At 61.8% G+C, this 56,321-nt stretch carries 51 protein-coding genes (2 of these 51 only partly in view); 29 read left to right on the top strand and 22 right to left on the bottom strand.

Features of this window, described 5'->3' with window-relative positions; all coding sequences use genetic code 11:
* Positions 1-137, top strand: partial view of a LysR family transcriptional regulator gene (locus tag HUS66_RS07745; protein ID WP_175070336.1) — the 3' end only. It extends 787 nt beyond the left edge of the window; only the last 137 of its 924 coding nucleotides appear in the window; its start codon lies off the left edge, out of view; its stop codon occupies positions 135-137.
* A gap of 221 nt (positions 138-358) precedes the next feature.
* Here HUS66_RS07745 and gcvP read toward each other — a convergent pair whose 3' ends face one another.
* Positions 359-3,253 carry an aminomethyl-transferring glycine dehydrogenase gene (gene gcvP / locus HUS66_RS07740; RefSeq protein ID WP_175070335.1) on the bottom strand — a complete coding sequence of 965 codons (2,895 nt, stop codon included), beginning with the start codon at positions 3,251-3,253 and terminating at the stop codon, positions 359-361.
* Positions 3,254-3,360: 107 nt separating this feature from the next.
* Complete coding sequence (gene gcvH, locus HUS66_RS07735) at positions 3,361-3,756, bottom strand: glycine cleavage system protein GcvH (protein WP_175070334.1); 396 nt, start codon at positions 3,754-3,756, stop codon at positions 3,361-3,363.
* Positions 3,757-4,391: 635 nt separating this feature from the next.
* Between gcvH and HUS66_RS07730 the strand changes: the two genes are divergently transcribed.
* From HUS66_RS07730 to HUS66_RS07710, 5 genes are all read left to right on the top strand, one after another.
* Entirely contained in the window at positions 4,392-5,771 is a 1,380-nt protein-coding gene (locus tag HUS66_RS07730) for an alanine/glycine:cation symporter family protein (protein ID WP_175070333.1), read from the top strand.
* 67 nt (positions 5,772-5,838) lie between these two features.
* Positions 5,839-6,951, top strand: coding sequence for a glycine cleavage system aminomethyltransferase GcvT (gene gcvT, locus HUS66_RS07725; protein ID WP_175070332.1), 1,113 nt, complete (start codon positions 5,839-5,841; stop codon positions 6,949-6,951).
* Positions 6,952-7,211: 260 nt separating this feature from the next.
* A complete protein-coding gene (locus HUS66_RS07720) occupies positions 7,212-8,192 on the top strand; it encodes an HlyD family secretion protein (RefSeq protein ID WP_175070331.1) in 981 nt (326 codons plus the stop codon).
* Positions 8,192-10,924, top strand: a complete 2,733-nt coding sequence (gene rbbA, locus HUS66_RS07715) for a ribosome-associated ATPase/putative transporter RbbA (RefSeq protein WP_175070330.1) — start codon at positions 8,192-8,194, stop codon at positions 10,922-10,924. The genes HUS66_RS07720 and rbbA overlap by 1 nt, the downstream gene beginning before the upstream one ends.
* A gap of 1 nt (position 10,925) precedes the next feature.
* On the top strand, positions 10,926-12,050 hold the full coding sequence (locus tag HUS66_RS07710) for an ABC transporter permease (protein ID WP_175070329.1): 1,125 nt from the start codon (positions 10,926-10,928) through the stop codon (positions 12,048-12,050).
* Between the two features lie 17 nt (positions 12,051-12,067).
* Here HUS66_RS07710 and HUS66_RS07705 read toward each other — a convergent pair whose 3' ends face one another.
* The 6 genes from HUS66_RS07705 to HUS66_RS07680 all read right to left on the bottom strand — a co-directional run bounded on the left by HUS66_RS07705 (position 12,068) and on the right by HUS66_RS07680 (position 17,348).
* On the bottom strand, positions 12,068-12,691 hold the full coding sequence (locus tag HUS66_RS07705; protein ID WP_175070328.1) for an alpha-ketoglutarate-dependent dioxygenase AlkB family protein: 624 nt from the start codon (positions 12,689-12,691) through the stop codon (positions 12,068-12,070).
* A gap of 39 nt (positions 12,692-12,730) precedes the next feature.
* Positions 12,731-13,282 (bottom strand): phosphatase PAP2 family protein, encoded by a 552-nt coding sequence (locus HUS66_RS07700; protein ID WP_175070327.1) that lies wholly within the window; start codon positions 13,280-13,282, stop codon positions 12,731-12,733.
* Entirely contained in the window at positions 13,254-14,408 is a 1,155-nt protein-coding gene (locus tag HUS66_RS07695; RefSeq protein ID WP_175070326.1) for a glycosyltransferase family 4 protein, read from the bottom strand. The genes HUS66_RS07700 and HUS66_RS07695 overlap by 29 nt, the downstream gene beginning before the upstream one ends.
* A 164-nt stretch (positions 14,409-14,572) precedes the next feature.
* Complete coding sequence (locus HUS66_RS07690) at positions 14,573-15,490, bottom strand: M23 family metallopeptidase (RefSeq protein ID WP_175070325.1); 918 nt, start codon at positions 15,488-15,490, stop codon at positions 14,573-14,575.
* Positions 15,436-16,308 (bottom strand): acyltransferase, encoded by an 873-nt coding sequence (locus HUS66_RS07685; protein ID WP_175070324.1) that lies wholly within the window; start codon positions 16,306-16,308, stop codon positions 15,436-15,438. The genes HUS66_RS07690 and HUS66_RS07685 overlap by 55 nt, the downstream gene beginning before the upstream one ends.
* 140 nt (positions 16,309-16,448) lie before the next feature.
* Positions 16,449-17,348, bottom strand: coding sequence for a LysR family transcriptional regulator (locus HUS66_RS07680; RefSeq protein ID WP_175070323.1), 900 nt, complete (start codon positions 17,346-17,348; stop codon positions 16,449-16,451).
* 143 nt (positions 17,349-17,491) lie between these two features.
* Between HUS66_RS07680 and HUS66_RS07675 the strand changes: the two genes are divergently transcribed.
* From HUS66_RS07675 to HUS66_RS07665, 3 genes are all read left to right on the top strand, one after another.
* Positions 17,492-18,193 carry a CoA transferase subunit A gene (locus tag HUS66_RS07675; protein ID WP_175070371.1) on the top strand — a complete coding sequence of 234 codons (702 nt, stop codon included), beginning with the start codon at positions 17,492-17,494 and terminating at the stop codon, positions 18,191-18,193.
* 74 nt (positions 18,194-18,267) lie between these two features.
* Complete coding sequence (locus HUS66_RS07670; protein WP_175070322.1) at positions 18,268-18,930, top strand: CoA transferase subunit B; 663 nt, start codon at positions 18,268-18,270, stop codon at positions 18,928-18,930.
* Between the two features lie 436 nt (positions 18,931-19,366).
* On the top strand, positions 19,367-20,776 hold the full coding sequence (locus HUS66_RS07665; RefSeq protein ID WP_254628734.1) for an MFS transporter: 1,410 nt from the start codon (positions 19,367-19,369) through the stop codon (positions 20,774-20,776).
* 70 nt (positions 20,777-20,846) lie between these two features.
* Here HUS66_RS07665 and trxA read toward each other — a convergent pair whose 3' ends face one another.
* Positions 20,847-21,170 (bottom strand): thioredoxin, encoded by a 324-nt coding sequence (gene trxA, locus HUS66_RS07660; protein ID WP_175070321.1) that lies wholly within the window; start codon positions 21,168-21,170, stop codon positions 20,847-20,849.
* A gap of 902 nt (positions 21,171-22,072) precedes the next feature.
* Between trxA and HUS66_RS07655 the strand changes: the two genes are divergently transcribed.
* The 8 genes from HUS66_RS07655 (at position 22,073) to HUS66_RS07620 (ending at position 31,174) form a co-directional block, all read left to right on the top strand.
* Positions 22,073-22,783 (top strand): UTRA domain-containing protein, encoded by a 711-nt coding sequence (locus HUS66_RS07655; protein WP_175070320.1) that lies wholly within the window; start codon positions 22,073-22,075, stop codon positions 22,781-22,783.
* A gap of 129 nt (positions 22,784-22,912) precedes the next feature.
* Positions 22,913-23,944 carry a putative 2-aminoethylphosphonate ABC transporter substrate-binding protein gene (locus HUS66_RS07650; RefSeq protein ID WP_175070319.1) on the top strand — a complete coding sequence of 344 codons (1,032 nt, stop codon included), beginning with the start codon at positions 22,913-22,915 and terminating at the stop codon, positions 23,942-23,944.
* A gap of 61 nt (positions 23,945-24,005) precedes the next feature.
* Positions 24,006-25,127, top strand: a complete 1,122-nt coding sequence (locus HUS66_RS07645) for a putative 2-aminoethylphosphonate ABC transporter ATP-binding protein (RefSeq protein WP_175070318.1) — start codon at positions 24,006-24,008, stop codon at positions 25,125-25,127.
* Complete coding sequence (locus HUS66_RS07640; RefSeq protein WP_175070317.1) at positions 25,124-26,815, top strand: putative 2-aminoethylphosphonate ABC transporter permease subunit; 1,692 nt, start codon at positions 25,124-25,126, stop codon at positions 26,813-26,815. The genes HUS66_RS07645 and HUS66_RS07640 overlap by 4 nt, the downstream gene beginning before the upstream one ends.
* Before the next feature lie 45 nt (positions 26,816-26,860).
* Positions 26,861-27,988, top strand: a complete 1,128-nt coding sequence (locus HUS66_RS07635) for a 2-aminoethylphosphonate--pyruvate transaminase (RefSeq protein WP_175070316.1) — start codon at positions 26,861-26,863, stop codon at positions 27,986-27,988.
* Between the two features lie 24 nt (positions 27,989-28,012).
* On the top strand, positions 28,013-28,831 hold the full coding sequence (gene phnX / locus HUS66_RS07630; RefSeq protein WP_175070315.1) for a phosphonoacetaldehyde hydrolase: 819 nt from the start codon (positions 28,013-28,015) through the stop codon (positions 28,829-28,831).
* Positions 28,832-28,883: 52 nt separating this feature from the next.
* Positions 28,884-30,281 carry an FAD-dependent oxidoreductase gene (locus HUS66_RS07625; RefSeq protein ID WP_175070314.1) on the top strand — a complete coding sequence of 466 codons (1,398 nt, stop codon included), beginning with the start codon at positions 28,884-28,886 and terminating at the stop codon, positions 30,279-30,281.
* Positions 30,278-31,174 (top strand): EamA family transporter, encoded by an 897-nt coding sequence (locus tag HUS66_RS07620; RefSeq protein ID WP_175070313.1) that lies wholly within the window; start codon positions 30,278-30,280, stop codon positions 31,172-31,174. Before HUS66_RS07625 ends, HUS66_RS07620 begins: the two co-directional genes overlap by 4 nt.
* A 67-nt stretch (positions 31,175-31,241) precedes the next feature.
* Here the strand turns inward: HUS66_RS07620 and HUS66_RS07615 are convergent, their stop codons facing one another.
* Positions 31,242-31,820 carry an HD domain-containing protein gene (locus HUS66_RS07615; protein ID WP_175070312.1) on the bottom strand — a complete coding sequence of 193 codons (579 nt, stop codon included), beginning with the start codon at positions 31,818-31,820 and terminating at the stop codon, positions 31,242-31,244.
* Positions 31,817-32,965: a 2-trimethylaminoethylphosphonate dioxygenase gene (gene tmpA, locus HUS66_RS07610; protein ID WP_175070311.1), complete on the bottom strand. Its 1,149-nt coding sequence runs from the start codon at positions 32,963-32,965 to the stop codon at positions 31,817-31,819. Before tmpA ends, HUS66_RS07615 begins: the two co-directional genes overlap by 4 nt.
* A gap of 104 nt (positions 32,966-33,069) precedes the next feature.
* Between tmpA and HUS66_RS07605 the strand changes: the two genes are divergently transcribed.
* On the top strand, positions 33,070-33,936 hold the full coding sequence (locus HUS66_RS07605; protein WP_175070310.1) for a LysR family transcriptional regulator: 867 nt from the start codon (positions 33,070-33,072) through the stop codon (positions 33,934-33,936).
* Between the two features lie 34 nt (positions 33,937-33,970).
* Here HUS66_RS07605 and HUS66_RS07600 read toward each other — a convergent pair whose 3' ends face one another.
* Together HUS66_RS07600 and HUS66_RS07595 are read right to left on the bottom strand one after the other, a co-directional pair.
* The gene (locus HUS66_RS07600; RefSeq protein ID WP_254628733.1) at positions 33,971-34,282 is read right to left on the bottom strand and encodes a hypothetical protein; all 312 of its coding nucleotides are present in this window, start codon (positions 34,280-34,282) and stop codon (positions 33,971-33,973) included.
* Positions 34,283-34,419: 137 nt separating this feature from the next.
* Positions 34,420-35,601 (bottom strand): MFS transporter, encoded by a 1,182-nt coding sequence (locus tag HUS66_RS07595; RefSeq protein ID WP_175070309.1) that lies wholly within the window; start codon positions 35,599-35,601, stop codon positions 34,420-34,422.
* 158 nt (positions 35,602-35,759) lie between these two features.
* Between HUS66_RS07595 and HUS66_RS07590 the strand changes: the two genes are divergently transcribed.
* On the top strand, positions 35,760-36,653 hold the full coding sequence (locus HUS66_RS07590) for a LysR family transcriptional regulator (RefSeq protein ID WP_175070308.1): 894 nt from the start codon (positions 35,760-35,762) through the stop codon (positions 36,651-36,653).
* Between the two features lie 47 nt (positions 36,654-36,700).
* On the opposite strand, the gene HUS66_RS07585 is transcribed toward HUS66_RS07590, so the two are convergent.
* The 3 genes from HUS66_RS07585 to HUS66_RS07575 form a co-directional block, all read right to left on the bottom strand.
* Positions 36,701-37,468: a DUF1338 domain-containing protein gene (locus HUS66_RS07585; protein ID WP_175070307.1), complete on the bottom strand. Its 768-nt coding sequence runs from the start codon at positions 37,466-37,468 to the stop codon at positions 36,701-36,703.
* A 318-nt stretch (positions 37,469-37,786) separates the two neighbouring features.
* Complete coding sequence (locus HUS66_RS07580; RefSeq protein ID WP_175070306.1) at positions 37,787-38,062, bottom strand: GrxA family glutaredoxin; 276 nt, start codon at positions 38,060-38,062, stop codon at positions 37,787-37,789.
* Positions 38,063-38,206: 144 nt separating this feature from the next.
* Positions 38,207-39,028: an inositol monophosphatase family protein gene (locus tag HUS66_RS07575; protein ID WP_175070305.1), complete on the bottom strand. Its 822-nt coding sequence runs from the start codon at positions 39,026-39,028 to the stop codon at positions 38,207-38,209.
* Between the two features lie 358 nt (positions 39,029-39,386).
* Between HUS66_RS07575 and HUS66_RS07570 the strand changes: the two genes are divergently transcribed.
* Complete coding sequence (locus HUS66_RS07570; RefSeq protein ID WP_175070304.1) at positions 39,387-40,163, top strand: 3-hydroxybutyrate dehydrogenase; 777 nt, start codon at positions 39,387-39,389, stop codon at positions 40,161-40,163.
* Between the two features lie 67 nt (positions 40,164-40,230).
* Here the strand turns inward: HUS66_RS07570 and HUS66_RS07565 are convergent, their stop codons facing one another.
* From HUS66_RS07565 to HUS66_RS07555, 3 genes are all read right to left on the bottom strand, one after another.
* The gene (locus HUS66_RS07565; protein WP_175070303.1) at positions 40,231-40,770 is read right to left on the bottom strand and encodes a response regulator transcription factor; all 540 of its coding nucleotides are present in this window, start codon (positions 40,768-40,770) and stop codon (positions 40,231-40,233) included.
* A 117-nt stretch (positions 40,771-40,887) separates the two neighbouring features.
* Entirely contained in the window at positions 40,888-42,171 is a 1,284-nt protein-coding gene (locus HUS66_RS07560) for an ATP-binding protein (RefSeq protein ID WP_175070302.1), read from the bottom strand.
* 165 nt (positions 42,172-42,336) lie between these two features.
* Positions 42,337-42,561 carry a putative motility protein gene (locus tag HUS66_RS07555; protein WP_175070301.1) on the bottom strand — a complete coding sequence of 75 codons (225 nt, stop codon included), beginning with the start codon at positions 42,559-42,561 and terminating at the stop codon, positions 42,337-42,339.
* A gap of 395 nt (positions 42,562-42,956) precedes the next feature.
* Between HUS66_RS07555 and HUS66_RS07550 the strand changes: the two genes are divergently transcribed.
* Together HUS66_RS07550 and HUS66_RS07545 are read left to right on the top strand one after the other, a co-directional pair.
* On the top strand, positions 42,957-44,540 hold the full coding sequence (locus HUS66_RS07550) for a peptide chain release factor 3 (protein WP_175070300.1): 1,584 nt from the start codon (positions 42,957-42,959) through the stop codon (positions 44,538-44,540).
* 198 nt (positions 44,541-44,738) lie between these two features.
* Positions 44,739-45,557, top strand: coding sequence for a TatD family hydrolase (locus HUS66_RS07545; RefSeq protein WP_175070369.1), 819 nt, complete (start codon positions 44,739-44,741; stop codon positions 45,555-45,557).
* 90 nt (positions 45,558-45,647) lie between these two features.
* Here the strand turns inward: HUS66_RS07545 and HUS66_RS07540 are convergent, their stop codons facing one another.
* Positions 45,648-46,688: a YgfZ/GcvT domain-containing protein gene (locus HUS66_RS07540; RefSeq protein WP_175070299.1), complete on the bottom strand. Its 1,041-nt coding sequence runs from the start codon at positions 46,686-46,688 to the stop codon at positions 45,648-45,650.
* A gap of 155 nt (positions 46,689-46,843) precedes the next feature.
* Between HUS66_RS07540 and HUS66_RS07535 the strand changes: the two genes are divergently transcribed.
* The 6 genes from HUS66_RS07535 (at position 46,844) to HUS66_RS07510 (ending at position 53,898) form a co-directional block, all read left to right on the top strand.
* Positions 46,844-47,035, top strand: coding sequence for a hypothetical protein (locus HUS66_RS07535; RefSeq protein WP_175070298.1), 192 nt, complete (start codon positions 46,844-46,846; stop codon positions 47,033-47,035).
* A 1-nt stretch (position 47,036) separates the two neighbouring features.
* The gene (locus HUS66_RS07530) at positions 47,037-47,453 is read left to right on the top strand and encodes an OsmC family protein (RefSeq protein ID WP_175070297.1); all 417 of its coding nucleotides are present in this window, start codon (positions 47,037-47,039) and stop codon (positions 47,451-47,453) included.
* 54 nt (positions 47,454-47,507) lie between these two features.
* Positions 47,508-49,538: an excinuclease ABC subunit UvrB gene (uvrB, locus tag HUS66_RS07525; RefSeq protein ID WP_175070296.1), complete on the top strand. Its 2,031-nt coding sequence runs from the start codon at positions 47,508-47,510 to the stop codon at positions 49,536-49,538.
* Positions 49,539-49,814: 276 nt separating this feature from the next.
* A complete protein-coding gene (locus tag HUS66_RS07520; RefSeq protein ID WP_175070295.1) occupies positions 49,815-51,320 on the top strand; it encodes a fumarate hydratase in 1,506 nt (501 codons plus the stop codon).
* 91 nt (positions 51,321-51,411) lie between these two features.
* Positions 51,412-52,830 carry a cardiolipin synthase gene (gene cls, locus HUS66_RS07515; protein WP_175070294.1) on the top strand — a complete coding sequence of 473 codons (1,419 nt, stop codon included), beginning with the start codon at positions 51,412-51,414 and terminating at the stop codon, positions 52,828-52,830.
* Positions 52,831-52,980: 150 nt separating this feature from the next.
* Positions 52,981-53,898 (top strand): LysR substrate-binding domain-containing protein, encoded by a 918-nt coding sequence (locus HUS66_RS07510; RefSeq protein WP_175070293.1) that lies wholly within the window; start codon positions 52,981-52,983, stop codon positions 53,896-53,898.
* Positions 53,899-53,938: 40 nt separating this feature from the next.
* On the opposite strand, the gene HUS66_RS07505 is transcribed toward HUS66_RS07510, so the two are convergent.
* Positions 53,939-55,033, bottom strand: coding sequence for a bifunctional nicotinamide-nucleotide adenylyltransferase/Nudix hydroxylase (locus HUS66_RS07505; protein ID WP_175070292.1), 1,095 nt, complete (start codon positions 55,031-55,033; stop codon positions 53,939-53,941).
* Positions 55,034-55,187: 154 nt separating this feature from the next.
* On the opposite strand from HUS66_RS07505, the gene HUS66_RS07500 reads away from it, so the two are divergent.
* Entirely contained in the window at positions 55,188-56,093 is a 906-nt protein-coding gene (locus tag HUS66_RS07500; RefSeq protein ID WP_175070368.1) for a YihY/virulence factor BrkB family protein, read from the top strand.
* A gap of 5 nt (positions 56,094-56,098) precedes the next feature.
* On the opposite strand, the gene HUS66_RS17660 is transcribed toward HUS66_RS07500, so the two are convergent.
* On the bottom strand, positions 56,099-56,321 hold the 3' portion of the coding sequence (locus HUS66_RS17660; protein WP_217487946.1) for a hypothetical protein. Its footprint extends 95 nt past the window's final position; only the last 223 of its 318 coding nucleotides appear in the window; the start codon falls outside the window, past its right edge; it ends in the stop codon at positions 56,099-56,101.

Genomic DNA, 56,321 nt, shown 5'->3' with positions numbered 1-56,321 from the left:
AGTCCTTTCACCTGTTGACCCCGGCGGGCGTCGAGACACCGCGTCGCTATACGCGCCTGCTCGACGAGTTTCTCGAGCAGCGGCGTCATACCCTCTATGGCTTCCCGGAAGAGCCCCATTTCGATAGCCATAGCTGATAGCGCGCTGGCCGGCTCCGCATTTCTCAGTATCTCAGTGCGCTCATGACGCTCCTCGTCATGCTTACTGCCATAACTTCGTCATTCGTCCCGCCATAAAGATTCGTTCCGCCATAAAAAGGGCCCGGCAATTACCATTGCCGGGCCCTTTTGCATCAAGTGCTATTGGTTAGCGCTGCCTTCCATCAGGCGTCCAAGGGGCAACTGATGGAGTGCTTCACTCAATCGCGATACTCGTCGATGCTCGGGCAGGTGCAGATCAGTTGACGGTCGCCGGCCACGTTGTCGACGCGATTGACCGATGGCCATACCTTCGCCGCCTTGACGGACGGGGAGGGGAAGGCGCCGGTTTCGCGGCTGTAGGGACGCTCCCATTCGGCATCCATCAGGTCGGCCATGGTGTGAGGCGCGTGGACCAGCGGATTGTCTGCTGCCGGCCATTCGCCACTTTCGACGCGCGCGACTTCCTTGCGGATGCTGATCATGGCGTCGCAGAAGCGATCGATCTCGTAGCGGGATTCCGACTCGGTCGGTTCCACCATCAGCGTGCCGGGCACCGGGAAGGACATGGTCGGCGCGTGGAAGCCGTAGTCCATCAAGCGCTTGGCGATGTCTTCCTCGCTGATGCCGGACGCCGCCTTGAGCGGACGCAGGTCGAGGATGCACTCGTGGGCCACGGTGTCATGACGCCCCTTGTAGAGGATCGGGTAGTGCTCGCCCAGGCGCGAAGCGATGTAGTTGGCGTTGAGAATGGCAAGCTCGGTAGCCTCGCGCAGCCCGCGGGCGCCCATCATCTTGATGTAGGCCCAGGAGATCGGCAGTATCGCCGCGCTACCGAAAGCTGCCGCCGAGACGGCGCCACAGTCCTTCTCCACGCCGGGAATGGGTGTGACCACATGGTTCGACACATAGGGGGCGAGGTGCGACTTGACGCCGATCGGCCCCATGCCCGGTCCGCCGCCGCCGTGGGGGATGCAGAAGGTCTTGTGCAGGTTGAGGTGGCTGACATCGCCGCCGAAATCGCCGGGACGGGTGATGCCGACCTGAGCGTTCATGTTGGCGCCGTCGATGTAGACCTGGCCGCCGTGGTCGTGAACGATCTTGCAGGCCTCCTGCACCGCTTCCTCGAACACGCCATGGGTCGAGGGGTAGGTGATCATGATCGCCGACAGGACATCGCTGTGCTTTTCGGCCTTTTCGCGAAGGTCTGCCAGGTCGATGTTGCCGTCCGCGTCACATTCCACGACCACGACCTTCATCTGCGCCATGGCGGCGGAGGCCGGATTGGTGCCATGGGCGGAGCTCGGGATCAGGCAGATGTTGCGGGAGCCTTCGCCCTGTGCCTGCTGATAGCGACGAATCGCCACCAGGCCGGCGTATTCGCCCTGGGCGCCGGAATTGGGCTGCATCGAGATGTGGTCGTAGCCGGTGACTTCCACCAGGAAGGCCGCCAGCTCGTCGATCATCTGGTGATAGCCCACCACCTGATCATGGGGCGCGAAGGGGTGGATATTGGCGAATTCCGGCCAGGTGATGGGAATCATCTCGCTGGTCGCATTCAGCTTCATGGTGCAGGAACCGAGTGGGATCATCGCATGGGTCAGCGACAGGTCCTTGTTCTCCAGTCGCTTGAGATAGCGCAGCATCTCGGTTTCGCTGCGGTAGCGGCTGAAGGTCGGGTGGGTCAGGAAGTCGCTGTCGCGCTGACAGGCGGCGGGGATGCCGGTCTTGCCCTGGTCCAGCACTTCGTCGTCGAGCGCCGGCACCGAGAGGTCGTGTTCTTCGCCGAGCAGAACGTCGAAGAGCACGCCAAGATCGGCGGCTGTGGTGGTCTCGTCGAGGCTGACGCCGATGTCGCCGTTGTCGAAGAAGCGCAGGTTGATCTCGTGGGTCAGCGCCCGTCCGTGGACCTTGCCGGCATCGACGCCGGTCAGACGCAGGGTGTCGAACCAGCTGTCATGGGCCAGCTGAACGCCCTTGCGGGTAAGGCCTTCGGCGAGAATGGTGGTCAGACGGTGGATGCGTCCGGCGATGGTGCGCAGGCCCTCGGCGCCATGATAAACGGCATAGAAGCCGGCGATATTGGCCAACAGTGCCTGGGCGGTACAGATGTTGGAGGTCGCCTTCTCGCGGCGGATGTGCTGTTCACGCGTCTGCATGGCCATGCGCAGGGCCTGATGACCACGGCTGTCCTTGGAGACACCGATGATGCGGCCGGGGATCGAGCGCTTGAGCTTGTCGGTGGTCGCGAAGAAGGCCGCGTGCGGGCCACCGAAGCCCATCGGCACGCCGAAGCGCTGGCTCGAGCCGATGACGATGTCGGCGCCGAGGCTGCCGGGTTCCTTGAGCAGCACCAGGCTCATGATGTCGGCGGCCACGCAGGTCATCACGCCGCGCTCGCTGGCGCTTTTCAGCAGCGGTGCCAGGTCGCGGACTTCCCCGCTCTGACCCGGGTACTGGAGCAGGGCGCCGAAGACGTCGTGAGAGGCGAGCTCCTCGGCCGGACCGGTGATCAGCTCGAAGCCGAAGTAATGGGCGCGGGTGCGCACCACGTCCAGCGTCTGCGGCAGCACGTCGTCGGCGACGAAGAAGGCTTGGGTCTTGGCTTTCTTGTTGGCGCGCTTGCATAGCGCCATGGCCTCGGCGGCGGCGGTAGCTTCGTCCAGCAGTGAAGCATTGGCCAGCTCCATGCCGGTCAGGTCCATCACCACCTGCTGGAAGTTGAGCAGTCCTTCCAGGCGGCCCTGGGCGATTTCCGGCTGATAGGGCGTGTAGGCGGTGTACCAGCCTGGATTTTCCAGCACGTTGCGCTGAATGACTGCCGGCAAATGGGTGTTGTGGTAGCCCTGGCCGATGTAGGTCTTGAAGACCCGGTTCTGACGCGCCAGGCGTTTCAGATAATCGAGTGCCTCGGCTTCGCTGCGCGGCGGGTCCAGGTCGAGCTCACGGCCCAGGCGAATGGCGCTCGGCACGGTCTGCTCGATCAGGGTCGCGATGCTGTCGGTGCCCAGTTGATCGAGCATGCCGGCAACGTCGGCCTGGCTGGGGCCATTGTGTCGTTGGATGAAAGCATCGTGGCTGGCAAGGTCGGCCAGGCGGCGAGTATCGAGTGGCATGAAACACCTGTGCGTTTGATCGAACGATATGGCCAAGCGGGCCGTGAAGCGAGCGGGCCGGTGTAAAAGAGGGCGCGAGCGAGGGGATGCCCGCGCCAGGGTGCGGGTCAGTCCTGGTCGGCTTCGGCGACCTTGGTGTAGGCCTCGGCATCCAGCAGCTTGCTGAGCTCGCTTTCGTCGGCAAGTTTGAGCTTGGCGATCCAGCCGCCCTCATAGGGCGCTTCGTTGACGGTCTCCGGTGCATCTTCCAGCGACTCGTTGACTTCCACCACTTCACCCGCCAGCGGCGCGTAGAGATCGGAGGCGGCCTTGACCGATTCGATGACCCCGAACTCCTCACCGGTCCCGAGTTCCTGACCGACTTCCGGGAGGTCAACGAAAACCACGTCACCCAGTGATTCCTGAGCGTGGTCGGTGATGCCGATAGTGACGGTGCCGTCGCCGTTATCCAGAATCCATTCGTGGCTTTCGGTGTAGCGAAGGTTGGCAGGGATATTGCTCATCGCGTTTTCCTATAAGAAAAAGGTTTACCTAGGAGAGAATCGTAACGCCCTCGGCCGCATTTGGCGAGTCCCGCTGACGTCGATTCTTGCCGGCAGCTGCTGCTGCTTCGGTCTCATCTTAGGCGGATTCACGATGGGGTTCACCCCTATCGGCGGCAGTGTCCGGCCGACTGGCGCTGCCAGAGGCATAATGAGAGCCTGCACGCTACGCTTATTCAGGGGTTGAATCAGAGTGCCAACTGCGCAGGGCTCGTTCGGGTTCTTCATTCGACCTGTTGCAAGGGGGTTCGGCCGTCGACTTGCCCAACGGCAATCGTCGCTATAAGGTTAATTTGTTTCTGATAGGAAAAAATTTCCCGATGCCATTTGAGGGCCGTCGCCACCCTGGCATATCTCTCAGCCGAGTATTGGAATGGCTGTTTCCATGCTTGCTAAGACCAATGGTTAAGGCTTTTTGCTGCTATTGGTGCGTATTGCAAAATTTTCGCATGGGAGGCTGGAGCAATGATGGTGGGTTCCGCTATGGTGTCGTTGGTTCGTACATTGGCTGGTAAACCATCGCTCGAATGGCCCTTCATGAGGCCTGAGGCAATGCACCCTGGTGCATAACAACAATTAACGACGGGAGAACAACCGTGGAAGCAATCACAAGCTTTTTTTCAGCTGTAGAAGGTGTGGTGTGGGGGCCGCTGATGCTGGTCCTGTTGCTTGGGGTCGGCCTTTATCTGCAAGCGGGCCTCAAGCTGGTACCGATTCGTCGATTGGGAACCGGGTTTTCGCTGCTCTGGAAGGGGCGTGAAACCGGCAAGGGCGATGAAGGCGAGGGCGAAGTCTCGCCGTTTAACGCCTTGATGACCTCGCTGTCTGCCACTATCGGTACCGGCAACATCGCGGGCGTAGCCACTGCCATCTTCCTGGGCGGGCCGGGCGCTGTTTTCTGGATGTGGATCACTGCCTTGGTCGGCATGGCCACCAAGTTTTCCGAGGCCGTGCTGGCCGTGCGTTATCGCGAAGTGGATGAAGCGGGCGATCACGTCGGTGGTCCCATGTACTACATCCGCAATGGCCTTGGTAAGAAATGGGCTTGGCTGGGCGGTGCCTTCGCTTTCTTTGGCGCCGTGGCGGCTTTCGGGATCGGCAACACCGTGCAGTCCAACTCGGTGGCAGCGGGGCTCAACGAGTCACTGGGTCTGCCCGCCTGGATCACGGGGGTCGTCATCATGGTGCTGGCGGGCGCCGTGATTCTCGGTGGTATTCGGCGCATCGCCAAGGTGGCCGGCAAGCTGGTGCCGATCATGGCGATTGCCTATGTCGTGGCGGGTATCCTGGTACTGATCATCAATGCTGATGCCATCGGCAATGCGCTGGGCATGATCTTCGGTTATGCCTTCTCGCCGGTATCGGCGGCAGGTGGCTTCGCCGGGGCGGCAGTGGCCAAGGCCATTCAGTTTGGTGTCGCCCGTGGCGTCTTCTCCAACGAAGCCGGCCTGGGTAGTGCGCCGATCGCACACGCGGCGGCACAGACCAAGAACCCGGTCCGTCAAGGGCTCATCGCCATGCTGGGTACCTTCCTGGACACCATCGTGGTGTGCTCGATCACTGCGTTGGCCATCCTGACGTCTACCCAATGGACCAGCGGTGAGACCGGGGCAGCCTTGACGTCTCTGGCCTTCGATGAATCCCTGCCGGGCATCGGTCAGTACATCGTGTCCTTCGCGTTGGCGGTCTTCGCCTTTACCACCATCCTGGGCTGGGCCTTCTACGGCGAAAAGTGCATCGAGTTCCTGTTTGGTGTGCGCGCCATCAAGCCCTACCGTGTGGTGTATATCCTGGCGATTCTGGCCGGTGCCGTGGCACCGCTGGACTTCGTGTGGCTGATGGCCAGCGTCTTCAACGCCATGATGGCCTTCCCCAACCTGATTGCCCTGGCCCTGCTGTCGCCGGTGGTCTTCAAGTTGACCAAGGATTACTTCGACGGCAAGCCGGTACTGCCTGGCGAAGAACTCAATAAATGAGGCAATGTCGCGGCCGCCTGGGTGGCCGCGGCACCTGCTTTCAGCAATGTACGGATGAACCTAGCCGATGAACGAACTACACAAGACACCGCTTCATGACCTGCACGTGGAACTCGGTGGCAAGATGGTGCCCTTCGCGGGCTATTCGATGCCGGTGCAGTTTCCGCTAGGGGTCAAGAAGGAGCATGAGCATACCCGCGCCGCCTGTGGTCTCTTTGATGTTTCTCACATGGGGCAAGTGCTGGTAACGGGCAGCGAACCGGCCAAGGCATTGGAAACCCTGGTGCCGGCGGACCTCCTCGGCCTTCCCGAAGGCATGCAGCGCTATACGCTTTTCACCAACGGCGAAGGCGGTATTCTCGATGATCTGATGGTGGTGAATGCGGGCGACCATCTGTACTTGGTCGTCAATGCTGCCTGCAAGGAGCAGGATATCGCACACCTGCGCACCGGCCTGGGTGACGATCATCAGATCGAGGTGCTGGACCGTGGGCTGCTGGCCTTGCAGGGACCCAAGGCCGCCGGCGTGATGCAGCGCCTGTGTCCTGATGCCTGCGAGATGGTCTTCATGCAGCATGGCCGTTTCGAGATCGAGGGTATTCCGGTGTGGATCAGCCGTGCCGGCTACACCGGCGAGGATGGCTTCGAGATTTCGGTGCCTGCCGAGCAGAGCGAAGCGCTTGCCCGCCTGCTGCTGGCTGAAGACGAGGTCGAAGCCATTGGCCTGGGCGCGCGCGACTCGCTGCGTCTTGAGGCTGGTCTGTGCCTCTATGGCCACGATATCGACGCCACCACCACGCCGGTGGAAGGGGGACTGATCTGGGCCGTGAGCAAGCCGCGTCGCCGCGGCGGTGAACGGGCCGGTGGCTTCCCCGGCGCCGATTTGGTGTTGCATCAGGTTGAGGCCAAGGACCATCAGCGCAAGCGAGTCGGCCTGCTGGGCGAGGGGCGAGCCCCGGTCCGTGAAGGTGCCGAGCTTTACGATGCCGAGGATCGCAAGATTGGCGTGGTGACCTCTGGCGGCTTCGGGCCCAGCGTCGGCAAGCCCGTCGCCATGGGCTACGTCAGCATCGACCAGGCGGCCATCGACACCCAGGTATTTGCCGATGTGCGTGGCAAGCGTCTGCCGATGACCGTGACCAAGATGCCGTTCGTGACCCCGGGGTACTACCGCGGCTGATCGATCCGGCCTAGACGGATGCTTATAATCAACTCTTAAATATACCGTTATCTTTGCGAACGTCATGAGCCGCTTCCCTTGGGAGGCGGCTTTTTTCGTTGTGTAGACATGATCAATATCAAGGCGACGCCAGAAATATCGGCCGTTCCGATTTAGGTTCAGCAAGGTGCGAGCGGGATAGGCTATCGTGGGCCAGGTGCGACTGAACTAATCTATTCATAGGTGAACGTGGATCGAACACCCTGGCCGAGGAACCCGCCATGAAGCGACTACAGACGGCACTCATCGTTCTAGTATGTGTCGCTGCTGTCGCCGGAGGTGGGTATTACTGGTGGCAACAGCAGCAGGCCGAGCTGGCGGAAGGCTTTGCTCTGGCCAATGGACGCCTTGAGGCGACACGTATCGATGTGGCGCTGAAATTCAGTGGCCGGATCGCGGAGGTCGCGGTCACGGAAGGTCAGCGAGTAGCAGCAGGAGAGGTGGTCGCGCGCATTGACGCCACTGAGCTTGAGGCGCAGATTCGCGCTGCGCAGGCCGGTATTCGGCAGGCGGAGCAGGAGTTGGCCCAGGCCAAGGCCCTGGTGATCCAGCGCACGAGCGAATTGGCGCTCGCCGGTTCAGAGTTGAGCCGCACCCAGACGCTCGCAGGGCGAGGCTATGCTTCACAGGAATTGCTGGACCAGCGGCGCTCGCTGAAAACCACGGCCGAGGCGGCTCTCAACACCGCGCGTGCCCAGGTGGCCGCCGCGGAGGCGTCGATCGAGGCGGCCCAGGCGCATGTCGCGGCGCTCAATGCCAACCTCGCTGATTATACCCTGGTCGCGCCGCACGCCGGTCGCGTGCAGTATCGTCTGGCCGAGCCCGGCGAGATCCTGGCAGCGGGCGGCAAGGTCGTCTCATTACTCAACCTGACCGATGTCTACATGAATGTCTATCTGCCCACCGACCAGGCGGGGCGCCTGCGCTATGGCAGTGAAGCGCGGCTGATTCTCGATGCCGCTCCGCAGTATGTAATCCCGGCGGCTGTCGATTTCGTGGACTCGGAAGCGCAGTTCACGCCCAAATACGTTGAAACCAAGAGCGAGCGCGAAAAGCTGATGTTTCGCGTCAAGCTGCAGATTCCAGCCGATATCCTAAGCCGTTATCAGGACGTCGTGAAAACCGGTGTACCGGGCGTGGCCTATGTCCGTGTGGCACCGGAAGTCCAGTGGCCCGAAGCCCTCGCAGTGAAGCTGCCCTGATGACGGACCTCAACGATGCGGTCGCAAGCCTTGACGGTGTCTGTCATCGCTACCAGTCGATCATCGCTCTGGATAACGTTTCGTTAACGATTCCCTCTGCCCGGATGGTGGGGGTGGTCGGGCCGGACGGGGTAGGTAAGTCTACCCTGCTGGGCCTGATGGCGGGAGTGCGCCGTCTACAGGTTGGCAAGGTTACGGCCCTTGGCGGGAGGATGGATGATGCGCAGCATCGCGCCGCAACCTATGCTCGCATCGCCTACATGCCCCAGGGCCTGGGGCGCAATCTCTATCACACGCTATCGGTGCGCGAGAACGTCGATTTCTTCGCTCGTCTCTATGGCCAGTCGAGTACCGAACGCGCTGCGCGCATCACTATGCTGCTGAGGAGTACCGGGCTCGAGGCCTTTGCCGACCGGCCGGCAGGCAAGCTCTCCGGTGGTATGAAGCAGAAACTCGCCCTGTGCTGTGCGCTAATACATGATCCGGACCTGCTGATCCTCGACGAGCCCACCACCGGCGTCGATCCATTGTCGCGCCAGCAGTTCTGGCAGTTGATCGAGCGCATCCGTGAACGCCGCCCCACGATGAGCGTGATCACCGCCACCGCCTATATGTCGGAGGCTGAGCGTTTCGATCAGCTAATCGCCATGAATGCCGGCCGCGTTCTGGCGGAAGGGACACCCGAGGCCTTGAAGTTACACACCGCGACCGACACTTTGGAGGCGGCCTTCATCGCGCTATTGCCGGAAAAGGATCGGCAGGGCCATCGGTCCATTTCGCTGCCGCCGCGCGGGGCTCAGGCAGGACCGCCGGCCATCGAGGCGCAAGGGCTGACCATGCGGTTCGGCGACTTCACGGCTGTCGATCATGTCAGTTTTTGCATCGAGTCCGGGGAAATCTTCGGGTTTCTCGGCTCGAACGGCTGTGGCAAGACCACCACCATGAAGATGCTCACCGGGCTTTTGACCGCGAGCGAAGGCAGTGCCCGGTTGATGGGCAAGCCCCTGGGGACCGATGCCATGGCCACGCGACGACGCGTAGGCTATATGTCGCAATCTTTTTCGCTTTATTCCGAACTCTCGGTACGGCGTAATCTGGTACTGCATGCCGACCTGTTTCATCTGCCCAAGGCGCGTCGTGGGCCTCGGGTCGCGGAGCTGATCGAGCGCTTCGATCTCGGCGCAGTAGCGGAATCGACTCCCGACAGCCTGCCGTTGGGTGTGCGCCAGCGTCTCCAACTCGCGGTGGCGGTACTGCATGCTCCCGAGCTGCTGATCCTCGATGAGCCGACCTCCGGCGTCGATCCGGTCGCGCGGGATGCCTTCTGGGCGCTGCTGATCGAGCTGTCACGCAAGGACGGGGTGACGATCTTCATCTCGACCCACTTCATGAACGAAGCCGAGCGCTGCGATCGTATCTCGTTGATGCATGCGGGGAAGGTCCTGGCCCAGGGCGAGCCCGATGCGTTGCGTCGTCAGCGGGATGCGCAAACCCTCGAAGGCGCCTTCATCAGCTATCTACAGGAGGCCGGCGCGGAAGGTGCAGCAGGGCCGGTGTCGTTAGATGTTGGAACAGGAGGTAGCCGAGCTGAGTGTCCCATGGGCTGGCTTTCTGTCTCGCGAATCTGGGCGTTCGCCAGGCGCGAGGCGATGGAGGTCCTGCGCGACCCGATCCGCCTGGTCTTCGCGCTGTTCGGCCCGATCGTGCTGATGGTGGCGATGGGCTACGGCATCACCTTCGATGTCGAGAATCTGTCCTACGCGGCACTCGATCAGGACCAGTCGCAGGAAAGCCGGATGTTTCTCGAGGCCATGACGAGTTCACGCTATTTCGACGAGCAGCCAGCGCTTGCCGATTTCGACGAGCTGGACCGGCGCATGAAGGCCGGGGATATCTCCCTTGCCGTGGTGATTCCGCCCGACTATGGCCGTGATCTGCTCTCGGGCCGAGTCCCCCAGATCGGTGCCTGGCTCGACGGCTCGAACACCACTCGCGCGGAGACCGGGCGCGGCTATGTGCAAGGCGTGCTGGCCACGCACCTTGCCGATCTCGCGGGGCGCGAGGGCGGGGAGGTCGTGGATAGCTACCCGGCGAGCGTCGAGCCCCGGCTGCGCTACAATCAGGCCTTCCTTTCCCAGCACGCGATCCCACCCGGTGTGCTGATGATGCTGCTGATCATGATTCCCGCCATGCTTACCGCCCTCAGCGTGGTCCGCGAGAAGGAGATGGGCTCGATCCTCAACCTCTATGCGGCTCCGGTGCATAAGATCGAGTTTCTGCTCGGCAAGCAGCTGCCGTATATCGGCGTCGCCATGGTCAGCTTCGTAAGCCTCGTGGTGCTGATGATGTCGCTGTTCGGGCTCGGCATGCCGGGCAGTCTGGCGGCGCTGGTCAGCGGTGCGGTTCTGTTTACCACTGCGGCCACTGCCTTCGGCCTGGTCGTCTCGACCTTCGTGCGTTCACAGATCGCGGCGATTTTCGCCACGGCGATCATCGTCATGATACCGACGATCAATTTCTCCGGGATGATGTATCCAGTCTCGACGCTCGAGGGCGGCGCGTCGCTCATTGGCAAGGCCTTCCCGGCGCTGTATTTCCAGCAGATCAGTGCCGGCGTCTTCAACAAGGGGCTCGACCTCAGGGTGTTGTATCCCAACCACCTGCTCCTTGGTGGCTTTTGCGTGCTGTTCTGGGTCGTGGCCAGCGCCTTGCTGCGCAAGCAGGAGCTCTGACATGCGCTGGATCAGCAACATCTATCGGCTGGGGGTAAAGGAAATCTACAGCCTCCTGCGCGATCCCGTGCTGATGGGGCTGATCCTCTATACCTTCACCTTTGCCATCTATACCGTCGCCAACGGGGTGAAGACCGAGCTCAATAATGCCTCAATCGCCATCGTGGACGAGGACCGCTCGGTCCTCTCCTCACAGCTCATCGCCGCCTTTTTGCCACCGTATTTCAAAGCACCGGAAGTCATAGAACTGTCCGAGCTCGATCCGGGCATGGACAAGGGGCGCTACACCTTCGTACTGGATATTCCGCCACGATTCGAGGCCGACGTGCTGGCGGGGCGATATCCCGCTATCCAGCTCAATGTCGATGCGACGGCGATGGCGATCGCCGGCAATGGCACCCACTACATCGCTAGCATCCTCAACGCAGAGCTTCTCGCGTACGTCAGTCGCTCGAGCGGAGACGCGGCGCTGCCGGTCGATCTACGAGTGCGCGCGAAATTCAATCCCAATCTCGATTCGACCTGGTTCATGGCGGTGATGCAGATCATCAATAACCTGACCATCCTGGCGATCGTGCTGGGCGGGGCAGCGGTGATTCGCGAACGTGAGCATGGCACCCTCGAGCACCTGCTGGTAATGCCGGTGACCGTCAGTGAGATCCTGCTCGCCAAGATCTGGGCCAACGGCCTGGTGATCGTGATGGCGGCGATTCTCTCGCTGCAGGTCGTGGTGCAGGGCCTGCTTGGCATTCCCATTAGCGGGTCGGTGACCCTCTTTGCGCTGGGGGCGGCCGTCTACCTGTTCGCCGTGACCTCCATGGGCATCACGCTCTCCAGCGTGGCGACGACCATGCCGCAGTTCGGTTTGCTGTCGATTCCGGTGTTCGTGGTGATGAACCTGCTGTCAGGGGGCATCACCCCGCTGGAGAGCATGCCGCCAGCGCTGCAGAAGGCGGTACAGGTGCTGCCTTCAACGCATTTCATCCAGTTCGCCCAGGCCGTGCTGTATCGCGGCGCAGGGATTGGCATCGTGTGGCCGCACCTGCTGGCGACGGCGGCGATCGGTATGGCCTTCCTGGCGTTTGCGCTGGTGCGCTTTAGGGCGACCCTGGCGGCGGTGCACTAGCCCGCACTGGCTTGCCGCTAGCGCGGATAGACGCGACGGAACGTCAGGCTGATACGCACGCCGGGCAGCTTGCGTGGCAGCAGGGCATGTTGCAGCTGGCGCTGGGTGCCCGGCCCCATCACCAGCAGGCTGTCATGCGGCAGCCAGACATTGAAGGCCGCCGCGCGGCGGTCCTGCCAGCGAAAGCGCAGCGGTCTTTCGGCACCGAGGCTCACCGCGGCGATCAGCGGGTCTTTACCCAGCTCCGGCTCGTCATCGCTATGCCAGCCCATGCGGTCCTCACCATCGGCGTAGCGATTGAGCAGCACGCTGTTGAAGCTGAGCGCCTGGCCGTTGGCTTCCAGGGCCCGTTCAACGGCATGCCTGATCTCCTCCACTGCTGGATGCCAAGGCGTGGGGGTAAACGCCTCGCCGGAATAGCGATAGGCGGCGTCCGGGTCGCCCATCCAGATCTGGCGGCGGGGAATGGGGTGTTGGCGGCCATAAAGGGTGAGGGAGGGCCGCTGCCAGTCCAGTTGCTGACCCAGCTGTGACACTAGCTCATTGGCACGCCGGAGGCCTAACAGACCAAGTCCCAGCGATAGCGGCGGCGAGTCGAGAAGGGCCTGCCAGTGAGGCGGCCCGAGGGTTTCGTCATTCATGGACCTAGCTTGCCAGCCCCGGCAGCGTCTGTCGCGGGGTCAGGACGCCAGCGGCAAGAGTTCAAGGCTTGCCAGGGCAAACATTACGCCGATCAGTCCGCCGCCGATCACATCGCTGATGTAGTGCAGCCCCAGTCCGACCCGGGACACCGCGATCACGGCGGCAAGCGGGGCCACGATCACCAGCAGCCAGGGCGTGGAGGTAGCCGTCAGCACTGTGAACATCACCGCATGCATGGTGTGGCCGCTGGGGAAGCTGTAGCGATCCCTGGGTGGTTCGGTACAGGGAATGCACTCGAAGGTGATGGAAGGCCGTTCGCGACACAGGCGCGTCTTCAGAAGGCGATACACCAGCAGAGCGGCGATGGCGGTCAGGCTGAACTGCAGCAGGCGTTGCCAGCCCAGGCTGGGGTCGAGCAAGGGTTGCGCCAATATCAGCACGACCCAGGCTGGCCAGTCGCCGATTTTGCTGGCGATTCGCAGTGTCGCCAGTGGCAGCAGTCGGGTATTGCTGGCCAGGGCGAAGCGATGGCATAGCCGCCACTCGAGCAAGTCGAGGCGTTCAAAGACGGTAGGCGTGCGAGGCGTCATCTGGAGTCTCCTGTAAAGAAAGCAGGATGCGCAGGAAGTCGTCGGCGATCCGGTCCCAGCCGTTCGATGCCACGCGCTGTCTGGCCTGGCGTCCCAGCTGGCCGTAACTGGCCGGGTGCTGGCACAGCGAGACCGCATGGTCGATGAAGCCCTGTTTATCCCCCACCGGTGCCGTCAGGCCTTGCTGGCCGGACGTGATCAGCTCGCTGGCGGCGGCATGGTCGAAGGCCACCACCCCAAGGCTGCTGGCCATGGCTTCCGCGACGACGTTGCCATAGGTTTCCGAGCAGGAGGGAAAGATGAAGATGTCGGCGCTGGCGTAATGCCTGGCAAGCGCTTCACGATTGATGAAGCCGGTGAAAATGGCGTCGGGCAGACGCTGTTGCAGGCTTTCTCGCAGGGGGCCATCACCGACCATGACCGTGACCAGGTCTGGCTGAACCTCCTGCATTGCCTGCACGCTCTCCACCAGCAGGTCCAGGTTTTTCTCGCTGGCCAACCGCCCCACGTGCAGGGCGACCGGTTGATTCTCACCGACGCCCCAGGTCTGGCGTAGCTGCGGATCGCGCTTTTCTGGCGAGAAGTGTTGAGCATCGATGCCGCGGCTCATGACCTGGACGTTATCGAAGCCCTGGGCGCTGAGCGCCCGCACCTGTGTGGCGGTCGGCACCAGAGTTGCGCCGGTACGGTTGTGGAAGTGACGCAGTACTGCCGCTACCGGCCTTTTCAGCCAGGCGAAGCCATAGTCGCCAGCGTAGTGATCGAAGTTGGTATGAAAGCCGCTGGCGACTGGTAGGCCCAGACGCCGGGCCTGGCGCAGCGCCGACCAGCCCAAGGGGCCCTCGGTGGCGATATAGACCGCATCGGGGCGGCGGTTTCGCCATAGCCGCGCCAGAGCCCGCCCAGCGGGAAGCCCTAGCTTGACGGCTTTATACCCGGGAAGGTGAAACCCGCTTACCTGTAGCTCGTCCTCGATCCCTTCTGCACGGCGACCATCGTCAGGCCTTGGGCGCACCAGCTGCAGGGTGATGTTGCGCGCCTCGAGTTCGCGGCTCAGGTGCCCCAGGGTATGGGCCACGCCGTTGATATCCGGCGACCAGGTTTCGCTGACGAAGCAGATGCGCATAAGGCTCGTGTGTCCCGTTCATGAGTCGTGAATTCAGGATCACGGTGGCGCATGACAGCACAGGGACGAATTGGTGAAGTCTGAATGACACTCGGTGCCAAATGTCGGTATGAGCGACGCTGGTCGTGTTTGCAGAAGATGGGATTTGTCCTCGTGGGCCAGGCCTAGCGGAGTATCCGGCGGGGATCGATGGGCTTGCCGCCACGACGCATGTCGAAGAGCAATTCATTGCCGCGATCTCCAGAGCCCGTTCGGCACACAGCATCGCCGCGGCTCACGCGCTCGCCAACGTCGACCGACAGTGACTGGCAGAGCGCATAGACGCTCTGCAGGTTATCGGCGTGGTGCACGATCACCACGCGGCCCAGCTGGCGCATGCTGCCGGCAAAGCGGACTTCGCCGTCGGCCACGGCCAGCGCTTTGTCTGAGCTGGCGCTGGTCAGCAGCATGGGCTGCAGGGTGCCGCGTGAGTCCTTGCCATATTCCCGTGCGACCCGGTGTTTCTCGAGCGGCCAGGGCCAACTGCCGGCCGAGGAGGGCAGAGGGCTACTGGGGGCGGGACGACTCGTTGAGGACGATGAGGACGAGCCCGCAGATCGGGAGGCGACGCTCGATGATGTGCCGCTGCCACTGAGCGGCACCTTGATCAGTTGGCCGACCCGCAGCGATGAGGCGGACGTGCCGGGGTTGCCGGCGCTCAAGCGGCTGGCGCGGGTGCCAAAATGCCGGGCAATGGCCGTGTAGGTATCGCCGGGGCGCACCTGATAACGGTAAGGGCCGCCGTAGGGAGCGCGTTCCTGATGGGTGGGAATCAACAGGCGCTGGCCGATGGCCAGGGAGCGGGCCCGGACGCCTGGGTTGAAACGCTGCAGACGCTCAAGGGGTACACCGGCCTGATTGGCCAATGCGCCCAGGGTATCGCCGCGCTTCACGCTGATCCAGTTGCCGGGGGTGACCGACTGGTTCCAGCCGCCATGACTCGCACAGCCGGCCATCAGCAGGGCGACCAGAAGCAGAACGGCAAGGTTCAGATGCTGGCGTCGAGGGTACGATCCTTGTCCTGCCACAGCTCGTTGATCCATGTCTGGAAGCGTTCCTTGTAATCCGGGTCCTGATGGTAGTCGCCGCCCGGCATCCAGGCCGGGACATCGAGTCGTTGTACGCTGACTCGAATGGCGCCCTCGCGTCCGCAGAGAAAGCGCCAGAACGTCGGCTGAGGGCGTGCATAGACGATCGTGACGTCGAGGATGCCGCTGAGCCGGTGCCCCAGCAAACCGACCACCTGTGCGGTGCCGCCGGCCTTGGGCCGCAGCAGGTGGTGGTAGGGGCTTTGCTGGGCCGCCTGCTTGGCCGGTGTGAATCGGGTGCCCTCGACGAAGTTGTAGATCGCGGTTGGCATGTCCTGAGCACGTTCGCACATCTGTTTGGTGGCTTCGCGATCACGACGGGCCAGTTTGGGGTTCTTCTCCATGGCTTCCCGGGAGTAGCGGCGCATAAAGGGAAACTCCAGCGCCCACCAGGCGAGGCCGATGACCGGAATCCAGATCAGCTCGCGTTTGATGAAGAAGCGAGGAATCGGGATGCGCCGATGCAGCGCCATCTGCAGCATGAAGATGTCGGTCCAGCTCTGGTGATTGGCCACCACCAGCCACCAGCGGTCGGGGCTGAGCCCCTCCGGGGTGTCGATATGCAGGTCGGGCCTGAGCCAGCGACGCATCCACCACAGGTTGAAGCCGATCCACTGCACGGCGATGGCGTTGAGTAGTTTGAGCAGCTTGCGGCGCAATGGGCGCCCGGGCGCCACGACTTTGAGCAGGATCAGGGTGAGCAGCGGTATTGACCAGATCAAGGTGTTGATCACCAGCAGCAACAGACTGACGAGCCCCTTTAGGGTCGACATGCGTTCTCCTTCAACGACTTGGCGCAGGGGGCCAATGCTACTGCAAGTCCCGGGGGCTGCCCAGCGGCACGATCAACGCCGGAAGAGTAAAGCTGCTGATGGCAGACGCAGCGTCTTGAAGATATCTCATCAACATGGTGCTAGGCGCCTGACAGCGGCGTCGCGACGGTGGTCTGGAGTACCTCGGCAAGCGCTTGGGCGGCGACCGATAGCTTGCGATCCTGATGCGACAGTAGCCCGACGTCATGGACGATTACCGGATCATGGAGCGGCAGGCAGCGTGCGCCCAGGGCCTGCATCTGAGGCGCGCACAGCGAGGGGACGGCACTGACACCGAGCCCGCTGGCGACCATGCGCCCGACCGTCGCCAGCTGGTGACTCTCGAAGGCCACCGTCAAAGCAATGCCCCGGGAGACCAGCGCCTGCTCCAGCAGGCGACGCACCATGGACGGCCGCTGCAGAGCGATCAGGTCCTCGCCAAGCAGGGCCTGCCAGGAAAGCGATGCTTCGCTGGCAAGCGCAGAGGTGGCAGGCACCACGGCGACGAAACGGTCGCTGAATAGCGGCGTGAAGGCCAGGTCATCCGTTGCTTCAGGCGCGAAGGCGATGCCCAGTTCGACCCGTTCGCGACGTACCATTTCAATGACCTCTTCGTTAATGACGTCGTGAACGGTTACATTGATACGTGGGAAACGCTGGCGGAAAGCCATCAGCGCATCGGGTAGCAGGTTGCAGGCAAAGGACGGCATCGCGGCGATGGCGACACGCCCCAGTTCCAGTGTGAAATGCTGGCGCAGGCGCTCCTCGGTATTGTCCCAGTCAGCAATCAGGCGCTTGGCCAGCGGGACCAGGGCTTCGCCTTCGGGCGTCAGGCTGACGCGACGGGTGCTGCGAATCAGCAGCGGTCCACCCAGGCTATCCTCCAATCCCTTGATGGTCAGGCTCAGGGCTGGCTGGGAGAGATGCAGGCGATCGCAGGCCCGGGTAAAGCTCAGGGTCTGGGCCACGGCAAGAAAGGCGCGAAGTTGCTTGACGGTCATGGGGGCATCCGCGGAAGGGTATGTTGGACTTATTGGCGAATGATATTAATCAATAAATAAAACAAACTTAACAAATAGATCGTGTTGCCACGACACTGGCAATGACTCGACAACAATCACACTTCAACCATCGAGGCAGCGATATGGCCGGATTCGACAAGCGAGTGGGTTCCTATGAGGAAGCGATGGACGGGCTCGAGAGCGGCATGACCGTGATCGCGGGCGGCTTCGGGCTCTGCGGGATTCCCGAGAACCTGATCGGTGAGATCAAGCGCCGTGGCGTCAAGGACCTGACCATCTACTCCAACAACTGCGGTGTCGATGGCTTCGGCCTCGGGTTGTTGCTGGAGGACCGTCAGATCAGCCGCATCTACGCGTCCTACGTAGGTGAGAATGCGCTCTTCGAACAGCAGATGCTGAACGAGGAAATCGAGGTCGTGCTGACACCGCAGGGCACGCTGGCCGAGAAGATGCGCGCCGGTGGCGCTGGTATTCCGGCGTTCTATACCGCTACTGGCTATGGCACTCCGATCGGCGAGGGCAAGGAAGTTCGCGAGTTCAACGGCCGCCACTACATTCTCGAGGAATCGGTGGTCGGCGACTTCGCCATCGTCAAAGGCTGGAAGGCCGACCGCTATGGCAACGTCATCTATCGCGACACGGCACAGAACTTCAATCCGCTGGCGGCGACAGCTGGCAAGATCACGGTGGTTGAAGTCGAGGAAATCGTCGAGCCGGGTGAGCTCAAGCCCGACCAGATCCATACGCCGGGCATCTATGTGGATCGCGTCATCAAGGGCAGCTTCGAGAAGCGCATCGAGAAGCGCACCGTGCGTGAAGGTTGAGCAATGCCTGTTCACGCCGCCGGTGGGTAACCGGCGTTTCTCCACCCCAGACTAGAAAGAAAAGAGGCAATATCATGGCATTGACTCGTGAACAGATGGCGCAGCGCGTAGCACGTGAACTCGAAGACGGTTTCTACGTCAACCTGGGGATCGGCATCCCGACCCTGGTGGCCAACTATGTGCCTGAGGGCATCGATGTAATGCTGCAGTCCGAGAACGGCCTGCTGGGCATGGGACGCTTTCCCACCGAGGAGGAAGTCGACCCGGACATGATCAACGCTGGCAAGCAGACCGTTACGGCCCGCGATGGCGCGGCCATTTTCTCCTCGGCGGAATCTTTCGCCATGATTCGCGGCGGCCATGTCGACCTGACGGTGCTGGGCGCCTTCGAAGTCGATCAGCATGGCAACATTGCGTCCTGGATGATCCCGGGCAAGCTGATCAAGGGCATGGGCGGCGCCATGGACCTGGTGGCCGGCGCCGAGAATATCATCTGCACCATGACCCACGCCTCCAAGCACGGCGAGTCCAAGCTGCTCGAACAGTGTAACCTGCCGCTGACCGGTGCGGGCTGCATCAACCGCGTGCTGACCGACCTGGCCTATCTCGAGATCAAGGACGGTGCCTTCCACTTAGTGGAGCGTGCCCCCGGCGTTAGCGTCGAGGAAATCGTCGAGAAGACGGCCGGCAAGCTGGTCGTGCCGGACCATGTGCCGGAAATGACGTTCGAGGCCTGAAGGTCTCCCTATCCGGCTAATGGCAAGGCGTCGGCATGAGCCCGGGCACCGTGTTTCGGTCCCGGGCTTTTTAGTGGCCAGTCATTGAGTTAGTGGCACTGACCTGTCAGTAGGCCATGCAATGGATGGGCAAGAGCAGTACTTGGAAGGCGACCCTGAGCTCGCTCTGTGGGCTGGGAGGTGGGCTGGTGAAAATCTGACCATGATGAGGATGGCGAGGCAGTGCCCCACCTCGGTACTCGCTCTCCCATGAATCTTCACAGCGTTATCCACAGAATCTGTGCATAAGTCCCGACTGGGCTGGAAAGTCCTCGTGAAGCGGGTAGAATGCGCTCCGTCCTACCTAGCCTCCCTGGTTCAGGCCTTTCGAGCCCGTATGCAGAGAGGCTATTAGCTGTTGTCTCGGTCCTCGAGGCTCGGCTACAGGTCGTCACGTTTGATCGTTATCGTCATTGCCATCGTCCTGATGCATGACCACTTTCGTTACCGTTGGGGAGAGCGTTTGGTGCGTAGTCTGCCGGCAACCCTGCCGATCCTGTTCGTCTGTGAAATCAGCTTCCTGCTGGGCCATGGCTTGATCATGACCCTGCTTGGTGTGCGTATGTCGTTGGAGGGCTTCCCCTCGCAGATGGCTGGCCTTCTGATGTCGAGCTTTTCGTTCGGCTTCGTGATCGGTAGCTACTGGCTCGAAAAGCGTATTCGCGCCGTGGGGCATATCCGCGTCTTCGCTGCCTGCGCGGCGACGCTCGCGGTCACCGCCATGCTGCATGGCCTCTGGGTCAACCCTTGGGCCTGGCTGGTATGGCGGGTCTTCGGCGGCGGTGCCACGGCGGGCCTGCTGATGGTGATGGAATCCTGGGTGTCCGGCGAGTCCAGCAACGATAATCGCGGCAAGGTGCTGGGCTGGTATCTGGTCTGCTCGACGCTGTCGCTGGCCGGTGGTCAGTGGCTGCTGAATATCGCCGACCCCGCGACCATGGTGCTGTTTTCGGTCGCGGGTATGCTGTTTGCGATGTCGCTGGTGCCGCTGTCGATCCACCGTATCCATGGTCCCAAGGCGGCTCAGGAGCTAAAGCCCCAGAAGATCAAGGTTCGAGAGCTGTTTCGGCGCGCCCCGGTAGGGTTGGTGGGGGCCTTCACTGCAGGCCTCATGGTGCAGGCCTTCTTTGCCATGACGCCTTACTACGGCCAGGAGATCGGCCTGTCGACCGGTCAGACCGCCCAGTTCATGGCGATTACCACCCTGGTGGCGCTGTTCGCCCAGTGGGGGCTTGGCCGTCTTTCTGATCGTATCGACCGCCGCAAGGTGATTCTCGCCATGGCGGCGATCATGGCGGTGTCCGGGGCCTTCATTTCGGTGGCAGCAAGGGCCGATTACCTGATGCTGCTGTTAGTGGCAAGCTTCCATACCGCCATGCTGCACACGCTCTATTCCTTGAGCCTTGCGCACACCAATGACTGGCTCGAGCCCGAAGAGATCGTAGCGGCCAACGGCAAGCTGATGATGGCCTATGGCGTCGGCTCGATCGTGGGCCCCTTCGGTGCCTCGCTGGTGATGCAGCTGATTGGTCCCGATGGCCTGTGGTTCTTCCTCGGGGCAGTCGCGCTGGCGCTTGCCGGCTTCATCAGTCTACGACTCTTCATGCGCCGAGGGTCCGTCAAAGAAGTGGAGCAGGAGCCCTTTGTGGCGATGCCGGTGCTGGAGACCCAGCATTATCTGAATGAACTCGATCCACGTCACGAGCCCGTGCAGTTCGAGCTGGACCTGCAGGGCGAGTCGCTCTCGGATGAGGATCGCTACACGCGAGAGGAAGAGCAGCCAGAGCCGGCCACCACGGCGGCGTGAGGAGGTAGCAGTAACACGCCCAAGCCCATGAGAACGGGCCTGGGCGCTGCATGACGATGGCCAGTCGCGCTCAGGCGTGGCGGGTAATCATTTCGTCGAAGCTCTCTTTCGGCTGCACCCCGGTCAGTGCCTCTACCTTGCCGCCATCCTTGAACAGGGCGATGGTCGGAAGACCTCGCACGCCGTTCTTGGCGGCAAGATCGGGCGCATCATCGACGTTGATAGTGACGACCTTGAGGGCATCGCCGCGCTCCTCGGCGATGGACTCGACGACTGGGTCGAGCATCTTGCAGGGGCCGCACCAGGGTGCCCAGAACTTCACCAGTACCGGTGTGTTGCTGTCGATGACATCCTGCGTGTAGTTGCTGTCGGTAACCGCTAGCAGGTTGGCCATGTATCTCTCCTCTTTGGGCATCGGGTAATGCATGCCGAATGTTTGAAAACGCGTCGTCTGACGCCAGTGCACCCACCTTAGCGCTTTGGGAATTTAGTTCGCAAGCTCATTTTTGCATCCGCCTGCTCATTTGACCAGATCGTATGACGTCGTTGGTCAGCTCCTGCGGGTGGGAAGCGGGTCAGAGAGTCCGGCTCAGTCCCTGTCCGGTGCGAAGTCCGGATCAGCGTTACGCTTGCCATGGTGCAGTTTCGCCAATGGATGGGGACTCGTCTTTGCTGAGCGTCAGATCGAAGGCAGTCAGGATGCTGGGGTTTTTTGGTTTGATCGAAGATGGGAAATTCATGATGCCCTTAGTCTTAAGCCATGCAAGGGCGACCTGTGCGGGGCTGGCATCATGCGTGGAGGCAATATGTTCCTTTCAGGTGCCTGACACCGGCGCGTTTCAGCTCCGTAATCATCCCGAGGCCCTTCATCAGTAGGCGCGGGTTGCGCAGCGCTCCACCCAGATGGCGGAACGCTCGCATCTTATTGTCCGCCGGCGTGGTGTCGAGCAGAGCTTCGACCGGGACACCGGCACGGGTCAGTTGGACCGCGATCAAGAGCAGGAGTGGCCCGCTGAAAGCCATCGAGGACCGTTGGAGAAAGCCGCTTTAAGACCGACGGCTGGGGCAATTAGATGTCATGTAGCTTTTTTGCTATGTATGCCTGTTAGCATCATTTGCCGAAGGCTGTCTTCTGGTAAGTCTCAGGCAATCGGTGCTGCGCTTGAATCACCGTAGTGTCGCGGCTAGCGGTGACTGACGATCATCACGCTGACCTGGGGATATGCGAGAATCAGCTTTTGACCAAGCCGCCAGTCGACACTGGCTGCCTCCTGAATCCTGGCTGGAACCCCTGACATGAGCGATGCCTACTACCTTCATCTCACCGATCGGCTGCGTGATCTTATACAAGACCCCGAGGCCTTCGAGGATGACCGTTTGCCGTCGGAACGGGTATTGGCGGAGCGTTTCCATACCACTCGTGTCACCCTGCGCCAGGCATTGGCGCAGTTGGAAGGGGAAGGGCGCATACATCGCAGCAACCGTCGTGGCTGGTTCGTTTCGCCTCCGCGTCTCGACTACGATCCAACTCGCGATGCCGGCTTCAATGATTACGTGAAGGCCCAGGGGCGTCGGCCGCGCACCGAAGTGTTGCTCACGGATATACGACCCCATCGACCGGCAGCAGAGGCCCTGGGCTTGCCCCTCGATCAGCCGTTCCACCATATCCGTCGCCGCCGGTTTGTGGACGACCGTGCGGTGCTATCCGAGTCACTCTGGGTGGTGCCTGAACGCGCGCCGCAATTGCTTGAGGGTGACTTCACCCATTCCTTGTGGGGCCAGCTGCGAGGGCGTTGGGGACTGACGCTGGCTCACCGCTCCCTGCGTCTCTACTCCGAGGCCATACGCGAGCAAGAGGCGGAGGAGCTGGGCGTCGCCGCGGGCACCGCGGGGTTGTGTGTGAGACGGACTATCCTCGACGAGCAGCGTCGTCCAGTGGAATACGATGAAGAGCACTGGCTCCACAATGCTCTGTGCATCGCGGTGGAATTGGAAAACTCTGTCTAATTAAACGAAATGCGCTTCACTAAGCCTTCAAGATTCTGTCATGGGGCTGTCATGGGGCATCGCCAAACTCTTGGTATATACCAGATAGGTAATCACTTATCTGACCTTCACCAAGAACCGGAGAGTCCCATGTCCTTCTTCACTCGCACCCTGCTGGCCAGCGCTATCGGCATGACATTGTCTACTGCTGCCCAGGCCGCTACCGAGCTGACCGTCTACACCGCTGTCGAAGCCGACGATCTGCAGAAATACGCCGAGCGCTTCCAGCAGGCGCACCCGGATATCGAGATCAACTGGGTGCGAGACTCCACCGGTGTGATCACCGCTCGCCTCTTGGCCGAGAAGGATAATCCCCAGGCCGATGTGATCTGGGGCCTGGCGGCCACCAGCCTGCTGGTGCTGGAAGAAGAGGGTATGTTGGCCCGCTATGCCCCTGAGGGCGTCGACGCTCTGGACCCCAAGTTCGTCGACCCAGCTATCCGCGAGGGCAAGGACCCGGCTTGGGTCGGGATGGACGCCTGGGTCGCGTCAATTTGCTACAACACCATCGAAGGCGAACGCCTTGGCGTACCTAAGCCCGGCTCCTGGGAAGACCTCACCCGTCCTGAGTATGAAGGGCACGTGATCATGCCCAATCCCAGCTCCTCCGGCACGGGCTACCTCGACGTCGCCAGCTGGATGCAGCTTTGGAACGAGGAGGGGGCCTGGGACTATATGGATCGCTTGCATCAGAATATCTCGCGCTATACCCACTCCGGTTCGGCTCCTTGTAACCTCGCCGCTTCCGGTGAGGCGGTGGTGGGTGTCTCATTTGCCTTCCGTGGTGCGCGCCTCAAGTCTCAGGGTGCACCGGTCGAACTGGTCTTCCCCACAGAAGGCGTGGGCTGGGACATGGAGGCTGCGGCCATCATCGAGGGTAGCGACAAGCGTCATGCAGCCGAGACCTTGCTCGACTGGGCGGTGACCGAGGAAGCCAATGCGCTCTATAACGAAGGGTATGCGGTCGTGGCCTATCCGGGCGTGGCACAGCCCATCGATAACTATCCCGCCAACATCACCGAGCTGATGATCGATGCCGATTTCAATTGGGCAGCCAATAATCGCGATCGCCTGCTCCAGGAGTGGCAGGGCCGTTATGACGGCAAGTCCGATAGCCAGTAACTAACTTCGCTATTCTTGTGATCGCCCCGGCGTGTTGCGCCGGGGTCGGGAGTATTTCGTCATGACCACCCTGACCGCCCCTGTATCACCTACGGCTCATGCCGCCGTTGCCGATGCAGGGATTCATCTCGAGATTGCCGGGCTCAGCAAACGTTTCGGCCATTTCACTGCCCTGCAAGATATCGATCTGACGATTCGTGAAGGCGAGTTCGTCTGCTTTCTGGGGCCTTCCGGCTGTGGCAAGACAACCCTGCTGCGAGCCATCGCGGGGCTGGCCCCCCAGAGTACGGGGCGCATCGTTCAGTGCGGGCGCAACATCTCGCGCTTACCGCCCCAGGCACGAGACTTCGGCATCGTCTTCCAGTCTTATGCGCTCTTCCCCAATCTGACGGTCTTCGACAACGTGGCCTATGGGCTGCGCAACAGGCGCGATGATCGTCACCGGATGCGTGAACGGGTAGCCGAGCTGCTAACTCTGGTAGATCTGGTCGGCAGCGAGGGCAAGTATCCGGCAGCACTGTCCGGGGGACAGCAGCAGCGTGTTGCGCTGGCGCGTGCGCTGGCTACCGAGCCAGGATTGCTTCTGCTGGATGAGCCGCTATCGGCTCTCGACGCCCGGGTGCGTGTGCACCTGCGCAGCCAGATCAAGGCCCTGCAGGCCCGCTTGGGTGTGACCACCATCATGGTGACCCACGACCAAGAGGAGGCCCTGGCCATGGCTGACCGTATCGTGGTGATGAATCACGGCGTGATCGAGCAGGTGGGCACGCCGGCCGAGATCTATCGGCATCCCGCCAGCGCCTTCGTGGCCGAGTTCATCGGTAGCATGAACTTTCTGGAGTGCTGTCCTGAGGGCGAGCAGAGCCTGCGGCTCGGCCAGCGTCGTCTGGATTGCACGACCCATGAGTGCGCCGATCTGGAGCAGGCGCGACTGGCCATTCGTCCCGAGGCCGTGGAACTGTGTGGCCGTGACGAGGGACTGTCGGCGCGGGTGGAGCACATCGAATTCTTGGGAGCCTTCCTGCGCGTCAGCCTGACGCTCGAGGAATGCCAACAGGCATTGACGGCGGACATCGCCGTGCGCGATGGCGATGCGCTTGGCCTGACGCCGGGCATGACCCTTGGGGTGCGATTGCCGGCCGAGGCGATGCGCCTCTTCCCTAGCCAGGAGGCGCGGCCATGATGGTAGGTATGCCTTCCTGGTCCCGGCGCTGGTCCGGCGAATCCCTGATCCGTTTGTTGGCACTGCTGCTGGCCCTCGGCCTGCTGGTGGTGGGCCTGCTCTTCCCGCTGGCGGCCATGCTAGTCAAGAGTGTTCAGGATCGTGCCGGTGACTTCGTGGGCCTCGCCAACTTCGCGCGCTACGTCCAGACGCCGGCCCTGGCCGGCTCCATCGTCAACTCCCTGACCATCGCCCTGACCAGCACCGCGGTCGTGGTCGGCCTGGCCTTCCTCTGTGCCTATGGCCTGACGCGTACCTGCATGCCCGGCAAGCGACTGTTCCGCATGCTGGCCATCCTGCCGATCCTTGCGCCCTCGCTATTGCCGGCCATCAGTCTCGTCTATCTGTTCGGCAATCAGGGCTGGTTTCGCGAGGTGCTGATGGGGGAAAGCATCTACGGCCCCATCGGCATTGTCATGGGGCTGAGCTTCTGGATATTTCCTCATGCCCTGATGATCCTGGTTACGGCCCTGTCCAACAGTGATGCGCGCCTCTACGAGGCGGCCGAGGCCCTGGGGACCCCGAAGTGGCGCAGCTTTTTTACCATCACGTTGCCGGGCGCGCGCTATGGCCTGATCTCCTGTGGCTTCGTAGCCTTCACGCTGGCCATCACCGACTTTGGTGTGCCCAAGATCATCGGCGGGCAGTTCAGCGTGTTGGCCACCGACGTCTACCGCCAGGTGGTGGGGCAGCAGAACTTCCAGATGGGAGCGGTGGTCAGCGTGATCCTGCTGTTGCCGGCCTTGCTGTCCTTCGTGGTGGACCGCTGGATCCAGCGGCGTCAGGTGGCCCAGCTCTCGGCACGGGCGGTGCCCTGGCAACCCAGCCCCAGCCCCATGCGTGACTGGACCTTTGCCACGATCTGCTATGGAGTGGGGGCGATCATCCTGCTGGTGATCGGTACCGCCATCTATGCCTCTCTGGTGCAGTTCTGGCCTTACAACCTGTCGCTGACGTTCAAGCACTACGCCTTCGAGGCGCTGGCCGGAGGAGGCTGGACCTCCTGGGGCAATTCGCTGAAGCTCGCCTTCTCTGTGGCGACGATCGGCACCCTGGCGATCTTCTTCAATGCCTGGTTGATCGAGAAGAGCGAAGGCTACCGCCCGCTGCGTCAGGGTCTGCACTTCCTGGCCATGTTGCCGATGGCGGTACCGGGCATGGTGTTGGGTCTGGCCTATATCTTCTTCTTCAATCAGGCCGGCAATCCGCTGAACTGGATCTACGGCACGTTGATCATTCTGGTGCTCAACACCTTGGTGCATTTCTACACCGTCTGCCATCTCACCTCGGTGACAGCCCTGAAGCAGCTTGACCCCGAGTTCGAGGCGGTGGGGGCGTCGCTGAAGGTGCCTTTCTGGACCACCTTTTATCGCGTGACTCTGCCGGTCTCACTGCCTGCGGTGCTGGATATCTCGGTGTATTTGTTCGTCAATGCCATGACCACGGTCTCGGCGGTAGTCTTCCTCTACACCAGTGACACACGCCTGGCCTCCGTGGCGGTGATGCATCTGAACGAGGCCGGCTACTTCGCCAGTGCAGCGGCAATGGCGGTGCTCATTTTCTTCACGTCTCTGGGCGTCAAGCTGGCGCATGCGGCGATCAGTCATCTGCTGTTGACCCGGGCCCAGCGTTGGCGTCAGGCGGGCTAGGCCCGCCTCCACATTTTTTTTGTCTAACATTTCTGGTATATACCAATGACCATGCCCAATTCCGATGCCTACCTGCTCACCCCAGGACCGCTAACCACCAGTGCAACCGTCAAGGCGTCTATGCAGCGCGACTGGGGCTCCTGGGACGACGAATTCAATATGATGACCGCGGAGATCTGCCGTCGCCTCTTGGCGTGTGCCAACGCCAGCGAACGCCACGCCTGTATCCCCGTTCAGGGCAGTGGCACCTTTGCGGTGGAAGCCGCGCTCGGCACATTGATCGACGCTTCTCGTACTACTCTGGTGCTGGTCAACGGCGCCTATGGCAAGCGCTTGGTAAGCCTGCTCGAGCGAATAGGCCGCCCCGTTGAGGTGATGGAGTTTGGCGATGCCGCCCCGTATGACCCGGCAGTTGTCGAGGCGTACTTGGCGGCCAATCCGAATATCGGCTACGTCGCTTTGATCCACTGCGAGACCAGCTCTGGCATGCTCAACCCCCTGGCGGCCATTGCCGAGGTGGTGGCCGCTCAAGGCCGCGAGCTGATCATCGATTCCATGAGCGCCTTCGGCGCGCTCTCGGTGGATGCCGAGCGCCTTCCCTTCCTGGCGTTGATCTCATCGGCCAACAAATGCTTCGAGGGCGTGCCCGGTTTCGGTTTCGTGATCGCGCGCCGCGACGCCTTGGAGGCCGCCGAGGGGCGCTGTCATTCCCTGTCGCTGGACCTGCATGATCAGTGGCGTTACATGACCCGAACCGGTCAGTGGCGCTATACGCCGCCGACCCACGTCGTGGCCGCCTTCTTGCAGGCCATGAAGGAGCACGCCGAAGAGGGAGGAGTGTCAGCACGTCATGCGCGCTACGCCGCTAATCGAGAGCGTCTGGTCGCCGGCATGCGTGAACGAGGCTTCGAGACCCTGCTGGAAGATCGCTGGCTCTCGCCGATCATCACCACCTTCCTCAGCCCGGCGCATCCGAACTTCGACTTTTCGCGCTTCTATACCGAACTCAAGGCACACGGCTTCATCATCTATCCCGGCAAGCTCACCGAAGTAGAGAGCTTTCGCATCGGCAGTATCGGTCGCATCGACATCCAGGTGATGGACCGGCTGTTGAGCGCCATCGACACGGCCCTGGGCACCATGGACGTTGATGACGCCCGTCCTGCCCACTGAACACGACCCACTGGAGATTGACCGATGCAATACCGCACTCCCGAACGCCTGCAGGGCGTCATCCTTGATTGGGCCGGCACCTTGGTGGATTTCGGCTCCTTCGCGCCCACCCAGATCTTCGTCGAGGCCTTCGGAGAACTGGGCGTCGCGATCAGCCTGGATGAAGCGCGCGGCCCCATGGGGATGGGCAAATGGGACCATATTCGCACCCTGTGTGATGAGCCTGCGATCGCTGCGCGTTTCGAGCAGGCCGTGGGCCATAGCCCCACCGATGATGACGTCACTTCGCTCTATGAGCGCTTCATGCCGCTGCAGGTTGCCAAGATTGGCGAGCATTCGGCACTGATTCCCGGCGCGCTTGAGGCCATCGCCGAGCTGCGCGAGCGCGGCCTGAAAGTTGGCTCTTGCTCGGGCTATCCCGCGGTAGTCATGGAGCATGTGGTGGCGCAGGCGCGAGAGAACGGATTCGAGGCCGACCATGTTGTGGCCACTGACGAGGTGCCAAACGGACGCCCGCACCCGGCTCAGGCCCTGGCCAACGTGATCGCCCTGGGGCTCGAGGACGTGGCAGCCTGCGTCAAGGTCGACGACACCGTGCCTGGCATCCTGGAAGGGCGTCGGGCCGGCATGTGGACCGTAGCGCTGACTTGCTCCGGCAATGCGCTGGGGCTTGATCATGGAGCCTATTGCGCTCTGCCAGAGGCTGAACTGGCCGAGAGACGCCGCCGCATCGAGGCACAGTTCGCCCCGTCGGAGCCGCACTTCATGATCGATACCATCGCCGAACTGCCAGGGGTGGTCGCCGAGATCGATGCCCGCCTGGCGCGTGGCGAGCGGCCCTGATCCATGCGGTCCCGGCCGCTGGCTGGGACCATCATGCTATAAGGAGAGTGTCATGCGACCCTTCTGGTTAGATCAGGCTCTGGCGGCGGAGTGTGATGAACCGGCGCCGCCACTGGATCGGGACCGGCGTGTCGACGTCTGCATCGTTGGTGGTGGTTACACCGGGCTATGGACCGCCATTATGCTGCGCGAGCAGGCACCCAGCCTGCGGGTAGTCCTGATAGAGGCTGATATTTGTGGTGCTGGCGCCAGCGGCCGCAACGGTGGCTGCGTGCTGGGCTGGGCCAGCAAGTACCCGACTCTGCGGCGACTATTCGGTGAAGAGGAAGCCCGTCGGCTGGTTGTCGAGTCCGAGCGCTGCGTGGGAGAGGTCGGCGACTTCTGTCGCCATCACGGCATCGATGCCGAGTTTCGCCAGGATGGCACCCTGTTCACTGCGACCAATCAGGCTCAGCAGACAGCGGTGTCGCCCTTGATGAATGACTTGGTTGAGCAGGGCATCGGCAGTTTCACGTTGATGAAAACCGCAGAGGTAAAGCGACGCAGTGGCTCGCAGCGTCATTGCCAGGGATGGTTCTCGCCCCAGGCGGCCACTGTCCAGCCGGCCAAGCTGGTACGAGGCCTGCGTCGAGTGGCACGAGCGCTAGGCGTCGAACTGTTCGAACAGACACCCATGCAGGCCCTCGATCAGGGCCGTCCGGCTCGAGTGCACACACCGGGCGGGAGAGTCGTCGCCGACAAGGTGGTGCTGGCGACCAATGCCTGGACGGCCAGACTGTTGCCAGCCTTTCGTCGTACCATCGCCATCGTCTCGAGCGACATGGTAATCACCGAGCCGATGCCCGAGGCGCTGGCCGCCACGGGATTGTCAGATGGTGTCTCGGTGCTCGACTCACGCACCTTCGTGCACTACTACCGCACCACCCCCGAGGGTCGCCTGATGCTGGGCAAGGGCGGTAATACCTTCGCCTTCGGTGGCCATGTGCATGGAATCTTCGATCGGCCGTCTCGGTATCGCGATGAGCTGCGCCAGAGCCTGACAAACTTCTTTCCGAGCCTTGGCGAGGCCTCGATGGCGGCCAGCTGGACTGGCCCCTCGGATCGGTCGGTGACGGGGCTGCCATTTTTCGGTGCGTTGCCAGGAGCAGCCAATGTCGTTTATGGCTTTGGCTATTCCGGCAACGGCGTCGGGCCGACGCGGATGGGCGCCAAGCTGCTCAGCGCCTTGGTGCTGGAACACGACAACGCCTGGCATCGCTCGCCGCTGGCTCAAGGGCCGCTGGGTCGTTTCCCTCCCGAGCCGGTGCGCTATCTCGGGTCCCTGGTGGTCCGTAATGCCATTCGTCGCCAGGAACGGGCCGAGGAGCTTGACCGGCCACCCCATCTCTGGGACCGCTGGCTGGCCGGCTTCGCTGCGGCTGCGGGCAAGTCCGACAAGCTCGCCTCATGAGCGCGCTGGCACTGAGTCTAGTGCTGCTGTCCGTCTGTCTGCACGCCGGCTGGAATCTTCTGGGCAAGGGGCGTGCGCCGTCACTCGCCTTCTTTGTGCTGGCGATGGGCTGCGGTGCCCTGATGCTGTCCCCGATCCTATGGATGGGGCCGTCGCCGGCGGCACTGCCTCCCGCTTTCTGGGGTTGGCTGGTCGCCTCAGGCCTGTGCCAGATGCTCTATATGGGTGGTCTGGCCTGGGCCTACGCACGTGGTGAAATCAGCGTGCTCTATCCCATCGCCCGCGCCTTGCCGGTGGTGCTGGTGCCGCTGGTCTCGGTGGGCGTGCTGGGCAGCCGGGCCCTTACGTCGCTGGATATGCTCGGCATGGGGCTGATCCTGATCGGCGCCTTGTGCCTGCCTTTGACCAGCCAGCAGGCACTAAGCCCCTCGACCTACCTGACCGCGGCATTCGGCTACGCCTTGCTGGCGGCGGTGGCCACTGCCGGCTACTCCCTGATCGATAATCAGGCTCTCTTGCTGATGGTGCAGAGCGGCCATTCCAGTTTCTTGGCCGGCGGACACTTCATGGTGCTCCAGGCCCTTGCGACCTGTGCCTGGGGCATACCGACGGTGCTGTTACTTCGCGTCGAACGGCGACATCTGCCGTCGCTCTGGCGGCAGGAGCGCATTGCGATACCACTGACCGGCATCATGGTGCTGTCGACCTATGGTCTGGTGCTGGTGGCGATGGCGCTCACCGAGGAGGTGAGCTTGGTGGTCGCCATGCGTCAGCTGTCTATTCCGCTTGGCGTCCTGCTGGGGGTCTGGTGGCTGCGAGAGCGGGCTGCACCGGCCAAGTGGCTTGGCACCGCATTGATGCTCGCTGGCTTGTGGGTGGTCGCGCTGCCCTGAGCCGGCTCACGTCAATTGAGCCGGTGCGTGTCAATCATCGTTCCCCGCCCGCGCGGGCGGGGAACGGTCAGACTGCTAGACGGGCGTGGCCCTCGGCCAGTCGCCGCACCCTCGGGGCGAAGTGCTCGAAGCCTGGCGTTTGTTGTCCGGGCTCCTTGCCGGCATCGTCCAGCCGACGCACCTTGAGGATGGCCTCCAGGTGGGGGTGTTGGGCGAAGCGCTCCACCTCATCGCCCCCCATCGCCCCACCCTGCAGGCGCAGGGAATGCTGCGACGCGCGGGACAGTCCCTCGGCGTAGCTCGGTTCCACCGCACAGAGATAGCGCTTGGCCGCCACATGTTCGCGGATGCAGGCAACCACGACCGGTGGCAGGTGATCTTCCACCAGGGCCGCTCCACTGCGTTCGTGGCAGCGATCTTCGGTGTCGGTCAGGGCAAAGGTGCCGAGGTGGCCGGCGAAATGGCCGATATCGTGAAGCAGGGCGCCGACGATGATCTCGTCACTCTCGCCTTGCTGTTCGGCCAGCCAGGCGCCCTGCAGCATGTGTTCGGCCATCGTCACCGCCTCGCCCAGGTAGCTCTTGGCGCCCTGATCGGCGAAAAGGGCGGAGAGTCGATTGACGACGGTATCTGCTGTGCTGGTCATGCGTTATCTCCTTGGGCATCAGCTTCCAGGCAGGCCAGGGTGGACAGTAGACTGTCACGATCGGCATAGCAGCCTTGCAGCCAGCGAGAGCCTTCTCCCGAGTAGCCGGTGCGCGCATGCAGTACCCGAGTGTTGTCGACCAGGAAGGCCTCGCCGGGGGCCAGCTTGAAGGTCACTCCCATCTCGGGGGACTCGAGGAGTTCGCCGAGCCGGCGATAGGCAGCGTAGTAGGCGGCCATGTCGGCATAGGGAATGTCGGTGAAGGGGGCCGCTGAGCGGTTATTGAAGCGGATGCCGATCAGCTCGCCGTCCGGCGCCAGTTCGATCATCGGGCGCCGGGCTTGCAGGCAGACATCCCCCATGCCGCGATACTCGAAGCGGGCGCAGTAGCCGGCCAGCAGCTCAAAGCCGCGCGGATCCTCCTCGCGCAGGCAGTGGGCAGCAAGAAAGCCATCCACCACCCGGTTGTCGCCACCGGCTGCTGAGTTTTCTAGGCAATACAACAGTTGTAGGGTTGGCACAGGGTCCCGGTAGGGATTATCAGTGTGGGCCGGCAGGCTGAGGCCGGTGAAGGCGAGATTGGTTGGTGCGATCTCGCTGCGGACCTCGAAATAGCGGCCGTAGTTAGTCTCGCGGGTGAAGCCGAACTGTGCCACCACCGCTAGCAGGGCGCCGTCCTCGACCGGCCCCCCCGTGAGCTTGCCGATGCCGTAGCGGCGAATGTCGGCTAGCCACCGGCGCTTCGTGGCGGCGTCGTTGCCGAGGGCCGTGATATCGGTACAGGGCAGGTGCTCGGCCAATGAGGCATCCCAGGTCTCGCGGTGCGCATCGAGCCAGCCGCGACGAGAGGACGGTTCACAATCATAGGCATGCTGCCAGAGCCAGGTGCTGTCATAGGCGAATGTGCGCGCCTCAGGTGCCATGGCCACGATCAGGCGCCCCGCCTCCACGTGCGCCTCGGTTAGTCGGAGGGTGGCGGGGATATCGGTGAGGCTGATGAGGCGCTGGCCGTTGTCGAGGGAACGAGTGGCGGCGTCCTGGGCGTTGTCGCGTAACCAGACGGCGTGGAAGCGGCGCCGCTCGCCCTGTTGGAAGGTAAGGAGGACGGCCTGGCCGTCGTCGATCAATTCGGCGGTCTCGAGCATGGGGATCTCCATGACACTTCAGAAGAGTGGATGCCTGGCCATTTGACGTCGTCGGTGGCATAACGACAATCAACGATTATTGGGATGAGAGGGCGATAATATTTATGGCTGAGTCGACGGCGCTGTTGCCTTCACTGGAATGGGTGCGGGTCTTTGAAGCGGCCGCGCGACTGGGCAGCTTTACTGCCGCGGCCCGGGAGCTGGGGCTGACCCAGGCCGCCGTCAGCCAACGCATCCGGCACTTGGAGGAGCGGCTTGGGGTGTCTTTGTTCGAGCGTCAGGCGCGGGGGGTGACGCTGTCGCTGCAGGGCGAGGCCTGGTTGCCCCATGTGCAACAGGCGCTAGAGCGGTTGACCCATAGCGCTGACAGCCTCTTCGCGGCTCCACGCACTCGGCTTAGCTTGATGGCCTCGGTATCGTTGATCGAGCTCTGGATCGTGCCGCGCCTGGCTGAGTTGCAGGCAGTGTTGCCTAGGCGGCAGCTGCTCCTCTCGACCATGCATCGCTGGCCAGACTACGCCCAGGCGGAGGCCGACCTGGATATTCGCTTCGGCGAGGGTGACTGGCCGGAGCGTGACAGTCAGCGGCTTTTCGGTGAGGTGCTAGCGCCTATGGCGACACCTGCGCTCCTGGCCACCGTCCCGGACTGGCGGCAACTGCCGAGGATCGCCGTGGCTGGGCCACGGCTCGGCTGGCGGGAGTGGGACCAACAGTGCGAGGAGGCTCCCGGCCCCATGCCGGTGGTGCGCCTGGATAGCCTCGTTCAGGCGCTGCGTGCCGCCGAGGCCGGAGCGGGTGTGCTACTGGGGTCGTTGCCGCTGTGTGCCTCGGCGCTGGCATCCGGGCGCCTTCACCGGGCCAGCCAGGAAACGTTGCCCATGGCCGAGGGGTACTGGCTAACGCGCTGCCTCGATCGGCCCGCCGGGCGCGAGTTCGAGCAGGTGCTGGCAGCCTTGCGGCACGAGGGGTGATGGCTATCTGACGTGTTCGGCCACCTGTGAGCGGTCAAGCGCCGGAGAGTAGCGCGCCTTCCACCAGACCGAGGGCCACTGTGGCCGACACGCTGAGCAGGGTGCCTAGAAGCACGTACTCTGTGAGCTTGCGATCGCTGCTTTCGCGTAGGTCGCCGAAGCGCAGCACTGACTTCTCGGTCAGCAGGAAGCCCACTGCAGTCATCTCGTCCAGCAGTACTAGCGTCAGTACTAGGAAGCGCTCGAGCATGCCGATGCGGGCTCCTGCGGCAGCGAGAGTCCCGGGCTCGTTGACTTCATCGCCCCAGGGGCGCATGGCCTGGGCTATGGCTATCGGACGTGTCACTAGGAGGTAGGCGCCGGCCAGAGTCAGGGCTTGTGGGGTGGTTATCTAGGCGGCGACTTCTAAGAGGGGCTGTATGCCGCCCAGTTGAGCCACAGCCCCGGGCCCACAGGAGGCCCGGGCAGACAACCAAGTCCGTTTCAGGCCTGCACGATGCTCGTTTGACCGCGACGATCCAGCGTGCCGGACAGGCGGGTCAGGACCAGTGCCAGGATGACGATGCCGGCGCCGATCCAGGCGGTGTCGGTAAGTGCCATGCCCTCGACGACGTGGCCGCCGACCACCGAGCCCAGGGCGATACCAATATTGAAGGCAGCGATGTTGAGGCCGGAGGCGACATCGATGGCTTCGGGGACGAAGCGCTCGGCCTGTTGCACCACGTAGACCTGCAGGCCCGGCACGTTACCGAAGGCGAAGGCGCCCCAGACCAGTACGGTCAGGACCGCGGCCACCGGGTGAGTGGCGGAGACCGTCAGCATCAGCAGGATGGCGATCAGGCCCGTGAAGATCAGGGTCAGGGCGCGGATGGGACCCATGCGGTCGGCCATCTTGCCACCGTAGATGTTGCCGACGGCCACCGAGGTGCCGTAGACCAGCATGATCAGACTGACGGCGTTGTTACCGAACCCGCTGACGTCCTGAAGGATCGGCGCCAGGTAGGTGAAGGCGGTGAAGGTGCCGCCATAGCCCAGGATGGTGATCAGGTAGACGAGCAGCAGGCGTGGATGAGTGAGTACCTTGAACTGCTGGCCAAGTGTGGCAGGCACGGACTGCTTGAGATTGCGCGGCACCAGCAAGGCGCTGCCGATCAGGGCCAGGGCGCCGAGCGCCGAGACCACCAGGAAGGTGGCGCGCCAGCCGAAGTTCTGGCCGATCCAGGTGCCCAGCGGCACACCGGTGACCAGGGCCACGGTCAGGCCGGTGAACATGATGGCGATAGCGCTGGCTTCCTTGTCTTTGCTGACCAGGCTGGTGGCGATGGTCGAGCCAATGGAGAAGAACACGCCATGGGCCAGGCCGGTGAGAATGCGGGCCGTGATCAATGAGCCGTAGCCGGGCGCTTGCCAGGCCAACAGGTTGCCGGCGATGAATAGGGCCATCAGCCCCAACAGCACCAGCTTGCGATTGCATCTTCCTGTGAGGGCGGTCAGTACCGGTGCCCCAATGGCGACCCCCGTGGCGTAGAGGCTGACCAACAGGCCGGCCGAGGGCAATGAAACCCCCAGATCCTGAGCGATGGTGGGCACCAGACCGACGATGACGAATTCGGTGGTGCCGATGGCAAAGGCACTGAGCATAAGTGCGTACAATGCGATGGGCATGGCAGAGCTCCTTTGATGAGCGTTCGAGGCGTGTGAACGCCGCAGAGTCTGCGCCTGCTATCTTGTGCGATAAACGGGGGTAAAATAAAAACACTTTTACAGAAAACGTAATAGTGTGGAGGGGGGATAATGAGGCGACGAGGGGGCGAGGAGAGAGCATGCAGAGTCGTACCGAGGATCTTCGCCTGCTGGTGGCGGTGGTCGACAGCGGGGGCTTCAGTGCGGCGGCAAGGCTGGCGGATGTGCCGGTTGCCAAGGTATCGCGCGCCGTCCAGCGCCTGGAGCAACAGCTCGACACCCCCTTGCTCAATCGCACCACCCGCAGCGTGACTCTAACCACCGAAGGGCGCGCCTTTGTCGAGCGCGTGCGGGAAGGCCTTGCTGTGCTGGCGCAGGCGGAGGAGCAGACGCGCTTGAGCCGCGAGCGGCCCAGCGGCCCGCTGCGGGTGGATGCGGCCACCCCGTTCGTTCTTCATCAGTTGGTACCCCTGATTGGGGCCTTTCGCGAGCAGTATCCGGGGATCGAGCTAGAGCTGTCCGCGTCGGACGATATCATCAACCTGCTCGAGCAACGCACCGACGTGGCGATTCGCATCGGCAGCCTCGAGGACTCCACCCTTCACGCCCGGATGCTCGGCCGCTCGCCGCTGCAGCTGGTGGCCAGCCCCTCTTATCTGGAGCGCCATGGGGTGCCGTCCAGCCCAGCCGGGCTGCGGGACCATCAGTTGTTGGGATTTCTGAATGCCAACAGTCTGAATCGCTGGCCAGTAGAGGGGCTGACTCAAGAGGGCGCCAACATCAGAGCGCAGTTGAGCACGTCCAGTGGTGAAGTCATGCGACAGCTATGCCTTGCCGGCGAGGGGATCGCCTGCCTGTCACGCTTCATGATTCAGGAGGATCTTACTCATGGGCGTCTGGTCAGCCTGCTGGCCGATCGCATGCTTAGCCCCCACCGACGCGAGCAGGTCCAGGCGGTGTACTACCGCAACACGGCCCTTTCGTCACGCATCGGTGCCTTCCTGGATTTCATTACGCCGCGGCTGAGACTGTGATCCTGAAGCTTGTCATGACGAGCTCCATTTCGCTGGCATGGAAGAGCTCAGGCGAGTTCACAGCGGGTGTGCTGGGGGAGCAGCAGCTCGGCTGAGCGGTCATGCTTGCCCGGCAGGCAGGATTGGATCAGCGCCAGGCCACCCAGGGTAATGCGATGCTCGTCGCCGCCGGCGAAGGCGAGCCGCTGTGAACAGCTCGGATAGAAGCGGTAGTTGAGCAGTGCCGATACCGGGAAGACGCCGTGATGGCGATCGCTACTACTGTCCAGGCCCGCTTGTTCCAACTGTGCATCCAGCGTATTGAGATCGCTGCCCAGGCGATCGCAGTCGAAGCCAGCGTGGTGAAGTCGTGGTCCCATCACGGCAAGCCAGGCCGCCAGCGGATGAGCGCGCTGCAACAGGCAGAACATATTCCAGTCAGGCATTGGCCAGGGCCGGCCTCTTGCCAGCAGGTTCTGGCCGCCTGTGTCTTCTTGAAGTGCTTGGGCGACCAGTGCCTGGAGAATCTCCCGAGGCTCACGCGTCAGGGTGCCCAACTGAAGTTCACCGAGCACCAGCCAGGGGCCGTTGTCGGGGGGCGCATAGAGTGAGACCAAAAGGCCTCGATCAGCCATCGCATGTCGCTCTTTCGCGCGATAGCCGAACTGGGTGAGTGTGGGCAGCAGCTTGGCCGCGGCAAAGGGGCCATGGTTCAGAGTCAGCAAGGCGAGGAACTCGGGCTCGCTGCCCACCGGCCACAGCCGCAGGCCACCGATCTCCGGGTGCAGGTGGATGTAGTCCAGCCACAGCTGTTGGAGAAATTCTTGGCGTTGCATCGGACGCTCTCTCCCTGACGTCGAGCCTTCGAGTATTCCACTGAGTATAGGTGCAGCAGACCTCTAGGCTTTCAACGCGAGCCAGACGCAACCAACGCGGAGCACTATCGCCTTTTACCCGTATATGAAGACAGCCGCCCTTGGGCGGCTGTCTGTCAAGCAGCCAGCGTCCGTATGGCTGCCTGCTTGCTAAGCTATTCACGAACTCGCTGTTACGAAGGTGCTTATCAAGTACCTATCAATCAAGTACCTATCAAGCACCCAGGAAGTGAGTACGGGGTACTGTTCACGAGTTCGTCCTGAAAGGTTCCGGCGCTCTTACTGTTCCGCGCTTTCCGGCATCAGGGCATTGTCGCTCACGTATTGGTTGAACTCGGTGAAGCCACCCACGTGGGTCTGATCCACGAAAATCTGCGGTACGGTTTCGACCGGCTTGCCGATGGTCTTTTCCATATCGGCCTTGCTGATGCCTTCTTCATGGATGTCGATATAGCGAAAGCCACTGATGGCGCCGACATCGCTCAATTTATCGGCGAGCTCCTTGGCACGAACGCAGAAGGGGCAGCCGGGGCGACCAAAGATAACAACAAACATGTAGGGCTCCTTAAATAAACGTGATATGTGACGGGATCGATTTGAATATGGGCACATTGTTCACCAATGTGCCGGGGGATGCCAATAGAGTCTGGCTACGTCGACTATTGCAGGCTGCTATAGCAGAGCCGAGCGGCTATCGTCTTAGCCGGTCTCGTGTCGGTCTTCATCGGCGCGCACCAACAGCTTGACCAAGTCGCCATGGATATCCGGGGCGCTGACCAGCAGATTTTCTCCGTAGAGGTCTTCGGGAATGCTCGACGGGCATGGATACAGATGGCCGGTGCGGGCGCCAGCCTCGCGAGCGATCAGGACGCCGGCGGCAAAGTCCCAGGGAGAGACGCTCTCGTAGTAGGCATCGAGGCGGCCGCAAGCCACATTGCACAGGTCGAGGGCGGCGGCACCGTTACGACGCACATCCTGACAGTACTCGAGTACGGCGGCCAGGCGACGGATCAGCGGCGGCCGACTATCGCGGCGATAGGGAAAACCGGTGGCCACCAAGCTGTTAGTTAGCTGTGACGCGCGGCTGACGCGAATACGCTCGTCATTGAGCCAGGCGCCCTGGCCGCGCACTGCGGTAAAGGTTTCGCCGAGGAAGGGCGCATGGACGACGCCGATCTCGATGTGCCCATCCTTGACCCAGGCGATGGACACCGCCACGTGAGCAAGGCCGTGAGCGAAGTTGACGGTGCCATCGATGGGGTCCACCACCCAGAGGGCGCCCGACTGTTCAATGGCGCCGCGATCGGGGGAGAGTTCCTCGGTCAGCCGTGCTTCGCCGGGGAAGTGCTTTTCGAGGGCGCGACCGATCAGGGTGTCGACGGCGACATCGGCATCCGTCACCAGTTCGTTCCCGGCTTTGTAGCGCTGGGAGAAGTCCTGTGACTGACGGGCGTCGATGATGGCCTGGCCGGCCTGTTTGGCGATGTCGATGGCGATCTCGAGGCGTTGGGCAGTCTGCATGGCGGCTCCGCGGCGGTGAGGGGAGGTTGGTGTCGTCGAAACTCGTATTCTAGCATTACGTGTCGCTTATGGCGTCTCCGGAGATCTCATGCCACGTTCATTGCTCGGCCTCTATTTTTAACGCGGCCTTTGTCTCCCGCTATGGATTTGACGTGTCCCACTTAACTTGGGCGCCATTCGCTGACTTGCACCGATCGCCCTATATTCCTGCTCTATGTGCCCGCCCTATGTGCCTAGCGCTTTCGTCTGACGCCCCGTATATGTTGCAGCGCCGCACTGGTGTTTTCCGCAAGCCTCATCGTATGCTGATTCAGGATCTCCGCCGTGCGGAGCGTCATGCCTTTTACAGGAGTTAGCAATGAGTAGCACGTCACAGGAGACATCGCCGCGAGTTGCCTTGGTCACCGGGACTACCAGCGGTATTGGGGCAGCAGTGGTCGAGGAGTTTTGCCGCCAGGGGCATCAGGTACTAGCGGTGGATTTCAACCCCGATGGTCAGGCAGTGGCCGACGCGGCTGGCGCGGTCTTCTTTCAGGCGGATCTGACCGATGGAGATGCCTGCCGTGCGGCGGTGGCAGAGGCGCTGCGTCGCTTTGGGCGCCTGGATATCCTGGTCAACAATGCCGGTATCCAGCATGTGTCCAGCATTGAAGAATTCCCGGAGGCCAAGTGGCGACAGATCATCGACCTGATGCTGACGGCGCCCTTCCTGCTGACGCAGGCGGCCTGGCCGTCGATGCGTGAGGGAGGATGGGGGCGCATCATCAACATCGCGTCTGTGCACGCTCAGGTCGCGTCACCCGGCAAAGCCGCCTATATCAGTGCCAAACACGGCATGATTGGCCTGACCAAGACCGCGGCACTCGAGGGGGGCAGTCAGGGCATCACGGCCAACGCCATCTGCCCGGCCTATGTGAAGACCCCGCTGGTCGATAATCAGATTGCCGATCAGGCCAAGCTTCATGATATGAACGAGCAGCAGGTGATCGAGCAGATCATGCTCAAGAATGCCGCGGTCAAGCGCCTGATCGAGCCGGGCGAGGTGGCATCACTGGTTGCCTACCTGGCCTCGGAGCTCGCTGGCGCTGTCACCGGGGCGAGCTGGAACATCGACCTGGGCTGGACCGCTCAGTAGCGGTGTCAGGCCGGCTTTCGGGCAAGGCCTCGCCGGTTTTCCGGTAAGACGTGGGGCTAGATCTAGCCTAGCGTCTTACCGGGTGTTTCTGCAGCTTGCGCTGCAGGGTGCGACGGTGCATACCCAACGCCCGAGCCGTCGCCGAGATGTTGCCATCATGTTCCTGAAGCACCTTCTGGATGTGCTCCCAGGTCACGCGATTGATCGAGGGGGGATTGTCGGCGACTTCGGCATCCGGATTGCCATCCTGGTGCTCCAGGGCGGCCAGAATTTCATCGGCGTCGGCAGGCTTGCACAGATAGTTCGCCGCGCCGAGCTTGATCGCCTCCACGGCGGTGGCGATGCTCGAATAGCCGGTGAGTACCACTACCCGGCAGGCCGGGGCCAGCTCCAGCAGCTCCGGCAGGAGCTTTAGGCCTGAGCTCTGTTCAAGCTTCAAATCCAGGGTGGCGATCTCGGGCGGTGACTGTCGGGCATGTGCCAGGGCCTGTTCGGCATCGTGGGCCACCATGACCTCGAAACCGCGACGGCTCATGGCCCGCTGCATGACATGGCAGAACATCTCGTCATCGTCGATGATCAGCAGGCGTTGTGGCGTCTCTGACATGTTGTCCTCGTCTCTGATCTTTCTGCGTGCTGGCGCGCGCTTGATACGGTCGGGAAGGTGGCATTCTTGCGGCTAGGCTGGCGTGCCCAGACCCTATTCAGGGCCCTCAGGCTCTTTTCAGGCCTGGCTCGTATCCCGCCTGGGCAGCTTGACCTCCGTCAGGGTGCCCCCTTCCTCATGATTGTACAGGCTGACATTGCCACCGAAGCGGTTAATAGTGGCATGAGTGAGCACCAGGCCGATTCCCATGCCTTTGGACTTGGTCGATATGAAGGTTTCACCGAGCTGGTCGGCAATCGACAGGCTAACCCCTGGGCCATGGTCACGAATATCGAAGATCACCTCGTTGGCATCCCAGTTCAGGCTGATGACGATGTTTTCTGGGTTAGCATCTGCGGCATTGTTGAGCAGGTTCATCAGCGCCTGTTCCAGGGTCGCGTCAACCGCGAGCTCCGGCTTGCCGCGGCGTCCGGCTATTTCCAGCTTATGGCTGACGTCTGGCCGGACCACCAACCAGCGCTGCACCACGCTCGAAAGCCATTCCTCGGCTACGCGACTTTCGGGCTCACCTAGACGCCGCCGGTCGGCATTGGCGACCAGTTGCTGAAGTCGTGTCTTGCAGGTGTCGACCTGCGCTCTCAATAGGTCGATATCCTCGATCAGCTGTGGCCGGTCGCCGGCATCCTGACGCATCTCCTTGAGGAGCACCGCCATGGTCGATAACGGTGAGCCCAGCTCATGGGCGGTGCCGGCGGCCTGGGTGGCCACTGCCAGTACCTGTTCATTGCGCAGCGCGGCCTCGCGGGTACGTGACAGGGTCTTCTCCCGGCGCCGAAGGGCATGCGCCATCTTGAAAATAAAGAAGGTCACCAGGCCTGCCGACAGCCCGAAGTTGATCCACATTCCCAGTACATGAAGGCTGATGTTGTTGGCGATCACGCCGTTGCTCAGCTGGGGGACCTGGTCGAAGAACAGCATCAGGAAGGTGTACCCCGCCATGGCGCCGCTGGCGATGATCCAGGCATATATCCAGGGCAGAGTCGCAGCGGCAATGGTCACCGGTACCAGGTAGTAACTGATAAAGGGGTTGGTGGAGCCGCCGGTGAAGTAGAAAAGCAGGGTAAGACCGGCCACATCGACCATCAGGTGCAGCAGGTATTCCGTATCCGTGACGGCCCGCGGTCGGCCTAACCGCCACCAGGTGGCAACGTTCATGAGACCCATGGCGACAATCACGGTAATAATCGGCAGCACGCGCAACTGAAAGCCCAGGACTTCGATGCCGAAGATGATGGCGCCCAGGAAGCCGGTCCAGGTGATGCCTCGGACGATCGTCAGTCTTACCAGGTTGCGGTTGGGGGTCGACAAGGGTAACGGCAGGGCGGCTTGAGCGGCGTGCATGATGGCTCCGTTCCGGTAATGGCTGCATGATACCGCAAACCCTGATGGCTGCATCAGCCAGGGCGGCAGGCGGAAGCCTGTTTTGCATAAAAATGCCGCAACCGTGCAGGTCGCGGCATTGCTGCTTATGGGTATCGGGCATGAATACCCAATCAGCGGTGGCGATCAGGCGTAGGTATTGATCTGGGTACCCATGGTGCCTGATGTGGCCAATTCGCCTTGCGGAGCAACCGCTTGGCCAGGCGGCGTGACCGACTCCATTAGCTGGTTGACCTGTGATGCTTGAGTATCAAGGTTTTCCTTGAACAGCTCGGCTTGAGCCTGTTGGCTGCTGTTGAACTGCTGCAGTGCCGTGGCCATGCCGACCGTGGCATTGATGGATGCATCCATAGGGTGTTCCTTTTGTTACCGATGAATTTTGGTACTTCGCTGTTTCTATCGACTTATTTTCTCTTGACTGTAATTCTACTCTTCACAAGCTTCTTGGCCAGCCCTCCCAGGGGGAGAGATCTCAAGACAAAAGGTGGCCGATCATCTGACATCGGTGGACTCGCCCCGATCGTTGTTCAACCGGCCTGATTATCTGGGAGAGTCGTCCTGCGCCAGTCAGGTTGCTGAGGTCAGGTCGAGCAATAGGGACGAGTAATGTCGCCTGGCAGGCTCAGGCCGGAAAGTGCGGAATGATAGCGTGCCTGGATAGGCCAATTGGGCCGCTGCGCTGGGAGTGTTAAGATAGGGTCATCTTTTGGCCCTGTGGCCAGCCACCTCTAGCAGTGACGGATTTCATGAGCGAGCTTGAGACTCAAGTCGATCTGCGACGTACCTTCGCGATCATTTCCCACCCCGACGCGGGCAAGACCACCATCACCGAAAAAATGCTGCTGTTCGGGAACGCCATTCAGATGGCGGGTTCCGTCAAGAGCAAGCGCAATGACCGCCATGCCACTTCCGACTGGATGAAGATGGAGCAGGAGCGCGGCATCTCGGTGACCACCTCGGTGATGCAGTTCCCCTATAACGGTCGTATCGTCAATCTACTCGATACGCCCGGCCACGAGGATTTCTCCGAGGATACCTATCGCACGCTGACCGCGGTGGACTCGGCGCTGATGGTCATCGACGGTGCCAAGGGCGTCGAGGATCGTACTATCAAGCTGATGGATGTCTGTCGCCTGCGTACCACCCCGATCCTCACCTTCATCAACAAGATGGACCGCGACACTCGCGACCCCGTCGAGGTGATGGATGAAGTCGAGACGGTGCTCAATATCCAATGTGCGCCCATGACCTGGCCCATCGGCATGGGACGCCATTTCCGCGGGGTCTATCACCTCTATAACGATGTCATCCATCTCTATAAGCAGGGGCAGGGCAGCCGCATTCCCGAGGATGTGCGCATCGAGGGGCTCGATAATGCCGAGGTCGATGAAGTACTGGGTGAGTCTCAGGCCGAGGAGCTGCGGATGGAGGTCGAGCTTGTGCGTGGCGCCTCCCATGAGTTCGATCTCGACGCCTATCGTCGCGGTGAGCTGACGCCTGTCTACTTCGGTACCGCCATGGGCAACTTCGGCGTTCGCGAGATGCTGGATGGCTTCGTGGAGTACGCACCGGCGCCACAGCCCCGTGAGACCGATTCGCGTGAGGTGGATGCCAACGACGAGCGCTTCACCGGCTTCGTGTTCAAGATCCAGGCCAACATGGATCCCAAGCACCGAGATCGAGTGGCCTTCCTGCGGGTCTGTTCCGGCAAGTACGACCGCAACATGAAGATGCGCCACGTGCGTATCGGCAAGGACGTCAAGGTGCCCGATGCCCTGACCTTCATGGCCTCGGATCGCGCTCACGTGGAAGAGGCCTGGCCCGGCGACATCATCGGTCTGCATAACCACGGCACCATCCAGATCGGCGATACCTTCACGGTGGGCGAGGATATGCGTTTTACCGGCATTCCGCACTTCGCGCCGGAGCTGTTCAAGCGTGTTCGCCTCAAGGATCCGCTGAAGATGAAGGCGCTGCAGAAGGGGCTGCAGCAGCTCTCCGAGGAAGGGGCTACCCAGGTGTTCATGCCCCTGGACAATAATGACCTGATCTTAGGAGCTGTGGGTACGCTGCAGTTCGACGTGGTCGCCCATCGACTCAAGGAAGAGTACAAGGTCGACTGCCTCTATGAGGGGGTCAACGTCCAGACGGCTCGCTGGGTCTATTGCGATGACGCCAAGAAGCTCGACGAGTTCAAGCGCAAGGCGAGCACCAATTTGGCCTATGACGGCGGTGGCTGTTTGACTTATATCGCGCCGACCCGCGTTAACCTGCAGATGACCCAGGAGCGCTGGCCGGATATTCGCTTCAGTGCGACGCGCGAGCACTGAGACGGGCTGCGCCCGGAGCTGGAAGAACGCCCGCTTCGCGGGCTTAAGCTGTAAGCTGGAAGAAAACCCTTGACCCGATGATGGCATGGTTCATGCTGTCTTCCAGCTTCCAGCTTCCAGCTTCCAGCTTCCAGCTTCCAGCTTCCAGCTTCCAGCTTCCAGCTTCCAGCTTCCAGCTTCCAGCTTACGCTTATGCTTATGCTTATCGACGCCCACTGTCACCTGGATTTCCCCGACTTCGACGTTGACCGCGAGGCCATGTTCGAGCGGGCCAGGTCGGTGGGCGTCGAGCATTTCGTGGTGCCGGGCACAACGCGGGCGCGTTGGCCATCGGTGCTGGCGCTGGGGAAGCGAGACGATACGAGCGTCTGTTTGGGGCTGCATCCGTACTTTCTCGACGCTCACAAGGTGAATGCCAGCCGCCTAGGCACCCATCGCTTGGGTATTGACCCGTTAGATGAAGGTGATGACCTTGACGCCCTGGAGGCGGCGCTCGACGCACATCCCGAGGTGGTGGCGGTGGGTGAGTGCGGCATCGACGCTCGCTTCGAGGCGTCGCTGGATGCCCAGTGGGAACTGTTCAAGGCGCAGCTGCGCATTGCCAGGGAACGCCATTTGCCGGTGGTGATCCACTGTGTACGCGCCAATGATCAGGTGGCCAAGTGCCTCAAGGAAATCGGCTTGCCGGCGGGTGGGCTGATACATGCCTTCGCCGGGAGTCTGCAGCAGGCACAGCGGTTTCTGGCACTGGGTTTTGTGCTGGGGCTTGGAGGGGCAGTGACTCACGAGCGCGCACAGCGCCTGCGTCGTTGTGTGGCGGCTTTGCCAGAAGATGGTTTTGTGCTGGAAACCGATAGCCCCGACATGCCGCCGGCGGGCTTCAAGGGCGAGCGTAACGAGCCGGCAAGGCTTGCGCGAATCGCCGCTGACGTCGCCGCGCTGCGTCATGTCTCTTGCGCCACGCTGGCAAAGGTCAGTACGGCCAACGCGGCGCGAGTCTTCAAACTGGCCTGCTAGCCAGCGATTGGTTGCCATCGGTCTGATTGGCAGATGGCGTGGTTGCAACAGCAATTTGGCCGAATAAGCCGGTTCGATAAGCCTCTTTCATCACCCCTTGTGAGTGGCCAGCTCTTCCGGGTCGAGGCGTTCGAGCGGATAGGGCAGACGCTGGCGCTGGCAGCGTACGCCATTCACCGTCAGCGGCTCGGCGACTTCCTTGGTGGTCAGCACCGCCAGCAGCTCGACCTGGTCGTAGGCGTCGCGTTCAGCGGCGAAGACCTCCCCCTGGCGCTTGCCCTCAGCGTCCAAGAGTTCGCTGCCGACCACGGGTACGCCATTGCCCTCGAGCGTGAGTCTCATCAGGCGTTTCTTGACCTGACCGCGGAAGTGAGCACGGGCAACGACTTCCTGGCCGGTATAGCAGCCTTTCTTGAAGCTAATGCCGCCAAGCGCTTCCCAGTTAATCATCTGCGGCAGATAGCTGTCCTGCTGGCTGGCGCTCAGCCAGCCGAGGCCGGCCTGGATATCCTGAAGGCACCATACGGCGTTGCCGACCGGTATTGCCTGTTGCGTCAGTGCCTGCCAGCAGCCCTCGAGATCGGTGATCGGCAGTAGGGCGATCAGGCGCGGACGTGGCCCGGGGTGGCGAACCACCAAGCGATCACCATGCTGGCGCTGATGCCAGATATGTGGCGGCTCGACGTCGAGGCGCGCCTCGAGCAATGCTGGGGCGTCATTGCCAATCAGGCCAATCGCTGCCAAATCGTCGCGCAGGCGCATCTCGGTTTTGTAGAAAACGGCGAATTTCTCGAGGTGGGCCTTAAGCGGTTCGAGCAGCGACTGCTCCATCAGCAGCCAATAGCAATCCGGCGCCACCCGCAGGGCTTGAGCATTGGCCAGCATGCGCCCCTTGGTGGCGCAGAAACAGGTCAGCGGCGCGAAATCACCATCGGCGAGAGACATCTGCGCGCTGGTCTGTCCCTGCAGGAAGCGCTCGGCATCAGTGCCTGCCACCTCGAGAATGCCCAGGTGCACCAGTGGCGTGACGACGGTGCCATCCAATGCCTGGCGCGCCGGGGTCGGCGTATCAAAGATGACGCGGGCCTCGCCATCGGTGGTGGCGCCGATGCGTTCACTCCAGTCGGTCATACGAATCTCCCTGTTGGAATCGGCATTCAGTAGATGCGTCTCCATGGTCTGTGGGTTGGCTATGGGGGCAATCGGCGCCGATTCAAGTCTGGCCGGCCGCTGGCGAGGGCATGCTAAACTCACCGTTCAATCAAGTCCCTTGCAGGAGCGTATCGATGGCGAGCATTTCACTGGCCTTCAAAGGGGTCGAAAGTACCGAACTGGTCAATCGCATCACTACCGCCTTGATGATGCTCGATGGCGTTGACAGCGCCGAGGTGGGACGCCATGGCGCCGAGGTGGAAGGGCGTGTACGCCGCGAGGCATTGATCAAAGCCGTCGAGAAACTCGGCGTAAAGGTGCACTGACATGACCATCACTGTGATCAGTCAAGGCGAGGGCGGATTGCGCCAGAAAGTCGAATTGGAAGGTTTCGAAGACCTCTATGTCGACGCTCCTGGCGTGGTCGGCGGCGACGAAAGCGCCCCCGATCCCCATGACTATTTCGATCTATCGCTGGCCGCCTGTAAGGCGATCACCGCACAAATGTACGCCTATCGCAAGGGCTGGCCACTCACCGGGGTCAAGGTCTGGGTCGTGCGCGATGAACGCGATGAGCGCCACGGGGTCTACCGGCTGGACGTCAGCATGCACTTCGAAGGTATCGATGATGCCACGCAGCTAGATCGGTTGACGGAGATTTCCGATCGCTGCCCGATTCATCGTCTGATGACCACATCCACGGTGGACATCACCACTCGACAGGTCTTGTCTGACCAAGATTGATTTATACCGTTATCTTGTTGGTCGAGTTAGTTACTATTCAAGCCGGGAAGGGACATGAGCAAAGCGTTTCGTCTGCAGTCGAAGTTCAAGCCCGCGGGGGATCAGCCCGCGGCTATCGATAGCCTGATAAAGGGCCTGGATTCGGGCCTGGCCCATCAAACGCTGCTGGGGGTGACCGGCTCGGGCAAGACCTTCACCATGGCCAATGTGGTCGAGCAGGTGCAGCGGCCGACCATCGTCATGGCCCCCAACAAGACCCTGGCCGCGCAACTCTACGGCGAATTCAAGGCTTTCTTTCCCGATAATGCCGTCGAGTACTTCGTCTCGTATTACGATTACTATCAGCCCGAAGCCTATGTGCCGTCTTCGGATACCTTCATCGAGAAAGACGCATCGGTGAACGATCACATCGAACAGATGCGCCTGTCGGCCACCAAGGCGTTGCTGGAACGTCGCGATGCGCTGATCGTGGTCTCGGTGTCGGCCATCTATGGCCTGGGTGACCCCGACCAGTACCTGAAGATGCGCCTGCACTTCACTCGAGGCGAGCTGATCGATCAGCGCAAGTTCCTGCGTCGTCTGGCGGAGCTGCAATATACCCGTAACGACATGGATTTTCGCCGCGGCACCTACCGGGTGCGCGGCGACGTCATCGACATCTTTCCCGCCGATGCCGAAGACGAGGCCGTACGGGTCGAGCTGTTCGATGACGAGATCGACGGCATCAGCCTGTTCGATCCGCTGACCGGCGAGGTTCGCGGCAAGGTCCCGCGTATGACCATTTATCCGAAGAGTCACTACGTGACGCCCCGGGACACGATTCTCGAGGCCGCCGAGCGCATCAAGGGCGAGATGACCGAGCGCCTGGACTTCCTGCGCAAGCACGACAAGCTGGTCGAGGCACAGCGTCTCGAGCAGCGCACCCTCTATGACATCGAGATGATGCACGAGCTCGGCTACTGTAACGGCATCGAGAACTACTCCCGCTACCTCTCAGGCCGCGCTCCGGGCGAGCCGCCGCCGACCTTCTTCGATTACCTGCCCGCCGATGCGCTGCTGGTGATCGACGAGTCTCACGTCAGCGTGCCCCAGGTCGGCGGCATGTACAAAGGAGACCGCTCGCGCAAGGAGACCCTGGTCGAGTACGGCTTCCGCCTGCCTTCGGCGCTGGATAACCGCCCGATGAAGTTCGAGGAATGGGAGCGAATCAGCCCTCAGACGATCTTCGTCTCGGCAACGCCCGGCCCCTATGAAGCCGAGCATGCAGGCCAGGTGGTCGAGCAAGTCGTGCGCCCGACGGGTCTGGTGGATCCGGAAATCGAAGTGCGACCGGCTTCCACCCAGGTCGATGACCTGCTGTCCGAAATCAAGCTACGCACCGACGTCGGCGAGCGGGTGCTGGTAACCACCTTGACCAAGCGCATGGCCGAGGACCTGACCGAATACCTCGATGAACATGACGTGCGAGTGCGTTATCTGCATTCGGACATCGATACCGTGGAGCGGGTCGAGATCATCCGCGACCTGCGGCTCGGCAAGTTCGACGTGCTGGTGGGGATCAACCTGCTGCGTGAGGGCCTGGATATTCCCGAGGTCTCATTAGTGGCGATTCTCGACGCCGACAAGGAAGGCTTCCTGCGCAATGAGCGTTCCTTGATTCAGACCATTGGCCGGGCCGCGCGGAACGCCCATGGCAAGGCGATCCTCTATGGCGATCGTGTCACCGACTCGATACGCAAGTCCATGGACGAGACCGAGCGGCGCCGAGAGAAACAGCTGGCCTTCAACGAGGCGCACGGCATCTCGCCGGTGACCATTACCAAGTCGGTAGAGGACATCATGGAAGGCGCTCAGGCTCCGGGCAGCAAGCGCAGCCGTCAGCGGGGAGAACGCAAGGTGGCAGAGCCTACCGGCGAGTACAGTGCCGAGCAGCTGGCAACGCTTTCCCCTGATGAGGTGCGGCGCGAGATGTCGAAGCTTGAAGATGCCATGCACGAGGCGGCCCAGAACCTTGAGTTCGAGGCGGCGGCCCGCCTTCGTGATCGGCTGCACACTCTAAAAGAACGCCAGTTGGCGCTGGGATAAGCGATGCCGGAGGGGCCAGAAATCCGCCGCGTGGCTGACTGCTTACGGCGTATCTGCTGGCTATGGCAACCTGGTGGCATGTGGTGATGCCAGTTGGGTTTGATCATTCCGTCGTTTAAGTTTTTATACCGTTATCTTCGCTGTATTTGCTTGCATCTCAAAGAACGTGGCATTGGCAATTCAGCGCAAAGGGGTGATGCGATATAATATCTACATTTCGTTCGCCGTGACCTGACCGCGGCGGGCCCGATGACAACGCTAGGGAGTCGCTTCCATATGACCGTGATCCGCCAGGATGATCTGATCCAAAGCGTGGCCGACGCGCTGCAATACATTTCCTACTATCATCCCAAGGATTTCATCGACGCCATGCATGGTGCCTACGAGCGGGAAGAGAATCCCGCCGCCAAGGATGCCATCGCCCAGATTCTGATCAACTCGCGCATGTGTGCGCTGGGTCATCGACCCATCTGTCAGGACACCGGTATCGTCACCGTCTTCGTGCACGTCGGCATGAACGTGAACTGGGACGCCGATATGAGCCTCGATGACATGGTCAATGAAGGCGTGCGCCGTGCCTACAAACTGCCGGACAACGTCCTGCGCGCCTCGGTGCTCGCGGACCCGGATGGCAAGCGTCAGAACACCAAGGACAACACCCCGGCGATTATCCACCACAAGCTGGTGCCCGGTGACAAGGTCGAAGTGCATGTGGCCGCGAAGGGCGGCGGCAGCGAGGCCAAGTCCAAGTTCGCGATGCTGAACCCGTCCGACTCGGTCGTCGACTGGGTACTGGAGCAGCTTCCCAAGATGGGCGCTGGCTGGTGCCCGCCGGGCATGCTCGGCATCGGCATTGGTGGCACCGCCGAAAAGGCCATGGAGATCGCCAAGGAATCATTGCTCGACCCTGTCGATATCCAGGAACTGCAGGCCCGTGGTGCCAGCAATCACGCCGAGGAGCTGCGCCTGGAGCTCTACGACAAGGTCAACCAGAGCGGCATCGGCGCTCAGGGGCTGGGTGGCTTGACCACGGTGCTTGATATCAAGGTCAAGGATTATCCCACCCACGCTGCCAACAAGCCGGTGGCGATCATTCCCAACTGTGCAGCGACCCGACATGTGCACTTTAGCCTCGACGGCAGCGGTGCCGCCGAACTGCCGGCACCCAAGCTCGAGGATTGGCCGGAAATTACCCGCGAAATTGGCGAAAACGTCAAACGTGTCAATCTCGATACCGTGACGCCGGAAGAGGTGAAGAGCTGGCAGCCGGGCGACACGCTGCTGCTCAACGGCAAGCTGTTGACCGGTCGTGACGCAGCTCACAAGCGTATGACCGAGATGCTGGCCAAGGGCGAACCGTTGCCGGTCGACATGAAAGGGCGCTTCATCTATTACGTGGGCCCGGTCGATCCCGTTCGCGACGAAGTCGTGGGTCCGGCTGGCCCGACCACGGCGACCCGCATGGACAAGTTTACTCGCACGATGCTCGAGGAAACCGGCCTGCTGGGCATGGTCGGCAAGGCCGAACGTGGCCCGATGGCCATCGAAGCGATTCGTGACAACCAGGCGACTTACCTGATGGCCGTGGGTGGTGCTGCCTACCTGGTGGCTCAGGCCATCAAGAAGTCACGAGTGGTCGGTTTTGAAGACTTGGGCATGGAGGCCATCTACGAGTTCGAGGTCGAAGACATGCCCGTGACCGTGGCGGTCGACAGCCAAGGTGAGTCGGTTCACCAGAGCGGTCCGGCCAAGTGGAAGGAAATCATCGCCCAGCGCGCGTGAGTCCCTGCCATGCCAGGCTAACCGCTGAACGGCCCCCACAACCTTGCCGTGGGGGCCGTTACTGGATGTTGACTGTCGAAAGGATGCGACCATGACCTCCTGGCTGCTGGGAACGGCCATCTTCCTGATTCATGTATCAGGCCTGTTATCGGCTGTGATTGCGCTGATGTCCAGCCGGACATCGCAGGGGGCGATCGCCTGGATCATTTCGCTGGTGTCGCTTCCCTATTTGGCATTACCCGCCTTCTGGATCTTTGGTCGACCACGTTTCTATGGCTATGTGTCGGCACGCGGCGAGCGAGATACGGTACTGCGCCGCGTGCTCGAACGCTATCGCTCCCAGGTCGACCCCTTCCTGGCCGGCAACACTCAGGGGGACCTGCGCGCCGTTGAACAGTTGGCACTGATGCCGATGACCCGCGGCAACCGCACCCAGTTGCTGATCGATGGAGAAACCACCTTCGAGAGCCTCTTCGCCGGCATCGATGCCGCCGAAGACTACGTGCTCATCCAATTCTTCATCGTGCGCCATGACGCCCTCGGCGTACGCCTTAAGCATCACCTGCAGAAGGCCGCGGAACGCGGTGTCCGCGTATACTTCCTGTATGACGAGATCGGCAGTCGTAAGCTCAAGGAAGGCTATATTCGAGATCTTTGTCAGGCGGGCGTCGAGGTCAGTGCCTTCCATTCATCTCGGGGTTGGCGGCATCGCTTCCAGCTCAACTTCCGTAACCACCGCAAGATACTGGTGGTAGACGGCAGGGAGGGCTGGCTTGGGGGCTTTAACGTTGGCGTTGAGTATCTGGGGCAGGACCCGCGACATGGGCACTGGCGCGATACTCATCTCAAACTGACAGGGCCGAGCGTGCTAGGTCTTCAGGAAGCTTTCTGGGAAGACTGGCACTGGGCGACAGGCGAGGTGCTGGGTATTGCCTGGGAGCCCCAGGGGGCCTGTGACAATGGCCAGAACGTGGTGGTGGTCCCCTCGGGGCCGGCAGATCGCCAAGAAACGGCGAGCCTGCTGGTCCAACATGCCATTCATAGCGCCGAGCACCGCCTGTGGGTCACGAGCCCCTATTTCGTGCCTGACCATAGCGTATTGGATGCGCTGCGCCTGGCGGCGATGCGTGGTGTCGATGTGCGGATCATGATCCCCGAGCGTCCCGACCACCTGCTGGTCTTTCTGTCTGCCTTCGCATTCCTCCCGGACATGCTGCGTGCCGGCATCAAGGTCTATCGCTATCAGCCGGGGTTCCTGCATCAGAAGGTCATATTGATCGACGACAGCGCCGCCAGCGTGGGCACCGTCAACCTCGATAACCGCTCCTTCCGACTCAACTTCGAAATCACGGCCTTCGTGCCGGACCGGCGTTTTGCCGGGGAGGTCGAGACCATGCTGGAGGCGGATTTCACCAATTGTCGCCAGATCGACTACGAGGAGCTTCAGCGGCGGCCCCTGTGGCGCAAGCTTGTCTCGCGGGCGGCATATCTATTATCGCCCATCCAATGACAGGTCCGGCTTGATCCCCTGAAGAGACAACAACTTGCATCAGGTCGACCCTGCCGATTGGCAGTCAGTGAGTGAGCAGCTAGAGTAGCAGGCTTTGCGGGTTCGGCCAGTTCGGCCCCCGCCCAGACATGACATTCCATCGGAGTCGCGGTGAACCTCGAGACCAAGTGGCTGGAAGACTTCGTCGCCCTGTCCAATACCCGTAGTTTTTCGGCCTCGGCGCGACAGCGCCATGTCACCCAACCGGCCTTCAGTCGTCGTATTCGATCGCTTGAGCAGGCGGTGGGAGTGACCCTGGTGGATCGTTCGACAACCCCTGTCGGGCTGACACCCGAAGGTCAACTATTCTTGGTCACGGCGCGTAACCTGGTTGAGCAATTGAATGAGTGCCTGGGGCATTTGCGTGGCGTGGCCATGGATACCGAGGCACTGGACATCGTCGCCGCGCACTCACTGGCTCTGGCCTTTTATCCGCAGTGGATCTCGCGACTGCAGCAGGGGCTGGGGGAGTTGCCAACTCGCCTGGTGGCGATGAATGTCGGCGAGGCCATCCATGTGCTGCGTGAGGGCAATTGCGACCTGATGCTTGGCTATTACGATCCCTATGCAAGCATGCAGCTCGATGCCGAAGTCTTTCCGTCCTTCTCGGTCGGCCGGGTCAAGATGATCCCTGTCTGCTTGCCCGATGCCGGCGGCGCGCCGCGCTTCCCGCTGGCCGGCGAAGGACAGATTCCCTTCCTCTCCTATACCCAGGGCGCCTTTTTGGGGCGCAGCGTGCGTATGCTGCTCAAGAACGATCCGCTGCGCCTGCGGCTGCGTACCGTCTACGAGACAGCCATGGCCGAGGGCCTCAAGGGCATGGTGATGCAAGGCGTTGGCATGGCCTGGATTCCTGACTTTTGTATCCGCGAAGAGTTTTCCAGCGGGCGTCTGGTACGGGCCGGTGATGAGAGCTGGGACGTACCGCTGGAGATTCGCCTGTACCGCTGTTCGCTGGTTCACAAGCCGGGCGTCGAGAAGCTATGGCGCCAGATGATGAAGCTACCCAGGGACTTCCTGGAAGCCTGATCCGGTTCATCATCTCGGTTTGGCAGCGCCCAGCAGGGTGCTAGGAAGTGCCGAGGCTGGCGGGTAGTCCCAGGAAGGTCTGAATGATGAAAAAGTGATCCTCGAACAGCTCCTCGGGCTCCAGGTCCGCAAGTGCCACCCAGCGAGCGCGCTCGCCGCCCTTGGCGGGCTTGAGCTGGGGGAGTTGCTGCTCCGGGCGCAGCGCGAAATAGAAGGCCTCGGCCAGAGTTCGGCCGCGCCAGCTGCGGTGAGGCTCGTCGAATAGGCGTTGGCCCCGCAGCGAACCCTTCAGTACCGGCGTCGGCACCTTCAGGCGCACCCTCTCCCTTAGCTCCCGTAGGCAGGCATCCAGCAGCCGCTCATGGGGGTTGATGAATCCGCCTGGTAGCGCCAAGAGGCCCTTGCCGGGTGCTGCGCTGCGCTTGACCATCAACACGTGGCCCGATTGGACCACCACGGCGTTGACCGTCACGAAAATAGGCGGGTAGGGCGCATCTGCCCAGGCGCTGCGATACTGCTGCAGCAGTTGCTGCTCTTCCAATAGATGCTGGTAGTGCTGGCTGCGAGTGAAGGCCTGAAGGGTGTCGAGTACACCGGGGGGCAGGTCGTGGGCCGCGCCGGTGGAGGTGTAATCACTGGCGGCAGCCGGCGACCGGAATAGCCGTTCACGGATTCCGCTGGCGGAGATGCCCTCGACCAGCGGCACGCTCACCGACTCCCATTGCGGAAACAGGGTAAGGTAATAGCTCGATTGGCCCCGGCTGGCTCCAATCAGTCCGATGCGGGGCAGGCGCCCCTGGCTCGGCGAGGCGATGTCGCGTACCTTGCGCTGAACGTCGCGAACCCAGACATCATCATTGTAAAGCGCATCAAGCAAAGGCTCGATTTCCAGTCGCGCGTTGTCGGTGTCATCGAAACAACTTCTCAGCATGTCGTGGCGCTCCTCGAAGCGCCAGGGGTTGCGCAGCGAACGGGCCTGCCAGGCCGAGCCGACAAGGACGATTACCTGATGGGCACGTTTCAATGCCTCGTGGATGACCGCTCTGTGCCCCAGATGCGGTGGCTGAAAACGGCCTATGAAGACCAGGCAATCGAAATCCTTATGGCTATCGGTGGTGAGCTGGGTATGCGCCATGCGGGCTCCGTGGCTGATGACCTTGGTGCGCTAAGAGGCGCATTATCGATGCTCGTTGCCCTGCCTGCAATCTGGCGTTGGCGGCTGGCGAAGCAGCGTGCCAAGGGCTCGGGTATGCTAGGTGCAGTCGATATCACTGTTGCAGGGAGCTTGCATGTTACGAACCAGGGTTCTTTTCTGGTGGGAAGTGGTCCGCCATGCCGTGAAGTTGTGGCTTGAACGCAATGCCTTCAGCTACGCTGGCTCGCTGGCCTTCTATACACTGTTCTCGCTGGCACCGACCATCATTATTGCGGTCATGGTCATAGGATTGGTGCTTGGCGAAGAGGCCGCACAGGGGCAGATCGTCTCTCAGTTACAGGGCACCATGGGCCTTGGAGCCGCCGAGGCCATCCAGAATGCCGTCGCCCAGTCGCGTATACAGGCGTCTGGCCTGCTACCTAGCATGCTTGGCTTTGGTGCCTTGCTGATCGGTGCCACGACCGTCTTCGCGCAGATGCAGTTTTCTCTGAACACCATCTGGGGCGTGATGCCCCATCCCAGTGGCAACAGCATGTTGCAGTTCATCAAGAGCCGGGTGCTGTCGCTGGCGGTGGTGCTATCCATCGGCTTTCTCTTATTGGTCTCACTGGTTCTCGGAGTGGTCGTACGCGCAGTGTTGCATGCGGCCAATGATCTTTGGCCTGGCATCGGCTTCATGATTGGCGGGTTGGAGTTCCTGATTTCCCTGGCCATGATCGCCTTGCTGTTCGCCACTATCTTCAAGGTGTTGCCGGATGTGGTGCTGCGCTGGAAGGACGTGATGGTAGGGGCGTGCGTGACGGCGGTGCTATTTTCGATTGGTCGATACGGCATCGCTTTTTATCTGACCTATACGGCCACGGCATCAACCTATGGCGCCGCCGGTTCTGTGGTATTGATTTTGCTGTGGGTCTACTACAGCTCTCTTATTCTTTTGCTTGGTGCGGCGTTTACCAAGTGCCACCTGCTGGCCCGGGGTAAACATATCTTGCCGCGGAATTCAGCGGTGCTGGTCAAGCAAGAAGTGCAAACCGACTGAGATAGTCACTGCCGGGTGACCGGTTTGCTTGTCAACCGATGTCGGCCATTCTCGATTTGAGTTGAGGTGTCGGACAGCGGAACCAGTCCGAACTGCATCTCTACCGTCGCCGCTTTGATGGCGAACCCCAAAGCGGCAAGCGATAGGCATGTGGTAACCAGGAGCAGAAATGTCAGAGCTAACATGAAAACATCCGTCTTGTGGCTTGTGGCTTGAATATAGCTCGTG

It is taken from the genome of Onishia taeanensis (assembly GCF_013349955.1).
GTDB classification, from domain to species: domain Bacteria; phylum Pseudomonadota; class Gammaproteobacteria; order Pseudomonadales; family Halomonadaceae; genus Onishia; species Onishia taeanensis_B.
Note: the sequence above shows the minus strand (reverse complement) of the source record. Positions and strands in the feature narration are given on the sequence as shown.

What these genes read in the sequence shown, in the direction of transcription:
- HUS66_RS07580 (WP_175070306.1), bottom strand. Translation starts at nt 38,062, where the DNA reads ATGTTTGTTGTTATCTTTGGTCGCCCCGGCTGCCCCTTCTGCGTTCGT.
- HUS66_RS07560 (WP_175070302.1), bottom strand. Translation starts at nt 42,171, where the DNA reads ATGCACGCCGCTCAAGCCGCCCTGCCGTTACCCTTGTCGACCCCCAAC.
- HUS66_RS07500 (WP_175070368.1), top strand. Translation starts at nt 55,188, where the DNA reads ATGTTACGAACCAGGGTTCTTTTCTGGTGGGAAGTGGTCCGCCATGCC.
- HUS66_RS07545 (WP_175070369.1), top strand. Translation starts at nt 44,739, where the DNA reads ATGCTTATCGACGCCCACTGTCACCTGGATTTCCCCGACTTCGACGTT.
- cls (WP_175070294.1), top strand. Translation starts at nt 51,412, where the DNA reads ATGACCTCCTGGCTGCTGGGAACGGCCATCTTCCTGATTCATGTATCA.
- HUS66_RS07720 (WP_175070331.1), top strand. Translation starts at nt 7,212, where the DNA reads ATGAAGCGACTACAGACGGCACTCATCGTTCTAGTATGTGTCGCTGCT.
- HUS66_RS07700 (WP_175070327.1), bottom strand. Translation starts at nt 13,282, where the DNA reads ATGACGCCTCGCACGCCTACCGTCTTTGAACGCCTCGACTTGCTCGAG.
- HUS66_RS07575 (WP_175070305.1), bottom strand. Translation starts at nt 39,028, where the DNA reads ATGCAGACTGCCCAACGCCTCGAGATCGCCATCGACATCGCCAAACAG.
- HUS66_RS07640 (WP_175070317.1), top strand. Translation starts at nt 25,124, where the DNA reads ATGATGGTAGGTATGCCTTCCTGGTCCCGGCGCTGGTCCGGCGAATCC.
- HUS66_RS07635 (WP_175070316.1), top strand. Translation starts at nt 26,861, where the DNA reads ATGACCATGCCCAATTCCGATGCCTACCTGCTCACCCCAGGACCGCTA.
- HUS66_RS07680 (WP_175070323.1), bottom strand. Translation starts at nt 17,348, where the DNA reads ATGACCGTCAAGCAACTTCGCGCCTTTCTTGCCGTGGCCCAGACCCTG.
- HUS66_RS07645 (WP_175070318.1), top strand. Translation starts at nt 24,006, where the DNA reads ATGACCACCCTGACCGCCCCTGTATCACCTACGGCTCATGCCGCCGTT.
- HUS66_RS07685 (WP_175070324.1), bottom strand. Translation starts at nt 16,308, where the DNA reads ATGTCGACCCTAAAGGGGCTCGTCAGTCTGTTGCTGCTGGTGATCAAC.
- HUS66_RS07710 (WP_175070329.1), top strand. Translation starts at nt 10,926, where the DNA reads ATGCGCTGGATCAGCAACATCTATCGGCTGGGGGTAAAGGAAATCTAC.
- gcvT (WP_175070332.1), top strand. Translation starts at nt 5,839, where the DNA reads ATGAACGAACTACACAAGACACCGCTTCATGACCTGCACGTGGAACTC.
- HUS66_RS07690 (WP_175070325.1), bottom strand. Translation starts at nt 15,490, where the DNA reads ATGGATCAACGAGCTGTGGCAGGACAAGGATCGTACCCTCGACGCCAG.
- rbbA (WP_175070330.1), top strand. Translation starts at nt 8,192, where the DNA reads ATGACGGACCTCAACGATGCGGTCGCAAGCCTTGACGGTGTCTGTCAT.
- HUS66_RS07530 (WP_175070297.1), top strand. Translation starts at nt 47,037, where the DNA reads ATGACCATCACTGTGATCAGTCAAGGCGAGGGCGGATTGCGCCAGAAA.
- HUS66_RS07695 (WP_175070326.1), bottom strand. Translation starts at nt 14,408, where the DNA reads ATGCGCATCTGCTTCGTCAGCGAAACCTGGTCGCCGGATATCAACGGC.
- HUS66_RS07655 (WP_175070320.1), top strand. Translation starts at nt 22,073, where the DNA reads ATGAGCGATGCCTACTACCTTCATCTCACCGATCGGCTGCGTGATCTT.
- HUS66_RS07670 (WP_175070322.1), top strand. Translation starts at nt 18,268, where the DNA reads ATGGCATTGACTCGTGAACAGATGGCGCAGCGCGTAGCACGTGAACTC.
- HUS66_RS07505 (WP_175070292.1), bottom strand. Translation starts at nt 55,033, where the DNA reads ATGGCGCATACCCAGCTCACCACCGATAGCCATAAGGATTTCGATTGC.
- HUS66_RS07650 (WP_175070319.1), top strand. Translation starts at nt 22,913, where the DNA reads ATGTCCTTCTTCACTCGCACCCTGCTGGCCAGCGCTATCGGCATGACA.
- HUS66_RS07520 (WP_175070295.1), top strand. Translation starts at nt 49,815, where the DNA reads ATGACCGTGATCCGCCAGGATGATCTGATCCAAAGCGTGGCCGACGCG.
- HUS66_RS07615 (WP_175070312.1), bottom strand. Translation starts at nt 31,820, where the DNA reads ATGACCAGCACAGCAGATACCGTCGTCAATCGACTCTCCGCCCTTTTC.
- uvrB (WP_175070296.1), top strand. Translation starts at nt 47,508, where the DNA reads ATGAGCAAAGCGTTTCGTCTGCAGTCGAAGTTCAAGCCCGCGGGGGAT.
- HUS66_RS07570 (WP_175070304.1), top strand. Translation starts at nt 39,387, where the DNA reads ATGAGTAGCACGTCACAGGAGACATCGCCGCGAGTTGCCTTGGTCACC.
- HUS66_RS07590 (WP_175070308.1), top strand. Translation starts at nt 35,760, where the DNA reads ATGCAGAGTCGTACCGAGGATCTTCGCCTGCTGGTGGCGGTGGTCGAC.
- gcvP (WP_175070335.1), bottom strand. Translation starts at nt 3,253, where the DNA reads ATGCCACTCGATACTCGCCGCCTGGCCGACCTTGCCAGCCACGATGCT.
- HUS66_RS07540 (WP_175070299.1), bottom strand. Translation starts at nt 46,688, where the DNA reads ATGACCGACTGGAGTGAACGCATCGGCGCCACCACCGATGGCGAGGCC.
- HUS66_RS07605 (WP_175070310.1), top strand. Translation starts at nt 33,070, where the DNA reads ATGGCTGAGTCGACGGCGCTGTTGCCTTCACTGGAATGGGTGCGGGTC.
- tmpA (WP_175070311.1), bottom strand. Translation starts at nt 32,965, where the DNA reads ATGCTCGAGACCGCCGAATTGATCGACGACGGCCAGGCCGTCCTCCTT.
- trxA (WP_175070321.1), bottom strand. Translation starts at nt 21,170, where the DNA reads ATGGCCAACCTGCTAGCGGTTACCGACAGCAACTACACGCAGGATGTC.
- HUS66_RS07625 (WP_175070314.1), top strand. Translation starts at nt 28,884, where the DNA reads ATGCGACCCTTCTGGTTAGATCAGGCTCTGGCGGCGGAGTGTGATGAA.
- HUS66_RS07550 (WP_175070300.1), top strand. Translation starts at nt 42,957, where the DNA reads ATGAGCGAGCTTGAGACTCAAGTCGATCTGCGACGTACCTTCGCGATC.
- HUS66_RS07595 (WP_175070309.1), bottom strand. Translation starts at nt 35,601, where the DNA reads ATGCCCATCGCATTGTACGCACTTATGCTCAGTGCCTTTGCCATCGGC.
- HUS66_RS07555 (WP_175070301.1), bottom strand. Translation starts at nt 42,561, where the DNA reads ATGGATGCATCCATCAATGCCACGGTCGGCATGGCCACGGCACTGCAG.
- gcvH (WP_175070334.1), bottom strand. Translation starts at nt 3,756, where the DNA reads ATGAGCAATATCCCTGCCAACCTTCGCTACACCGAAAGCCACGAATGG.
- HUS66_RS07705 (WP_175070328.1), bottom strand. Translation starts at nt 12,691, where the DNA reads ATGAATGACGAAACCCTCGGGCCGCCTCACTGGCAGGCCCTTCTCGAC.
- phnX (WP_175070315.1), top strand. Translation starts at nt 28,013, where the DNA reads ATGCAATACCGCACTCCCGAACGCCTGCAGGGCGTCATCCTTGATTGG.
- HUS66_RS07620 (WP_175070313.1), top strand. Translation starts at nt 30,278, where the DNA reads ATGAGCGCGCTGGCACTGAGTCTAGTGCTGCTGTCCGTCTGTCTGCAC.
- HUS66_RS07675 (WP_175070371.1), top strand. Translation starts at nt 17,492, where the DNA reads ATGGCCGGATTCGACAAGCGAGTGGGTTCCTATGAGGAAGCGATGGAC.
- HUS66_RS07565 (WP_175070303.1), bottom strand. Translation starts at nt 40,770, where the DNA reads ATGTCAGAGACGCCACAACGCCTGCTGATCATCGACGATGACGAGATG.
- HUS66_RS07535 (WP_175070298.1), top strand. Translation starts at nt 46,844, where the DNA reads ATGGCGAGCATTTCACTGGCCTTCAAAGGGGTCGAAAGTACCGAACTG.
- HUS66_RS07585 (WP_175070307.1), bottom strand. Translation starts at nt 37,468, where the DNA reads ATGCAACGCCAAGAATTTCTCCAACAGCTGTGGCTGGACTACATCCAC.